The sequence below is a fragment of the Streptomyces sp. B15 genome (genome assembly GCF_018070605.1).
In the GTDB taxonomy this organism is placed as follows: Bacteria; Actinomycetota; Actinomycetes; order Streptomycetales; family Streptomycetaceae; genus Streptomyces; species Streptomyces smyrnaeus.
In genome coordinates this window covers 1-57671 of the sequence record NZ_JAGPXJ010000015.1, presented here as the reverse complement: position 1 = coordinate 57671, position 57671 = coordinate 1, and the positions used below count along the sequence as shown (strand labels likewise).

At 72.2% G+C, this 57671-nt stretch carries 47 protein-coding genes and 1 pseudogene; 26 read left to right on the top strand and 22 right to left on the bottom strand.

The window, feature by feature from the left end; all coding sequences use genetic code 11:
• Window positions 1–125: 125 nt before the first annotated feature.
• Window positions 126–341 (top strand): DUF397 domain-containing protein, encoded by a 216-nt coding sequence (locus KBY19_RS09925; RefSeq protein ID WP_099881972.1) that lies wholly within the window; start codon window positions 126–128, stop codon window positions 339–341.
• Between the two features lie 143 nt (window positions 342–484).
• Here KBY19_RS09925 and KBY19_RS09920 read toward each other — a convergent pair whose 3' ends face one another.
• Window positions 485–1384 carry a hypothetical protein gene (locus KBY19_RS09920; protein ID WP_247690807.1) on the bottom strand — a complete coding sequence of 300 codons (900 nt, stop codon included), beginning with the start codon at window positions 1382–1384 and terminating at the stop codon, window positions 485–487.
• Window positions 1385–1498: 114 nt separating this feature from the next.
• Here KBY19_RS09920 and KBY19_RS09915 point away from each other — a divergent pair, with 114 nt between their 5' ends.
• Window positions 1499–2293, top strand: coding sequence for an SDR family oxidoreductase (locus tag KBY19_RS09915; protein ID WP_210965609.1), 795 nt, complete (start codon window positions 1499–1501; stop codon window positions 2291–2293).
• Here KBY19_RS09915 and KBY19_RS09910 read toward each other — a convergent pair.
• Complete coding sequence (locus tag KBY19_RS09910) at window positions 2283–3236, bottom strand: LysR family transcriptional regulator (RefSeq protein WP_210965608.1); 954 nt, start codon at window positions 3234–3236, stop codon at window positions 2283–2285. The genes KBY19_RS09915 and KBY19_RS09910 overlap by 11 nt on opposite strands.
• 91 nt (window positions 3237–3327) lie before the next feature.
• On the opposite strand from KBY19_RS09910, the gene KBY19_RS09905 reads away from it, so the two are divergent.
• Entirely contained in the window at window positions 3328–4254 is a 927-nt protein-coding gene (locus KBY19_RS09905) for a PhzF family phenazine biosynthesis isomerase (protein ID WP_210965607.1), read from the top strand.
• A gap of 172 nt (window positions 4255–4426) precedes the next feature.
• Here KBY19_RS09905 and KBY19_RS09900 read toward each other — a convergent pair whose 3' ends face one another.
• The 4 genes from KBY19_RS09900 to KBY19_RS09885 form a co-directional block, all read right to left on the bottom strand.
• A complete protein-coding gene (locus tag KBY19_RS09900; RefSeq protein ID WP_210965606.1) occupies window positions 4427–8599 on the bottom strand; it encodes a hypothetical protein in 4173 nt (1390 codons plus the stop codon).
• A 186-nt stretch (window positions 8600–8785) separates the two neighbouring features.
• Entirely contained in the window at window positions 8786–9919 is a 1134-nt protein-coding gene (locus KBY19_RS09895) for an ADP-ribosylglycohydrolase family protein (RefSeq protein WP_099881983.1), read from the bottom strand.
• 90 nt (window positions 9920–10009) lie between these two features.
• Window positions 10010–12598, bottom strand: a complete 2589-nt coding sequence (locus KBY19_RS09890) for a bifunctional FO biosynthesis protein CofGH (protein ID WP_099881985.1) — start codon at window positions 12596–12598, stop codon at window positions 10010–10012.
• Between the two features lie 180 nt (window positions 12599–12778).
• The gene (locus KBY19_RS09885) at window positions 12779–13606 is read right to left on the bottom strand and encodes a TIGR03619 family F420-dependent LLM class oxidoreductase (RefSeq protein ID WP_099886575.1); all 828 of its coding nucleotides are present in this window, start codon (window positions 13604–13606) and stop codon (window positions 12779–12781) included.
• Window positions 13607–13789: 183 nt separating this feature from the next.
• Here KBY19_RS09885 and KBY19_RS09880 point away from each other — a divergent pair, with 183 nt between their 5' ends.
• Window positions 13790–15268, top strand: a complete 1479-nt coding sequence (locus KBY19_RS09880) for a CehA/McbA family metallohydrolase (protein WP_185019423.1) — start codon at window positions 13790–13792, stop codon at window positions 15266–15268.
• A gap of 154 nt (window positions 15269–15422) precedes the next feature.
• Here the strand turns inward: KBY19_RS09880 and KBY19_RS09875 are convergent, their stop codons facing one another.
• From KBY19_RS09875 to KBY19_RS09860, 4 genes are all read right to left on the bottom strand, one after another.
• Window positions 15423–17162 carry a D-aminoacylase gene (locus KBY19_RS09875; protein ID WP_210965605.1) on the bottom strand — a complete coding sequence of 580 codons (1740 nt, stop codon included), beginning with the start codon at window positions 17160–17162 and terminating at the stop codon, window positions 15423–15425.
• A 57-nt stretch (window positions 17163–17219) separates the two neighbouring features.
• Window positions 17220–18350 (bottom strand): LLM class flavin-dependent oxidoreductase, encoded by a 1131-nt coding sequence (locus KBY19_RS09870; RefSeq protein ID WP_185017275.1) that lies wholly within the window; start codon window positions 18348–18350, stop codon window positions 17220–17222.
• 304 nt (window positions 18351–18654) lie between these two features.
• Entirely contained in the window at window positions 18655–19482 is an 828-nt protein-coding gene (locus tag KBY19_RS09865) for an SDR family NAD(P)-dependent oxidoreductase (RefSeq protein ID WP_210965604.1), read from the bottom strand.
• Window positions 19483–19497: 15 nt separating this feature from the next.
• Complete coding sequence (locus tag KBY19_RS09860; RefSeq protein WP_210965603.1) at window positions 19498–20451, bottom strand: TIGR03619 family F420-dependent LLM class oxidoreductase; 954 nt, start codon at window positions 20449–20451, stop codon at window positions 19498–19500.
• A 374-nt stretch (window positions 20452–20825) separates the two neighbouring features.
• Between KBY19_RS09860 and KBY19_RS09855 the strand changes: the two genes are divergently transcribed.
• From KBY19_RS09855 to KBY19_RS09835, 6 genes are read left to right on the top strand one after another with little or no spacing between them, the layout of a single operon-like run.
• A complete protein-coding gene (locus KBY19_RS09855; RefSeq protein WP_210965602.1) occupies window positions 20826–22424 on the top strand; it encodes an ATP-binding protein in 1599 nt (532 codons plus the stop codon).
• Window positions 22421–22846, top strand: a complete 426-nt coding sequence (locus tag KBY19_RS09850; protein WP_099881995.1) for a roadblock/LC7 domain-containing protein — start codon at window positions 22421–22423, stop codon at window positions 22844–22846. The genes KBY19_RS09855 and KBY19_RS09850 overlap by 4 nt, the downstream gene beginning before the upstream one ends.
• Window positions 22843–23211, top strand: a complete 369-nt coding sequence (locus KBY19_RS09845; protein ID WP_185017289.1) for a DUF742 domain-containing protein — start codon at window positions 22843–22845, stop codon at window positions 23209–23211. Before KBY19_RS09850 ends, KBY19_RS09845 begins: the two co-directional genes overlap by 4 nt.
• Before the next feature lie 40 nt (window positions 23212–23251).
• A complete protein-coding gene (locus KBY19_RS09840) occupies window positions 23252–23860 on the top strand; it encodes an ATP/GTP-binding protein (protein WP_099881999.1) in 609 nt (202 codons plus the stop codon).
• On the top strand, window positions 23857–25164 hold the full coding sequence (locus KBY19_RS36335; protein WP_247690806.1) for a cytochrome P450: 1308 nt from the start codon (window positions 23857–23859) through the stop codon (window positions 25162–25164). Before KBY19_RS09840 ends, KBY19_RS36335 begins: the two co-directional genes overlap by 4 nt.
• Window positions 25137–26378 (top strand): cytochrome P450, encoded by a 1242-nt coding sequence (locus KBY19_RS09835; protein WP_307842681.1) that lies wholly within the window; start codon window positions 25137–25139, stop codon window positions 26376–26378. Before KBY19_RS36335 ends, KBY19_RS09835 begins: the two co-directional genes overlap by 28 nt.
• A gap of 157 nt (window positions 26379–26535) precedes the next feature.
• On the opposite strand, the gene KBY19_RS09830 is transcribed toward KBY19_RS09835, so the two are convergent.
• Entirely contained in the window at window positions 26536–27756 is a 1221-nt protein-coding gene (locus KBY19_RS09830; protein ID WP_099882003.1) for an amidohydrolase family protein, read from the bottom strand.
• A 211-nt stretch (window positions 27757–27967) separates the two neighbouring features.
• On the opposite strand from KBY19_RS09830, the gene KBY19_RS09825 reads away from it, so the two are divergent.
• The 3 genes from KBY19_RS09825 to KBY19_RS09815 all read left to right on the top strand — a co-directional run bounded on the left by KBY19_RS09825 (window position 27968) and on the right by KBY19_RS09815 (window position 31837).
• Window positions 27968–30913 (top strand): BTAD domain-containing putative transcriptional regulator, encoded by a 2946-nt coding sequence (locus tag KBY19_RS09825; protein WP_185017295.1) that lies wholly within the window; start codon window positions 27968–27970, stop codon window positions 30911–30913.
• A 256-nt stretch (window positions 30914–31169) separates the two neighbouring features.
• Window positions 31170–31415: a hypothetical protein gene (locus KBY19_RS09820; RefSeq protein WP_099882005.1), complete on the top strand. Its 246-nt coding sequence runs from the start codon at window positions 31170–31172 to the stop codon at window positions 31413–31415.
• Between the two features lie 266 nt (window positions 31416–31681).
• Window positions 31682–31837 (top strand): hypothetical protein, encoded by a 156-nt coding sequence (locus KBY19_RS09815; RefSeq protein WP_180289670.1) that lies wholly within the window; start codon window positions 31682–31684, stop codon window positions 31835–31837.
• A 108-nt stretch (window positions 31838–31945) separates the two neighbouring features.
• Here KBY19_RS09815 and KBY19_RS09810 read toward each other — a convergent pair whose 3' ends face one another.
• Complete coding sequence (locus KBY19_RS09810; RefSeq protein WP_307843481.1) at window positions 31946–33613, bottom strand: FadD3 family acyl-CoA ligase; 1668 nt, start codon at window positions 33611–33613, stop codon at window positions 31946–31948.
• Window positions 33614–33731: 118 nt separating this feature from the next.
• On the opposite strand from KBY19_RS09810, the gene KBY19_RS09805 reads away from it, so the two are divergent.
• The 3 genes from KBY19_RS09805 to KBY19_RS09795 are packed head-to-tail and all read left to right on the top strand — an operon-like array spanning window position 33732 to window position 36147.
• Window positions 33732–34871: a lipid-transfer protein gene (locus KBY19_RS09805; protein ID WP_099882009.1), complete on the top strand. Its 1140-nt coding sequence runs from the start codon at window positions 33732–33734 to the stop codon at window positions 34869–34871.
• Window positions 34872–34876: 5 nt separating this feature from the next.
• Complete coding sequence (locus tag KBY19_RS09800) at window positions 34877–35350, top strand: Zn-ribbon domain-containing OB-fold protein (RefSeq protein WP_099882011.1); 474 nt, start codon at window positions 34877–34879, stop codon at window positions 35348–35350.
• Window positions 35347–36147, top strand: coding sequence for an enoyl-CoA hydratase/isomerase family protein (locus KBY19_RS09795; protein ID WP_099882013.1), 801 nt, complete (start codon window positions 35347–35349; stop codon window positions 36145–36147). Before KBY19_RS09800 ends, KBY19_RS09795 begins: the two co-directional genes overlap by 4 nt.
• A 43-nt stretch (window positions 36148–36190) precedes the next feature.
• Here the strand turns inward: KBY19_RS09795 and KBY19_RS09790 are convergent, their stop codons facing one another.
• Together KBY19_RS09790 and KBY19_RS09785 are read right to left on the bottom strand one after the other, a co-directional pair.
• Window positions 36191–36775, bottom strand: coding sequence for an RICIN domain-containing protein (locus KBY19_RS09790; RefSeq protein ID WP_099882015.1), 585 nt, complete (start codon window positions 36773–36775; stop codon window positions 36191–36193).
• A 175-nt stretch (window positions 36776–36950) separates the two neighbouring features.
• Window positions 36951–37505, bottom strand: coding sequence for a hypothetical protein (locus KBY19_RS09785; protein ID WP_143674886.1), 555 nt, complete (start codon window positions 37503–37505; stop codon window positions 36951–36953).
• A 190-nt stretch (window positions 37506–37695) separates the two neighbouring features.
• Here KBY19_RS09785 and KBY19_RS09780 point away from each other — a divergent pair, with 190 nt between their 5' ends.
• Window positions 37696–38667 (top strand): hypothetical protein, encoded by a 972-nt coding sequence (locus KBY19_RS09780; protein WP_210965601.1) that lies wholly within the window; start codon window positions 37696–37698, stop codon window positions 38665–38667.
• Between the two features lie 77 nt (window positions 38668–38744).
• Here the strand turns inward: KBY19_RS09780 and KBY19_RS09775 are convergent, their stop codons facing one another.
• Window positions 38745–41762, bottom strand: coding sequence for a PQQ-binding-like beta-propeller repeat protein (locus KBY19_RS09775; protein WP_210965600.1), 3018 nt, complete (start codon window positions 41760–41762; stop codon window positions 38745–38747).
• A 306-nt stretch (window positions 41763–42068) separates the two neighbouring features.
• Between KBY19_RS09775 and KBY19_RS09770 the strand changes: the two genes are divergently transcribed.
• On the top strand, window positions 42069–42716 hold the full coding sequence (locus KBY19_RS09770) for a TetR family transcriptional regulator (RefSeq protein ID WP_099882025.1): 648 nt from the start codon (window positions 42069–42071) through the stop codon (window positions 42714–42716).
• Window positions 42717–42764: 48 nt separating this feature from the next.
• Here the strand turns inward: KBY19_RS09770 and KBY19_RS09765 are convergent, their stop codons facing one another.
• Complete coding sequence (locus KBY19_RS09765; protein ID WP_210957238.1) at window positions 42765–43280, bottom strand: nitroreductase/quinone reductase family protein; 516 nt, start codon at window positions 43278–43280, stop codon at window positions 42765–42767.
• Complete coding sequence (locus KBY19_RS09760; protein WP_210965599.1) at window positions 43259–44644, bottom strand: acyl-CoA dehydrogenase family protein; 1386 nt, start codon at window positions 44642–44644, stop codon at window positions 43259–43261. The genes KBY19_RS09765 and KBY19_RS09760 overlap by 22 nt, the downstream gene beginning before the upstream one ends.
• 135 nt (window positions 44645–44779) lie before the next feature.
• On the opposite strand from KBY19_RS09760, the gene KBY19_RS09755 reads away from it, so the two are divergent.
• The gene (locus tag KBY19_RS09755; RefSeq protein WP_099882031.1) at window positions 44780–46009 is read left to right on the top strand and encodes an acetyl-CoA acetyltransferase; all 1230 of its coding nucleotides are present in this window, start codon (window positions 44780–44782) and stop codon (window positions 46007–46009) included.
• Between the two features lie 27 nt (window positions 46010–46036).
• Here the strand turns inward: KBY19_RS09755 and KBY19_RS09750 are convergent, their stop codons facing one another.
• Window positions 46037–46525 carry a GNAT family N-acetyltransferase gene (locus tag KBY19_RS09750; RefSeq protein WP_099882033.1) on the bottom strand — a complete coding sequence of 163 codons (489 nt, stop codon included), beginning with the start codon at window positions 46523–46525 and terminating at the stop codon, window positions 46037–46039.
• Between the two features lie 40 nt (window positions 46526–46565).
• The gene (locus KBY19_RS09745) at window positions 46566–47009 is read right to left on the bottom strand and encodes a Zn-ribbon domain-containing OB-fold protein (protein ID WP_099882035.1); all 444 of its coding nucleotides are present in this window, start codon (window positions 47007–47009) and stop codon (window positions 46566–46568) included.
• A 115-nt stretch (window positions 47010–47124) separates the two neighbouring features.
• Between KBY19_RS09745 and KBY19_RS09740 the strand changes: the two genes are divergently transcribed.
• The 4 genes from KBY19_RS09740 (at window position 47125) to KBY19_RS09725 (ending at window position 52490) form a co-directional block, all read left to right on the top strand.
• Complete coding sequence (locus KBY19_RS09740; RefSeq protein ID WP_210965616.1) at window positions 47125–48327, top strand: NAD(P)/FAD-dependent oxidoreductase; 1203 nt, start codon at window positions 47125–47127, stop codon at window positions 48325–48327.
• A gap of 161 nt (window positions 48328–48488) precedes the next feature.
• A complete protein-coding gene (locus KBY19_RS09735) occupies window positions 48489–50741 on the top strand; it encodes an acetate--CoA ligase family protein (protein WP_185017297.1) in 2253 nt (750 codons plus the stop codon).
• A 118-nt stretch (window positions 50742–50859) separates the two neighbouring features.
• Entirely contained in the window at window positions 50860–51705 is an 846-nt protein-coding gene (locus KBY19_RS09730; RefSeq protein WP_210965598.1) for an enoyl-CoA hydratase/isomerase family protein, read from the top strand.
• A 119-nt stretch (window positions 51706–51824) separates the two neighbouring features.
• Complete coding sequence (locus tag KBY19_RS09725) at window positions 51825–52490, top strand: flavin reductase family protein (RefSeq protein WP_099882041.1); 666 nt, start codon at window positions 51825–51827, stop codon at window positions 52488–52490.
• A gap of 33 nt (window positions 52491–52523) precedes the next feature.
• On the opposite strand, the gene KBY19_RS09720 is transcribed toward KBY19_RS09725, so the two are convergent.
• The gene (locus KBY19_RS09720) at window positions 52524–53294 is read right to left on the bottom strand and encodes an NAD(P)H-dependent oxidoreductase (RefSeq protein ID WP_210965597.1); all 771 of its coding nucleotides are present in this window, start codon (window positions 53292–53294) and stop codon (window positions 52524–52526) included.
• Window positions 53295–53367: 73 nt separating this feature from the next.
• A complete protein-coding gene (locus KBY19_RS09715) occupies window positions 53368–54720 on the bottom strand; it encodes an MFS transporter (protein WP_307842685.1) in 1353 nt (450 codons plus the stop codon).
• Window positions 54721–54791: 71 nt separating this feature from the next.
• Between KBY19_RS09715 and KBY19_RS09710 the strand changes: the two genes are divergently transcribed.
• The 3 genes from KBY19_RS09710 to KBY19_RS09700 all read left to right on the top strand — a co-directional run bounded on the left by KBY19_RS09710 (window position 54792) and on the right by KBY19_RS09700 (window position 57445).
• Window positions 54792–55817, top strand: coding sequence for a GlxA family transcriptional regulator (locus KBY19_RS09710; protein WP_210965596.1), 1026 nt, complete (start codon window positions 54792–54794; stop codon window positions 55815–55817).
• Between the two features lie 44 nt (window positions 55818–55861).
• A complete protein-coding gene (locus KBY19_RS09705; protein ID WP_210965615.1) occupies window positions 55862–56875 on the top strand; it encodes a GlxA family transcriptional regulator in 1014 nt (337 codons plus the stop codon).
• A 144-nt stretch (window positions 56876–57019) separates the two neighbouring features.
• Window positions 57020–57445, top strand: coding sequence for a nuclear transport factor 2 family protein (locus KBY19_RS09700; protein ID WP_210965614.1), 426 nt, complete (start codon window positions 57020–57022; stop codon window positions 57443–57445).
• Between the two features lie 32 nt (window positions 57446–57477).
• Here the strand turns inward: KBY19_RS09700 and KBY19_RS09695 are convergent.
• Window positions 57478–57671: pseudogene (locus KBY19_RS09695) on the bottom strand (IS5/IS1182 family transposase); the annotation flags it as partial.

Genomic DNA, 57671 nt, shown 5'->3' with positions numbered 1-57671 from the left:
GCACCGCGATGTGAAGAGCTGCTTGGAATATGCCATCCGGTTGAGTGAACGACGGCTTCCCGCGCCCGAATCGCCGCGTAATGTCGTTCGCACGTCAGGAACAACCCGGAACAACCGGAGCAGTTATGCCGATTCAGCAAGGAAACACTCACGTCTGGACCAAGTCCAGCTACTCGACCGGTAACGGCGCCTGCGTGGAGGTGAAGTCGCCGGCCGTGCGCACGGTGGCGGTGCGTGACTCCAAAGAACCGCAGGGGCCCGCGCTCAGCTTCCGGCCGGAGGTGTGGGGCGCGTTCGTGAGCCGGGTGAGCGCCGAACACTCCGGCGTCGCCCGGGCCTGAGACCGGCGCCGGAAGCCCGTACGGTGTCGGCGGCGCGTCCTCGCGGCGCTGCCCGGGCGGTGCCCCAGTGACGTAGGAGCCCTCTCGACTGGCCCGCCGTCCCGGCCGAGGGGGCTCAGCACCGCGCGCGGCGGCTCACCGCCTCAGCGGAGCTGGTCCACGTAGGTGTCCGTGCCCGGGATCGTCGGGACGAAGGGCGCGACCAGTTCTGTCCGCCCCAGCCCGGACTCCGCCACGGTCTCGTCCAGGCCCGTGAAGCATGCCTCCCAGCGTTCGCGCGGGTCCTCCTGGAGGAACCACAGCAGGGTCAGCCGGGTGTCGACACCCTCGACCTGCTTGACGTACGACATCCGGTCGACGGGCAGCGGGGTGGGGCGGAAGACGGTGACCATGGCGGCAGGGGAGCCCTTCAGCCGGGCCGGGAGGTGGCGGGCACGCAGCCACTCCAGCAGTGCGGCCCGCTCCCCCGCACTCCTCGCGTCGACGACCTGGAGCACCAGGCCCCGATAGGGGTGGTCGAGCGCGTGGTGGTCGCGGGGGCCGGCGGCACCGTCGCGGTAGACGGTCGCCTCGTGGTCCTGGAAGCTGGTGAAGACGTGGGTGCGGGCTCGGTGGACGCGCCCGTCGCGGTTGAGGCGCTTGTTGATCGCGACGGTCCACCGCATGTGCTCCGCGTAGCGGCCCTCGGTGATCCAGTACGTGGCCAGATAGCAGCCCGTGGTGACCGGTTGTGCGACAGCGGACTCGGCCGGGTAGCGCAGTGCTCGCAGCTCCCGGGTGGCCACCCAGCGGCGTCCGGCGTAGATCCAGGGCATGGCCATGGCGCCCGCGATGTAGTGGTCGTCCTCGTACCAGCGGTTGTAGGCGTACTCGTGTCCCGGGTGGGGCTCGACCATCGTGATGAGGGCGTGCCCGGGGCGTACGCCGTAGGGGCCGACCGAGGCCAACTCGGCGTAGGTGTCCGGCCGGGTGCCCGGACCGGTGCGCTTGTCCGCGGGGGTGTCGTCCTGGGCCGTGGCGGGCGGGTCGGTCGGTGTCTCCATCGGGGTTCCTCCGGCTCCTCGGCTCCCGTACGGTGTCCTGACTGTGTAGCTGACTGGGCGTCAGAATTCGAGACCCCGGTCGACCGGGCGGCCCTGGGCGGGAGGCGATCTGTCGTGCTGCTTGCGGACAAGACCGTGGTGGTGTCGGGAGTCGGCACCGGCCTCGGCCACGAAGTGGCCGCCGCCTGTGTGCGGGAAGGCGCCCGTGTCGTACTCGGCGCCCGTACGGAGGCGAACCTGGCGGCCTGCGCCGCCGCCGTCGACCCCGACCGGACGCACAGCGCCTACCGCACCGTCGACATCCGGGACGAGGACCAGTGCGCGGCACTGGCCGCGCTGGCGGAAGAACGCTTCGGCGGTATCGACGCGGTCGTCCACGTCGCCGCGCTCGACACCGTGATGGGCGGCCTCGAGGACGCCGACCTCGCCGAGTGGCAGCAGGCACTGGATGTCAATCTGCTGGGGACGCTGCGCATGACCCGGGCCTGCCTGCCCGCGCTGAAGGCGGCCGGGGCGCGCGGGGACGGCTCCGTCGTGATGATCGGCACCCAGTCCTCCGTCGCCCCTCCCACCCAGGTGCGGCAGGCGGCCTACGCGGCCTCCAAGGGCGCCCTCGTCTCCGCCATGTACTCCCTCGCCAGGGAACTGGGGCCGCACCGGATACGGGTCAACACCGTGCAGCCCGGCTGGATGTGGGGGCCGATGGTGGAGGGATATGTGACCTGGGCGGCGGAGTCGGAAGGGTCGGCGCCCGAGGCCGTGCGGGACCGGCTGGAGGAGCGCATGGCGCTGCCGCGGATGGCCGAGGACGGGGACGTGGCCGAGACGGTGGTGTTCTTCGCCTCCGGGAGGGCGCGGGGCATCACGGGGCAGTGTCTGCTGGTGAACGCGGGCGAGCTCATGCGGTGACCCGTGGCCGTGCGCCGTGGCCCTCCTTCGTCGCGGCGGCGGCCCGGTCCTCCGGCTCCTGCTGGAAGTGCTGTAGGACCTGGGAGGCGACGGCGCGTGCCGCGCGGGAGGGCAGGCGCCGTCGGTGACGCGCCAGGTGGACGGAGACATCCGGGAGGGAGGGGCCGCGTACTGCCGTAAGGCGGCCGTCGCGCAGCGCCTCGATCACGTTGGCGCGCGGGAGGATGGTCAGACCGAGCCCCGCTGCGACGCAGGAGCGGGCGGCTTCGATGCTGCCGAAGCGGGTCAGCCGAGGCCGGGCACCGGCGACCGCCTGCAGCCGTTCAGCCAGCCAGTCGCTGTAGGAGCAGCCCTGCTCGTGCAGGAAGAAGTTCTCCCGCGCCAGCTCATGCCATGTGACCGGTCCTTCGCGGGCGGCGAGGGGGTGACCGGGAGCGCACAGCAGCACCAGGGGCTGACCGGCGATGCGCTCAGCCGTCACGCCGGGGAAGTCGACCTGCTCCTCCAGAAGGAGAGCACAGTCCAGTCGTCCTGCCCGCAGCCCCTCCACGGCGCTGGTGGTCCCGCACGGCTCCAGGTGCACCTCCACCTCGGGGTGGAGGCTGCGCAGCGCGGCGATCACACCCGGGAGGTGGGCCGAGCACTGGGTTTCGCCTGCTCCTACCACCACCGTCCCGCTGACCGGGCCGTCCTCGGTGGCCGCCGCGAACAACCGTGACTCCGCCTCCAGGACCTCCTCGGCCACGTCGAGCAGCCGCCGCCCCGCCTCGGTGAGCAGCGCACCTCTGGCCAGCCGGTCGAAGAGCCGCGTGCCCAGCGCCTTCTCCAAAGCTTTGATCTGCACGGTGACCGTGGACTGCGCCAACCGCAGTTCGGCGGCAGCGCCGGTGAAGCTTTCCGTCCTGGCGAGTGCGGCGAAGGTCTGGAGCAGCCGGGTGTCCATGCCAGGACCCTAACAAACCATCGAGCTGTTCGATCGCTCTCATACATAACTATCGTTGGTAATAATGCGGCGAGGCTGGAAGGGTGAAGGCATGACTTCCTCAGCGGCCGAAACGCCCACTCCAGCCACGACAGCGGCAGCGGTTGCCGATGCCGACGCCGACGCCGACATCCTTCGCTACACCGCCTTCGCCTCCGACCCCGACGGCGGCAACCCGGCCGGTGTCGTCCTCGACGCCACGCGGCTCGACGAACAGCAGATGCTGGCGATCGCCGCCGAGGTCGGATATTCCGAGACGGCGTTCATCACCGCCGGGGACGAGCAGCAACGCCGCTTCACCCTGCGGTACTTCAGCCCGCTCGCCGAGGTGGCCTTCTGCGGGCACGCCACCGTCGCCACGTCGGTGGCACTCGCCGAGCGCATCGGCCCCGGCACGCTGCTCTTCGATACTCCCGCCGGGGAGATCACAGTGGCGACCGAGACCGATGGACAGGGCGCCGTGCGGGCGACGCTCACCAGCGTCCCCACCCGGTCCCGGCCCGCGCAGGACGCCGAGGTGGACGCCACGCTGTCGGCCCTGGGATGGAACAGGTCCGAACTCGACGCGGCGCTGCCGCCGCACGTCGCCTTCGGCGGGAACGAGCACTTGGTACTCGCGGCCGGCTCCAGCGCCCGACTGGCCGACCTCGACTACGACTTCGAGGCGCTGGCCGGTGTCATGCGGCAGTACGGCTGGACGACGGTGCACCTGGTCTGGCGGGAGAGCGCCGACCGCTTCCACGCACGCGACCCGTTCCCCGTCGGCGGCGTCGTCGAGGACCCGGCCACCGGAGCGGCAGCCGCCGCGTTCGGAGGCTACCTGCGCACGCTCGGGCTGCTGCCCGCGGCGGGCGTGGTCGCCATCCGGCAGGGAGAGGACATGGGGCGGCCGAGCGATCTGCTCATCGAGGCGGAGCCCGGCGGCGCACGGATCCGCGTCACCGGCCACGCCGTGCGGATCACCGACCGCCAGGGCTGATCCGGCAGTCTTGCGCACCCCACGACGGGGCTGCGCCTGCCCGCCCCGCGCCCCGGGCGCGGACTGCCCGAGCCTGCGGGAAGCATCGAAGGGGCGCGGGGAACTACGCGACAAGCCCCCCGGCCCCGCAACCCGCAACCCGCAACCCGCAAGCGACCGGCAGGGTCGACCCCTACCCGGACAACCCGTCCAACCGCCGCTCGAACAGCAGGGGTACAGGCATCGAGGGGACGACCGCAAGGTGGCTGGTGGACCGGTGGTTCGCGGCCTGTGGGAGGTGAGGCAGCTTGGGGGCCTCCAGGGGCAGGAGGGGTGAGGTGCGCTCGTGCCAGAGGCCGGGCACGAACAGGCTGCGGCCTGCTCGGGGGCGGGTGGCCAGGAGCACCAGCGGGGTCGCGGCGAGCTCCGCTGCCGCCTCCTTGAAGCGGGCGGGCTTCCAGTCCGTCCACGCCTTCACCCGGCGGTCCGTGGGATCCGGGAGGGCCAGCAGCATCAGCTGGAGCGCCGCCGCGTCCTCGCTCAGGCCATGCTGCTCCGCGCAGCGGGTCACCAACTGCGGGACCGAGCGGACCGGGTACTGCTCCCAGCCGGGGGGCTGCTCCGCGTCAGCTGCCAGATGGGCGCCCAGCGCGGCGAAGTCCTCGCTGAGCAGCAGCCGCAGGTCCGCCAGCGCCGGCAGGCCCGAGGGAGTGGGGAGCCACTGGGAGGGCAGGACGGAGTCCAGGTAGGTGTCAAGCGCTTCGAGCACCGGATCGTCCGCGCCCGACAGCTGGTCCGGGTCCACGGACACATGGCGGACTTCGTGGGTCTTGTCCTCCACCACCGTCACGGCCGGGTGCGCGGTGAGTGCGTCGGTGGCCGGCGGGGCGCCCATCAGATAGTTGCTCTGCAGGGAGAAGACCCGCAGCGGGCCGGGTCCCGCCGCCAGTTCCTGGCGCAGCCGGGAGATGGCCGCTCCTAGAGTCGGGCGCAGCGGATCGCCCGCGGGCGTGCGGTAGGCGGCCCATGCGGCGAGGCGGGGCAGCGCCAGCAGTTCGGGCTCGGGGCTCAGCGGTACGTCGGGCGCGAGGCAGTCGGCGCCGGCGGCGAGCCGGCCCAGGAGTGCGGAGCGCCGCAGTGGCGGCCACCACAGCCGGCCGGTGGAGTCGGAGGTGGGGGTCTCGCTCTCGGGCCGGCTGCGTGGTAGTGCCGACTCCCCTGTGGGCGCGGCGACTTCCTTGTGCACCGGTGTCGTCAGCGCGGGCGGTGTGGGCAGCGGCCTGCCGATCTCGCTGAGCCACCACGCGGCGGCGCGCGGCACATTCGGACCTTGGGTCCACAGCAGCTCGGGGTCGTCCGGCAGCAGCCTGTCGTAGAGCGCTGAGAGTTGTCCGGGGGTGAGGAAGTGGTGGAGCCCGTCCAGGGCTCTCTCATACTCCTTCTCCGTCACCTCCCAGCTCTTGACGCCATAGGAGCCCGTGGTCGAAAGAAGGCTCTGTGCGACGCCCTGGTGCGGAGCGCAGGGCAGCACTCCACGCAGCAGGACCACCGCCTCGGGGTGCGAGAGGCCGAGCCGTCCGGCGAAGTCGGCGGCCAGCTCCGGGCGGGCGGGGGCCGGGCCGTGCTGCTGGTACGACTGAGCGAAGCGTGTGAACCAGCTGCCGGGACGCGCGGGCTCCAGCACATCGGCCCTGACCGGTTCGAGGCCCGCGGCGGCGAGCGGGCCGGCCGCCGGGAAGTCGCCACCGGGTGCGTACTCCAGCACGCGCAGCGGAACCGGTTCCCGGGCCACCGACGCGGTTCTGCGCTCCTGGAGAACCAGGGCAGCCGAGGCCCGGGTGCGGATCGGCCAGGTGTACAGCGCGGGCAACTGCCGCATCGTCGCGGTGGGCAGCGTGTACTCCACGATCCGCCACTCCCCCGAGGCGAAGGCGCAGTCCGCGTACTGGGCCAGTTCAGCCACCGTCCTGGAGGCGTCGCGGGTGAGGCCCGTCGCGGCGCGCAGGGCCTCCAGCGCGGCGTATCCGTGGACGGGCGCGACCCTGAGCCGCTGCCAGGCGTGGTCCCGCTCCTGGCTGCCCTTGCGGAGGTCGCCGTCCCAGGGCGGGGTCTCGGAGACCGCCAGCCGCATCAGCCGTTGGGCGAGGGACCGCCAGGAGGCTTCCTCTTCCGGGGCGGGCGCCGGGGCGGGGGCCCGCTCGGCGTCCGGGGTGAAGCGGCGCACCAGGCGGGCCTGGCCTTCGAGGCAGTTGGCGGCCATCACCAGCAGGTGGGTGACCCGATGGAAGCTCAGGCCCGCCTCCTGCCAGGTGGTGCCCTGGGCGAGCTCGGGCAGTTCGTCGCGGAGCAGGACGAAGTTGTCGCCTCGTGCTCCGTCGCCCGGGCTGAGGTGTTCGGGCTTCACCTTGGCGACGATCTTCTCGACCCGTTCGCGGTCCAGCTCCGGAGGCAGTTCGCACATCAGCAGCCCGATGACGTCGACCGCGGCGAACTCGCGGGCCGCCTCGGGGTCCTGGAGCAGCTGGTCGACCGCTCCCCCGACGTGCACGAACCGGCCGAGGATCAGCACCAGCCCGTCGAAGTCCACCCCGGCGCGCAGCCGTGCCCGCTCGCGCGCGCACCAGGCACGCAGTTCCTCGTGGCCGACCCAGGTGGTGTACAGGTGGTCGAGCCTGCCCCAGCCCTTGGTCTGGTGCGGGTTGTACCAGCGGTTGGACGACATCGCGTCGGCGGCCTTGTCGCCTTCCACCGTCATATCGAGGTCGGCGCGCATCCACGCTCGCACCTCGCGCTCGAAGCGCGCGTCGGCCAGCAGGTGGCGCAGCTCGGGGCGGCGCGAGACCAGCAGGTCGTACGGGCGCGCCGTGGCCAGCCGTTCCGGTGGGTCGCTGACCGGGACGCCGTGCTCCAGGAGCACGTCCATCAGGTCGAGGGGGATGCGCTTGCGCTCTCTCCAGTCGCGGTACGTCCAGTGCCGGAACTCGACCGGTACGCCGTCGGCGGCTGCCCTCGGGGCGACGCGCTCTGCCAGCTCGTACACCATCGGCCACGGGCCGCTGTCCCGGACCGGCGCCGTGTTGACGCAGTCGGTCAGCCAGGCGGCGGTCGCCCCCCGCTCAAGTCCGGGGAGCTCCCCGGTGAGCTGGGCCAGTGCTCCGGTGCGCTCCAGCAGGCTGCGCCACAGCTCGGCCCGTCCCCCTGAGGCGTAGCCGCGGGGGCGCAGCCACAGGACAGCTTCCCGGACGGTCCCACCACAGCGCTCGACCAGTATGTCGATGGCACGGCCCTTGCAGCAGCGGGTCCAGAACTCGGTGTCGTCGAGCGAGAGCGCGCCGTCCTCGATCAGCACCGCCATCATGGTGGCCAGCTCTTCTTCCGGGTCCTGCCCGGCCCCCTTGGCGAGCTTCCGGATGTCGGCCGCCAGCTGCGGGTGGAGTTCGCCGTGACCGCGGAGCCTGGCCCGCACCACCTCGCGGAAGCGGGCCAGGTGCTCGCCTGTTCCGCTGTCCCCGGTGGCCAGTTCGTTCACCCACGCACGCAGCACGGTCGCGGAGAGGGCTCCTGCCTCGGCGTAGCGCAGCAGGCGAGAGTGCAGCCAGGCGTGGTCGGGCGTGCGGCCGAGGTTGCGCTCCGTCTTGCGGGCCCGGCCGAACCAGGCCGCCGCCTCGGCCTCGCTGCCCTTTTGGAGGGCGAAGTCGGCCATCTCGTCCAGCAGTGTGACCGCCAGCGCGGGTGCGGTCTCCTCCAGCCCGGCCAGCACGCGGTCCATGTCCTTCTTGAAGACGTACTCCCAGTCCACGGTCTCGTGCTGGAGAGCGCGAATCTTCTCCAGGGCGAGGCGCTGCTGCTGCGGGTGGGCCGCCAGCACCCGCTCGGGGAACGGCAGCCGTCCCTCGTGATCCGGTGCCCCGTCCGGTATGCCGGTGGTGAAGAGGCCCTCCGGCAGCCAGCCGTCCTCGCGCATCAGCAGATCGCGGTAGGGGACCACGTCCTCGGGCAGGAGCTGGGTCAGGGTGAGGCCGTGCGGCCCCGCGTAGGTGCGGGCGAACAGGCCGTCCTCGCCGCGCTCCTCGGTCAGCGGCACGCCGGCGTCCTCCAGCGCGCTCCACCACTCCGGGTCGGCCTCGACCAGTGCGCGCGGGGCGCTCGCCCCTGCCCTCGCCCACGCGCGGGCAGACTCCTCGCAGGTCGTGCGGTGCGTGCGCAGCGCTTTTCGCACGGCGGTCAGTGAGGTGAGGGCGGGGGCGCCGACGAGTTGGGCAGGGAGCTTCTTCAGCGTCCGGCCTTTCGGGTTGCGGTAGACGATCTCCAGGTCGTCCACCCTCAACTCCGCTGTGTAGCCGTCCTTCTCGACGCTTGCTGCCATGGGCTGCCCTTCCCCGTTACCCCGTTCCCCGTTCCTCCCCGTTCGTCCGCCGCTCAGGGGACAGTTGTTCCCTGAGCGCTCTGCCGTGCGGGGATCTCGGGAACACACTACGCACAGCCACCGACAGCCGGGGCGCCCTGAGGACAACTCCGCGACGAGACAGTCCTGCGGGTCCGGCCCTGCCCGTCAGGCGCGCGGATAGCGGGCCAGCCAGGCGGGGGAGGCCGTGCCGGGGCCGTGCAGCGCGGGGCCCTGCGTCATCTCCATCGCGAAGTCGTCGGCCAGCTCCAAGATCGTGGCGCGGCCCTCCAACTCGGCCACCCAGCCGGGCGGAAGCGCTGTCTCACCGTGCATGGCGCCCAGCAGGTTGCCGCAGACCGAGCCGGTCGAGTCGCTGTCCCCGCTGTGGTTGACGGCCAGCAGCAGGCCGTGCCGGACGTCCTCGGCGACCAGCGCGCAGTAGACACCGATGGACAGCGCCTCCTCGGCCGTCCAGCCCTCCCCCAGCGCCGCTACCCGGTCCGGTGACGGCATGCCCTGGCGGACGGCGCCCAGGGCCCGCTTGAGCGCGTCGGTCGTCTCCTGGTGCCCCGGACGGGCCGAGAGGTGCACCAGGGCGCGCTGCACTGCGGTGTCCAGGTCGTCGCCGCGGGCGAGCGTGTGGACGATCGCGGCGAACGCGCCGGCGGCCAGATAGCCGGTGGGGTGGCCGTGTGTCTGTGCGGCGCACTCGACAGCCAACTGGAAGACCAGTCCGGGCTCCCAGCCCACCAGCAGCCCGAACGGCGCCGAGCGCATCACTGTGCCGCAGCCTTTGGAGTCGGCGTTCTTGGGCTGCTCCAGGGTGCCCATACGGGGATCCGCCAGTCCGCTGAGGCAGGCGTTGCCGGGCGCGCGGCGGGCGTAGAGCCACTCCTCGCGGGCGAGCCAGCCGTCGTTCTCGCGGCGCTCGTCGGGGCCCCAGTCCCGCTGGGTGGTCGCCCAGCGGCGGTAGGCGGCGTGCACGTCGGTGGGCGGGTGCCAGGCGCCGGTGTCGCGGCGTACATGGGCGCGGATGAGGCCGTCCACGGTGAACAGCGTCATCTGGGTGTCGTCGGTGACCGCGCCCCTGCGGCCGTACGCGGGCACATAGTCGGTGACACCCTGCGGGCCCCACTTCTCCCGGATGGCGGCCAGCGAGTCGAACTCGACGCCCGCACCGAGTGCGTCACCGATGGCACCACCCAGCAGGCAGCCGCGCACCCTGCTGCGGAAGTCCTGCTGCTCGGCCCGCCCCCATATGGCCGTCGGGGAACCGTCCCCGCCACCCGCACCTGTCACGATTCGCTGCCCTTCCTCGCCTCCTTGTGGCTCCCGCACTGTAGTAAAGATCCGGCCGGGCGGAGGGGGGAGTGCGGGAGCCGTCCGGCGTCACACCACCGGCAGCAGGTCCGGCAGATGACCGTCCGAGGCGTGGGCCGCCTCGACCCGCTCCGGCGGCACCTCGCCGTACCGGGTCGTACGGGGACGGGCGGGACGGCCCGCCGCTTCGGCGATGGCGACCAGGTCCTTGATGGACCGGTAGGAGCCGTAGGAGGAGCCCGCCATGCGGGAGATCGTCTCCTCCATGAGGGTGCCGCCCAGGTCGTTGGCGCCGGAGCGGAGCATCTCGGCGGCCCCTTCGGTACCCAGTTTGACCCAGCTCGTCTGGATGTTGGGGATCCAGGGGTGGAGCAGCAGCCGCGCCATGGCGGTGACGGCGCGGTTCTCACGCGCGGTCGGCCCCGGGCGGGCGATACCGGCGAGGTAGACGGGCGCGTTGGTGTGGATGAAGGGCAGCGTCACGAACTCGCTGAAGCCGGGCACCCCCTTCTCCTGGGCCGACCGCTGGATGTCGGCCAGCAGCCGCAGATGGCCCAGCCAGTGGCGGGGCTGGTCCACGTGGCCGTACATCATCGTGGAGGTGGAGCCCAGACCCACCTCGTGCGCCGTCTTGACGACCTCGACCCAGGTGGCCGTCGGGAGCTTGCCCTTGGTGAGGATCCAGCGGACCTCGTCGTCCAGGATCTCGGCCGCCGTGCCCGGGATGGAGTCCAGCCCGGCCTCCTTGGCGGCGGTCAGCCACTCGCGGATGGACATGCCGGTGCGGGTGGCGCCGTTGACGACCTCCATGGGGGAGAACGCGTGCACGTGGATGCCCGGTACGCGTTCCTTGACGGCTCGTGCGATGTCGAAGTAGGCGGTGCCCGGCAGATCGGGGTGGATACCGCCCTGCATGCACACCTCGACCGCTCCCACGTCCCACGCCTGCTGGGCCCGGTCGGCGACCTGTTCCAGGGAGAGCGTGAAGGCGTCGGCGTCGGTCCGGCGCTGCGCGAAGGCGCAGAAGCGGCAGCCGGTGTAGCAGACGTTGGTGAAGTTGATGTTGCGGGTGACGATGTACGTCACCTCGTCGCCGACCGCGTCCCGGCGTACGTCGTCCGCCGTGCGGCACAGCGCGTCCAGCGCGGGCCCGTCGGCGTGCAGCAGGGCGAGGGCCTGTTCGTCGGTGAGCCCGGTCGGGTCGTCGGCGGCCTGGCCCAGCGCCTCACGCACATCGGAGTCGACGCGCTGGGGCGCCATGCCGGGTGCGGCGCGCTCGCGCAGCTCCTGCCAGTCGCCGTACACCTCGTCGAAGTCGTCCCGCCGGTCGGCGGTGCGGCCCTCGGTGTCGATGGTGCGGTGCAGATCGGTGCGGCCCATGGGGGTGAAGCCCTCGTCCGGCTCCTGCCAGGGCAGTCCCTCGGGGCGTACGTCGGTACGTGCCAGCCCCGTGTCCGGGTCGGCCAGCGCCTGTACGTGCGGCAGGACGCGCGGGTCCAGCCACGGCTCGCCGCGCCGGACGAACTCGGGGTAGACGGCGAGGCGTTCGCGCAGCTCGAACCCGGCCACCGCGCTCTTGTCGGCCAGCTCATCGATGTGCGGCCAGGGGCGCTCGGGGTTGACGTGGTCCGGGGTGAGCGGGGAGACGCCGCCCCAGTCGTCGATGCCCGCCCCGATCAGCCGCGCGTACTCGGCGTCCACCAGGTTCGGCGGCGCCTGGAGGCAGCCGGACGGGCCCATGATGTGCCGCGCCACGGCGACGGTCGCCACCAGGTCGTCCAGTTCGGCGTCGGGCATACCGCGCATCGCCGTGTCCGGCTTGGCGCGGAAGTTCTGGATGATCAGCTCCTGGATGCCGTGGTACGCACGCTGCACACGGCGCAGCGCGAACAGCGACTCCGCACGCTCCTCATACGTCTCACCGATGCCGATGAGCAGCCCGCTGGTGAACGGGACGTTGGAGCGGCCGGCGTCCTCCAGCACCCGCAGCCGGACCGCGGGCTCCTTGTCGGGCGAGCCGTGGTGCGGACCGCCCGGCTCGCTCCACAGCCGTTCGGCGGTGGTCTCCAGCATCATGCCCATGGAGGGTGCGACGGGCTTGAGCCGCTGGAAGTCCGTCCACGACAGCACCCCGGGGTTGAGGTGCGGCAGCAGGCCGGTCTCCTCCAGGATGCGGATGGCCACGGCGCGGACGTATGCGAGCGTGTCGTCGTAGCCCTCCGCTTCGAGCCAGGCACGCGCCTCGGGCCAGCGGTCCTCCGGCTTGTCGCCGAGGGTGATCAAGGCTTCCTTGCAGCCGAGCTCGGCCCCCCTGCGGGCGATGTCGAGGACTTCGTCCATCGACATGTACATCCCGTGTCCCTCACGCCGCAGCTTGCCGGGCACGGTCACGAAGGTGCAGTAGTGGCACTTGTCGCGGCACAGCCGGGTGAGGGGCAGGAAGACGCTCTTGGAGTACGTGATGACACCGGGCCGCCCCGCGGCGGCCAGCCCCGCGTCTCTGACGCGGGCCGCCGACGCGGTGAGGTCCGCCAGGTCCTCGCCCCGCGCCTGGAGCAGCACAGCGGCTTCCGTCACATCGAGCGCGACCCCGTCCCGCGCCCGCTTGAGGGCTCGCCGCATCGCGTTGGCCGTCGGCGTCTGTCCGTGTGAGGTCATCCCCCGAGCGTAGCCCTCGACACGGACAGCGCAGGTGGCGCGGGGTGGCCACCCAGGTGGCCGGCGCTCGGGCCCTCCTGCTCCCCGGACTCCGTCCGGCAGACGCTCGGCCGCCCGCGGACGACCGCTCGGCGGACGACCGCCCACCGGCCGACTGCCCACCGCCTGCCGGTGCACCCTTCACAGGTACCGCGCGTAGTCGTCCAGGGTGCGCAGGACCTCCGGTTCGGTGCCGGAGGGCAGCTGCAACAGGACCTCCTCGGCGCCCAGGTCGCGGTAGTGCCGCAGTTTGCCCGGGGACGGGAGGACATAGGCGGGGACGACGGCCGGAGCGCCCGACCGGCCCGCCGAGCGCCAGGCGTCGTGGAGAGCGGTGAGGGCGTCCTTGAGGCCACTGCCGCCGATCGGCAGCCAGCCGTCCGCGTACTCGGCGACGTGGGCGAAGAGGGTGGGGCCCGCGGCTCCGCCCACCAGCAGGCGGGGGCCGCCGGGGCGCACCGGTTCGGGGTGCGCCAGCGAGGCGCGTACGGAGCCGAACTCGCCCTCGTAGGCCGTGGGCACCGGCGCCCACAGGGCCCGCATCAAGGCGATGCGCTCGCGTACTAGGTCGCGGCGGCGGCGCCAGGTGACGTTGTGGTCGGCGGCCTCCTCCACGTTCCAGCCGAAGCCCACGCCCAGCGTGAACCGGCCGCCGCACATCCGGTCGAGAGTGGCGATCTGCTTGGCCAGCACGATGGGGTCGTGCTGGGCGACCAGCGTGACGCTGGTGCCCAGCGCGAGCCGTTCGGTGACGGTCGCGGCGGCGGCCAGGGCCACCATCGGGTCCAGGGTGCGCCCGTAGGGGCGGGGCAGGGGGTCGCCCATCGGGGCCGGTGTCTGCCTGCTGACGGGTATGTGGGTGTGCTCGGGCAGATACAGTCCGCCGAAGCCACGCTCCTCCAGCGCGCGGGCGAGCCGGGAGGGCGGAATCGTCTCGTCGGTGAGCATGATGGTCGTCGAGATCCGCATGCGGTCACTGTGCCCGCGCCGGGTGGTGAACTCCATGGCCGCGCGGCACCTTCAGGGGCGGTGCCTTGGGGTACGGCGCCTGTGCGAGCGGCGCGGCAGTTGGCCCACACGCCACCGCGGGGACTTCTCCCCCTCACCGACCGCGCGTACAACTCCCCCATGGACACCCCGACGGACACACCCATGGGCAGACGCGACGCACTGCGGCTCTCTCTCGCTGCCGGGGCCGCGACAGCAGTGACACTCTCCCAAGCGAGCTTCGCCCGCGCCGAGGACGGTGCAACAGCGCAGCGGACCTTGCGCGGGCACCTGCCGCCCGGCGCACCCGACTTCGTGTACCTGCCGGTGAAGATTCCCGAGGGGGTGCGCGAGATCGCGGTCTCCTACCGTTACGACAAGCCGGACGTGCCGCAGGGCACTCCCGGCAACGCGCTGGACATCGGCATCTTCGACCAGCGCGGCACGGCGCTGGGGGGACGCGGATTCCGCGGCTGGTCAGGCGGTTTCCGGGACTCCTTCGCGATCAGCGCGCAGAAGGCGACCCCCGGCTATCTGGCCGGCCCGGTGCGGGCGGGCACCTGGCATGTGGTGCTCGGTCCCTACACGGTGGCGCCGCAGGGCATGGACTACGAGGTGACGGTCACGCTGCGGCACGGTGGGCCGGGTCGGACCCCGCGGCCGGAGTACCCGCCGGAGCGGGCCAAGGGGCGGGGCCGGGCCTGGTATCGGGGCGACTGCCATCTGCACACGGTGCACTCGGACGGGCGGCGTACGCCGAAGGAGGTGGCGGCAGCGGCGCGCGCCGCCGGGCTGGACTTCCTGACCACCACGGAGCACAACACCACCTCAGGGCACGCCGCCTGGCAGGGGTTGTGGGGAGACGACCTGCTGGTGCTGTGCGGTGAGGAGATCACTACCCGCAACGGCCACTACCTCGCGCTCGGCACGGACCCGGGCACCTTCCTCGACTGGCGCTACCGGGCCACCGACGACGCCTACCCGCGGTTCGCGCGGGCCGTCCACCGGGCGGGCGGCCTGGTGGTACCGGCGCATCCGAACTGCCCGTTCGTGGGGTGCCGGTGGAAGTTCGGCTACGAGCACGCGGACGCGGTCGAGGTGTGGAACGGGCCGTGGACGGCGGACGACGAGCTCGCGCTGGCCGCCTGGGACAACATGCTCGTCAGCCGCGAGGGGTGGCTGCCCGCCATGGGGAACAGCGACGCGCATCGCGAGGGGCAGGACGTGGGTGAGCCGCAGACCGTCGTCCATGCGGACGCTCTGGCGCGCGGCCCGCTGCTGGAGGGGATCCGGGCGGGGCGGTCGTATCTGGCCGAGTCCTCGAGGATCTCCGTCGAGCTGCGGGCCACCACCCCCGGCGGCGGACACGCGACGCTCGGGGGGACGCTGCGGGCCCGGCCCGACGCCTCGGTTGACGTCACCCTCACCGTACGCGGGGCGCCAAAGGGGGCCACGCTGGAGCTGATCACGGACCAGGGCACTATGCGCACCGGCACCGGTTCGAGGCTCACCTGGCGGACGACTCCCTCGCAGGCCCGGTATGTGCGGGCCGAGGTACGTCACCCCGCGCAGGAGGGCGCCGGGCTGCCCGGCGCCATGGCGGCCATGACGAACCCCGTCCGGCTGGGCGACGAGTGGGAGTGAGGCTGCGGCGGGGACGCTGAGACGGTGCGCGGGGCGAGGTGCCGGCTGTGGGCACCTTGACGTTCCCCGCCGAGCTCCAGGTGGGGGCCCGCCGGCCGACGCGGCGCCGCGGCGTCGGTGAGGGTGGTGGCGGCGGGTGCCCGCCCCGGGCGGGCTACCGCGTGCCGACCGTCTCCGTGTCACGGCCCGAGCGCAGGATCTTGCCGGGGACGGCACCGGTCACCCTGTCGTCGCGGATGGTCTCCACACCGTTGACCCATACGCCGACGATGCCCACCGCGCGCGAGTCGAGCCGGGGGCTGTCGCCGGGCAGGTCGTGGACGAGTCTCGCCTGGCCCGCGTCGATGCGTTCCGGGTCGAAGAGCACCAGGTCCGCGTGCCAGCCCTCGCGCACCCGGCCGCGCTCGCGCAGTCCGAACAGCCGGGCCGGTTCGTCGGTGAGCATCCGCACGGCGTGCTCCAGGCCGACCAGTTTCCGGCCGCGCAGACAGTCGCCCAAAAAGCGCGTGGTGTACGGCGCGCCGCACATGCGGTCCAGGTGGGCACCGGCGTCCGAGCCGCCCAGCATGACGTCCTGGTGTTCCCAGGTCTGCCTGCGCAGCTGCCAGCTCGCCGGATCGTTGTCGGTGGGCATCGGCCACAGCACGGTACGCAGGTCGTCCTCGGCGCAGATGTCCACCAGGCAGGCGAAGGGGTCCTGGCCGCGTTCGGCGGCGATGTCGGCGACGACGCGGCCCGTCAGTCCCTCGTTGGCGGGGGCGTAGGTGTCGCCGATGACGTACCGGTCGAAGCGGGCCAGCCGGCGGAAGACACCGGCTTCCTTGCTGTCGGCGCGGCGCAGCATCTCGGCGCGTACGTCGGCGTCCCGCAGTGTGGCGATGCGTTGGGGCACGGGCAGCCCGAGGATGTCGCCCCAGCCGGGGATGAGGTTGAGCGCGCAGAAGGTGCCCAGCGACATGTTCATGGGGGTGAGGATGGGCATGGTGAGCGCGACGACCCGGCCACCCTCCTTCCGGGCGTGCTCACTGGCGGCCAGCTGCCGTGGCACCCGTTCGGGTACGGCGGCGTCGATGGTGAGCACGTTCCAGTTCAGCGGCCGTCCGGCGGTCGCCGACATGCGCGCCAGCAGGTCGATCTCCTGGTCGGAGAACTGGTCCAGGCAGCCGGCGACGATGGCCTCGATCTGGGTGCCCTCGTGGTCGGCGACGGCGCGGGAGAGAGCCAGCAGTTCCTCCGGCTCGGCGTGCCGGGAGGCGACGGGGTTGCCGTCGCCGTCGGAGTGGGTGGACGACTGGGTGGTCGACAGCCCCCAGGCGCCGGCCTCCATCGCCTCGTGGAAGAGCCGCAGCATACGGGCGAGCTGTGCGTCGTCGGGCTGTCCGCCGATGGCGTCCTGGCCCATCACGTGCCGCCGCAGCGCGCAGTGGCCGACCATGAACCCCGCGTTGACGGCGGTACGGCCCTCCAGTGCGTCCAGGTAGTCGCCGAAGGTGTGCCAGTTCCAGGGCGCCCCTTCCTCCAGCGCGACCAGGGACATGCCCTCCACCTTGGACATCATCCGCCGTGTGTAGTCGGCGTCCTGGGGGCGCTGCGGGTTGAGCGGGGCCAGGGTGAAGCCGCAGTTGCCGCCGGCGACGGTGGTGACGCCGTGGTTCATGGAAGGGGTGGCGTACGGGTCCCAGAACAGCTGGGCGTCGTAGTGGGTGTGCGGGTCGACGAACCCGGGGGCGAGGACCAGTCCGGTGGCGTCCTGGCTGCTGCGGGCCTCCTCGTGGAGTGTCCCGGGCTCGGCGACGTGGGCGATGCGGCCGTCCCGGATACCGACATCGGCCCGGTGGGCGGGGGCGCCGGTGCCGTCGACGACGGTGGCGCCCGTGATGAGGTGGTCAAGCATGCTGCGCGGTCCTCCTTCGGTCGTCCTGCCGTCCGAGCGGCGCGCTGCGGGCGCGGGTCAGCTGTTGCGTGCCGCGTCGCGGAAGCGGGTGGTCCGGTGCACCGGGTCGGTGTCGATCTGCGGGATCACGTGCTCGCCGATGAGCTTGATCGTGTTCATGGTGTCCTCGTACGGGATGCCGATGGGCAGGCCGAAGGAGAGCTGGTCGGCGCCCGCCTGTTCCCAGCGCTTGCACTGGCGCAGCACTTCTTCGGGGTTGCCGCAGATCATCAGTTCCTCGGCGATCAGCAGATCGACGACTTCCTCGGTGTAGTCGGGGATCAGCTCCGGCCACTGCGGGATGCCCTGGGGCCGGGGGAAGGTGTCGTGGTAGCGGAAGAGAAGCGACTGCAGGTAGTTGAGGCCGCCGTCGACGGCGATCTGCTTGGCCTTCTGCGTGGTCTCGGCGCAGATCGCGGTCGAGGTCACCATGACGTTGTCGTTGACGTAGCGGCCGATGGGCCGGGCGTCCTTGACAGCGCCCTTGTAGGACTCGAGGACCCACTCCATGTCGGAGACCTTCTGGACGCTGAAGCCCAGCACCCCGAGCCCCTTCTTCGCGGCCATCGCATACGAGGAGGGCGAGCCGGCCGCGTACCACATCGCCGGGTGTGAGCCGCCGTACGGCTTGGGAAGGATCTTGCGTGGGGGCAACGACCAGTGCTTCCCCTGGAACCCCTGGTATTCGTCCTGCAGCCACATCTTGGGGAACTCGGCGATGGTCTCCTCCCAGATCTCCTTGGTGTGGTTCATGTCGGTGACTCCCGGCAAAAACCCGAGGATCTCGTGGGAGCCCGCGCCCCGCCCGGAGCCGAACTCGAAGCGCCCGCCGGTCAGGTGGTCGAGCATGGCGACCTTCTCCGCCACCTTGACCGGGTGGTTGACCTGCGGCAGCGGGTTGAAGATCCCGGAGCCGAGGTGGATGCGGTCGGTGGCGTGCGCGAGGTAGCCGAGGAAGACGTCGTTGGCCGACAGGTGGCTGTACTCCTCCAGGAAGTGGTGCTCGGAGGCCCAGGCGTACTTGAAGCCGGACTTGTCGGCCTGGATGACGTACTCGGTCTCCTCGACCAGTGCGTTGTGCTCGGCCTGCGGATCGGTCCGGGCCCGCGCGGCGGGCACGTACCCCTGAACAAAGAGCCCGAACTCCACGGTGTCATCTCCTTGGGCGACTGTTTCTGACGTACCGTCAGATTGCGATGGAACCGACTCTGGCACCGCCGGGTGAGGCCGTCAATACGACGGAGGGCCCCGCCGTGACCCCCGAGGGCCGGTGCGCACGTGAAGATGGCGTGAAGGAACGATCATGAAATGCTGAAGGACTTGCGAAGTCTTCCTGCCGGAAATCGGGGCGCCCTCCGGTACATCGGCACCCTCGTTCCGCAAGCGAAGGAGCAAATGCCGAGTGCGGCGGGTGGAGCACTGCCGCGACGAAGTGGAGCGAACGGGTCCGCCCTCAGAGCACCGAGACGCCCGCGAGCCAGCCACCGTCGACGACGAACGGCTGTCCCGTCACATACGAGGAGTCCGCACAGCTGAGGAAGAGCGCCAGCCTGGCGACCTCCTCCGGGCGGCCCATCCGGCCCTGCGGGATGAGCTTGGCGTAGAAGGCGTCGAGGCTGCCGTCACGGTCGGCGCCACTGCCACCGCCCCTGTCGGCGTCGGCGTCGGCGTCGAGCCGAAGGCCGCTGTCCACCGCCTTCGCGGGGTTGGTCATCGCCGTGTCGATCGCGCCGGGGCACATAGCGTTGACGCGGATGCCCCGGCTCGCGAGCTCCATCGACGCCACCCGGGTCATACCGACGATGGCCGCCTTGGTCGCCGCGTACGCGGTCAGACAGGCCATGCCCGCCATCGCCGCGTACGAGGCCGTGTTGACGACGGTGCCGCCGCCTGCCGCCTCGATGCGCGGGGCGAGGGTCTTCATGCCCAGGAAGCAGCCCGTCTGGTTGACGTCGACCACCTCGCGGAACTCGGCGACCGGCGTGGTGGTCAGCGCGTTGAAGCGGAGGATGCCGGCGTTGTTGATCAGACCGTCCACCGCGCCGAAAGCCTCTTCGGCGAGGTCGGCGGCGGACTGCCAGTCGGCCTCTTCGCGTACGTCGAGATGGACGTAGCGGGCGCGGTGGGCGCCGAGTTCGGCCGCGACCTGTTCGCCCTCGTCGTCGAGCACGTCGCCGAGCACCACCTTGCCGCCCTCGGCGGCGAACAGCCGTGCCTCTTCCGCGCCCTGACCGCGTGCGGCGCCGCTGATCACGACGACCCTGCCGTCGAGCTTCCCCATGTCTGCCTCCTCGGGCTACGGCGCTCCCAGCCGGGGTGCGGCCTCCGCCGCGAACAGCGCCATCTGGTCCAGCAGTTCGTCCAGGGACCGGGAGCGGAAGCGCAGCTGGAGCTGGGTGACGCCCATGTCCCGGTAGGGGCGCAGCGCGGCGGCCACCGACTCGGCGGAGCCGCGCAGGGTGCGGCGGCCCACGTCCCAGGCGGGCCGCCCCAGGTAGAGGGGCTCCGCGATGGCGCCGACGGTGAAAGGGGTCTCGGCGAGTCCCGCCTCCTCCCGGAGGCGGCGGATGCGGTCGATCTTGGGCGGCAGCGCCTCGCGGGGGTCGCCCTGCGGCAGCCAGCCGTCGCCGCGCAGGGCGGCGCGGCGCACCGCGCGGGGCGAGGAGCCCCCGACCCACAGGGGTGGTCGTGGCCGCTGCGCGGGGCGGGGCCGCTGCCCCAGGTCGGCGAAGGTGTAGCGGTCCCCCGAGAAGGCGGGGAACTCCTCTTCGCCGAGCGCGGCCTTCAGCGCGTCGACGGTCTCGTCCAGTACGGCGCCCCGGGCGGGGAAGTCGGCGCCGAGCGCCTCGAACTCCTCGCGTACGTGTCCGGCGCCCACGCCCAGGACGAGTCGGCCGCCGGAGAGGTGGTCGAGTGTGGCGTACTGCTTGGCGGTGGCCAGGGGGTGCCGCAGGCCGACGACGGCGACGTGGCTGAGCAGGGCGACGCGCTCGGTGGCGGCCGCCAGGAAGGACAGGGTGGCCACGGGGTCGTACCACACGGTGCTCATGGCACCGGACAGTCTCCGCGGCACGGCCACGTGCTCGCAGCAGCCGATGTAGGCGTATCCGTGCCGGTCGGCGGCACGGGCAACGGCGAGGAGCGCGGCGGGCCCGGCGGCCGCCTCCCAGGGCTCGGCGTAGAGGGTGCTCTGTGACTGGACCGGCAGCTGGATCCCGTAGGCCTGCTGTCCGGGAGGGAAAGTCAGCACGCGGCCATACTGGTATCTGACGCACCATCAGACAAGAGGGCGGCAGCGGTCGACTCCCTGCCGGGCCCGGCCGCCGCTCCCCTGTGTGGCATCACACACTCCGGTACGGCAGCACGCGGTCCTGCCAGGGCCTTCCGCCCGTTCGGCGGGCCGCCCCGCCCCGGTAGGGGTGGCCTGACCCTTACTCAGAGGTGTTAGCCTCAGCGCCGCGCGCGGCGCGTTTGCTCTCGGCAACCAGGAGCACGGATTCCACATCCGGCTGCGCGCGCAGCGCCACTGAGGGAACATGGCGGCACTGCTGTTTCCTGATCAGTTCGCGATTCCTTCGCGGACTGGGCCAGACCGCACGACAACCCAATCGCTCAAGGACGCCGATGACCGAGATACCGGTGGCGCTGACCGTCATCCTGTCCGTGGGGACGGCGGCCGCCGTGGCACTCGCCCTCCTGCTGGCGCGTTCGACGCGGGAGACGAGGCGGTTGCGACAGCGCTCCGCCGCGGCCGACAAGGACCTGCAGGAAGCCCTGCGCCAGCAGGCGGCCCTCGCCGGGCGCGCGCAGGCGACGGAGGCAGAGGTGCGGCACCTGGCGGGCGCCCGCATCCCGGACCTGACCGCGGCGCTCGCCCACCCGAACGTTCCCGTGCGCGGCCTGCTCGACCCCTCCTTCCGGGGCACGGAGGTCGACCGCGCGCTCACCACGGTGCTGGAGCAGGTCAGCGACGCCGTCACCAAGGAGCGGCTGCGCGTGGACGGCGCCGCACAGGCCGCCATGCGCGGTGCGACGACCACCATCCAGGCGCTGCTCTACCAGCTGCAGACGCGGTTGCAGACGATGCAGGAACGCTACGACGACCCGTTCGTGGCCGAGGACCTGCTGGCCGCCGACTTCCTCAACGAGCAGGCGCTGCGCCGTATCCAGTCCACCGCGATCGTCTGCGGCGCCTGGCCCGGACTGACCCGGCAGAACTCGCACCTGGGTGACATCGTCGTCGGCGCGATGTCGCGGCTGAGCGGCTACGAGCGCGTCCAGGTCACCAACCAGCTGCGCGACCCGGTGGGCGTGGTGGCGCGGGCCGTGGAGCCGGCGGCCGTGGTGCTCACCGAGCTGCTCGCCAACGCGCTCCACTACTCCCACCCCGAACTACCCGTTGCCGTAACGATCCAGCAGGGCAACCGCGGCGCCTCGGTGATCATCGACGATGCCGGTGTCGGTATGCACGCCGAGGAGATGGACCGCGCCCAGCGGATGATGGCGGGCCAGGACAGCGTGCTGCTGACCGAACTCGGCGACCCGCCCAAGACGGGCTTCGCCACCGTGGGCCAGCTCGCCAAGCAGTACGGCTTCACGGCGTCCGTCGAGCCGTCCCCCTACGGCGGTGTCCGGGCCATCGTCCACATCCCCGGCGAACCGCTGTTGACGCTGCTCCTCCTCGTCGAGCAGCCGATGTCCCCCATGGCCCCGGTGCCGCGGGCCAGCGCGAGCTCCGCCGCGCCGGTCGCCTCGGCGCTGCCCGGTCACACCGCCACGCAGCGCCCGGCCCAGCCCGAGCCGGCGCAGGCCGACACCACCCAGCTGGGCATCGGCGCGGGCCGTACGAGCGAGCCCACGCGGCCCGGGCCGGCCGACGACCCGCAGGACCAGCTGTCCGAGGACGGGCTGCCGCGCCGCCGGCGCCGGCGTCCGGTGCCGTACGTGGCGCTGGGCACCCCGGACGAGGCGGCGGCTCCCGCGTCGGGCGGCCACAGCGCGGCGCCCGCCCGGCCCGCCGAGGCCCCGCAGGCGTCGCCGGAGGAGAGCGCACAGCGCTGGGCGGCCTTCCAGCGCGGCACCAACTCGGGCCGCGAGGCCGCAGAGACGGGTACGCATCCCCAGGTGCCGCCGGCACCGAGCCCGGCCCCCGATCACGGCAGCGCGGTCCACCCCGACCACTACGCCGATCCCCGTTCCGCTGAAGGGAATCCGCAGGAATGACAATCCCCGCACGCAGGTCACTCCGGGACGACACCTCATGGGTGCTGGGTCCGCTCCTGGAGTTGCCGCACGTCATCCACGCGGCCGTCATCTCCGGCGACGGCCTCATCGAGGGACGCTCGCCCAACCTGGAGCGGGACGCGGCCGAGGGTGTGGCCGCGATGCTCTCCGCGCTCCAGGGGGCCGCGCGTACGACCACGGCGGCGTTCGCCGGTTCGTTCGAGGCGCGGCTGCGGCAGACGGTGGTGGAGTCCGACCACGGCTGGGTCTTCGCGATCCCCGCGGGTGAGAACACCACGCTGGCCGTCTTCGCGGGGCCCGAGGTGAACATGGGTGTGGTCACGCACCAGATGCAGGTACAGGTCGCGTCGCTGGGGGCGAAGACCATGAGCACCCCGGCGAGGAACGACACGACCACATGACCCCGCCGCCCCGTGACGGCAGGCGCCTGGTGCCTGCGTATCTGGCGACGACCGGACGAGCCCGGCCCAGCCGCAACACCCTCGACCGCCTCACCGTGCTGCACGGTGCGACGGATCCCTCGACGGTCTCCGGGCTCCGCCCGGAGGAGATCCGGCTGTTGGAGCTGCTGCGCGGTGGCGCGCTGTCGCTCGCCGAGGCCGCCGCGCATCTGCGGCTTCCGGTCAGTGTGGTCAAGGTCCTGGTGGCCGACCTGGTGGACACGGGCCGACTGATGGCCCGCGCCCCGATCCCCGACGCCGAACTGCCGGAGCGGCAGATTCTGGAGAAAGTTCTCAATGGACTCCGCACTCTCAAGTCCTCCTAGCCCGGAAACCCCGTCGGGCTCCGGGGAGCCGGCAGGTTCCATGTATCTGGACGACAAGCCGCAGACGCTGGTGAAGCTGCTGGTCGCGGGGCCGTTCGGGGTGGGCAAGACCACCTTCATCCGCTCCCTGTCGGAGACCCAGCCGCTGCACACCGAGGAGGTGATGACGCGTACCGGCGCGCTGGTGGACGATCTGGCCGGGGTCCGCGACAAGACCACCACCACGGTCGCCATCGACTTCGGCCGGCTGACGCTGCCGGGGGACCTGGTGCTGTACATGTTCGGCACACCGGGGCAGCGCCGGTTCCGCCCGCTGTGGCAGGACATCGCGCGGGGTGCGCTGGGCGCCCTGGTACTGGCCGACACCCGTCGCCTCGCCGACTCCTTCGAGGTGATGGACATGATCGAGGAGGCGGGGCTGCGGTACGCGGTGGCCGTCAACTCCTTCCCCGACTCGCCTCAGCACCACCCCGACACCCTGCGCGATCACCTCGATCTCGCGCCGGAGACGCCGCTGGTGGTGTGTGACGCGCGCAGTCGCGACCAGTCGGCGGACGCCTTGATCGCACTCGTCAGCCATGTCCTAGAGGCCCTCGACAAGCAACAGCAGCAGAGCCAGTCGCAGCAGCAGCCCCAGGAGTCCCTTTGAGCACCACCCCAGGCCCGGGTCGGCACACCAGTCAGATGCCGCCGCCGCTGTCCCGGCCGAACCACGAGGTCACCCCGCTGTACGGGGAGGAGTTCGCCGCGGACCCGTACGCCGTCTACGAGCGGCTGCGCAAGTACGGTGCCGTCGCCCCCGTGGAGATCGCCCCCGGGGTGGGCGCGATGCTGGTGATCGACTACCGCGCGGCGCTGGACCTGCTGCACGACCCGGCCACCTGGTCGAAGGACTCCAGCGTGTGGCTGGACAGCGTGCCGGAGGACTCGGCAGTGATGCCGATGCTGCGCGGGCGGCCCAACGCACTGTTCACCGACGGTGAGACACACGCCCGCTACCGCCGGGTCATCCACGACAGCTTCGAGCGGCTGGAGCCGCACCACCTCCGCCAGCTGGTGCGGGAGGTCGCCGACTCGCTGATAGCGAGCTTCGCCCAGGACGGCCAGGCCGACCTGGTCGGCCAGTTCGCCCGGGTGCTGCCGCTGCTCGTCTTCAACCGGGTCTTCGGCCTGCCCGACGAGAGCAGTGAGCTGCTGATCGAGGGCATCGCCGGCATGTTCGACAGCGAGACGCCCGAGCAGGCGGCCGCCGCCGACGCGGCCTACACCCGCTACATCACCGAGCTGACCCAGCTCAAGCAGCGGGAGCGGGGCCAGGATCTGACCTCCTGGTTCATCGACCACCCGGCGGAGCTGAGCGCCGAGGAGGTCGTCCACCAGATCGTGGTGACGCTGGGCGCCAGCTACGAGCCGCTGTCCAACCTCATCGGCAACGCGCTCAGCCGGATGCTCGTCGACGACCGCTACTACGGCAACCTCTCCGGAGGCGCGCTGACGGCCCGCGACGCGCTGTACGACGTACTCAGCAACGAGCCGCCGATGGCCAACTACTCGGCGCACTATCCGCGCCGGGACGTCTACTTCCACGGTGTCTGGATGCGCGCCGGACAGCTGGTGCTGGTCTCCTACGCGGCGGCCACCACGCAGAACGGCCGCTCGGCGCCCGGCGAGAGCGTCGGGGCCGCCGGCTCCGGCGGCGGCTCGCACCTGGCATGGGCGGCGGGACCGCATGCCTGCCCCGCGCAGCAGCCCGCCCTGCTCATCGCCACCACCGCGATCGAACGTCTCACCGCCTGGCTCTCGGACATCGAACTGACGGTGTCCTACGACCAGCTGAAGTGGCGGCCCGGCCCGTTCCAGCGCGGACTGGTCTCGCTGCCCGCACAGTTCAGCCCCGTCAGCCCCGACTCCGCAGGAGGCACCCCGTGGAAGCGCAGCAGACAGTCCGCTTAGATCCGCTCGGCCGCGACATCCATGGCGAGGCGGAGCTCATCCGTGGGACGGGCTCCGCCGCCACCCTGGTCGAGCTGCCGGCCGGCGTCCATGCCTGGTACGTCAACGAGTTCGACGTGCTCAAACAGCTGCTCCGCGACCCGCGGGTCTCCAAGGACCCGCGCAAGCACTGGCCCGCCTGGCAGCGCGGCGAGTTCCACGACACCTGGCTGCTCACCTGGCTCGACCGGGAGAACATGCTGTGCTCCTACGGCGAGGACCACAAACGGCTGCGCAAGTTGGTGGCTCCGGCGTTCACGGCACGGCGGACGGCCGCCATGCTGCCGCAGGTCGAGAAGATCACCACCGAGCTGCTGGACGCCATGGAACAGCAGGCGCTTCAGGCGGGGCCCGACGGCGCGCCGGTGGATCTGCGCTCCTGTTTCGCCCATCCGCTGCCGATGAACGTCATCTGCGAGCTGTTCGGTGTGCCCGAGGAGCAGCGGCCCGAGATGAAGCGGCTGATGGACCTGATCATGGACACCACGCTGACGGCCGAGCAGGCCGGGCAGACCGCGGTGGACATGCATGCGGCCTTCACCGCGCTGGCCGGGGCCAAGCGTGCGCAGCCGGGCGAGGATCTGACCAGCGTGCTGGTCTCCGCGCGGGACGAGGAGGGCGACGCGCTCTCCGAGAAGGAGCTGCTGGACACCCTGCTGCTGATGATCGGCGCGGGGCACGAGACGACCGTCAACCTCATCGGCAACGCCGTGCACGCCCTGCTCAGCCATCCCGACCAACTGCAGCTGGTGCGGGACGGGGAGGCGTCCTGGGACGATGTGATCGAGGAGACCCTGCGCTGGGCGCCCAGCGTCGCCAATCTGCCGCTGCGGTTCGCCGTCGAGCGGATCGAGCTGCCGGACGGCACCACGATCCAGCAGGGTGACGCGATCCTGTCCACCATGGCCTCCGCCAACCGCGACCCGGCCAAGTACGGCGAGCGGGCCGCCGAGTTCGACGTCCGGCGGCCGGGCGGCGAGCACCTGGCCTTCGGCCACGGGGTGCACTTCTGCATGGGTGCGCCACTGGCACGGATGGAGGCGCGCACCGCGCTGCCCGCGCTCTTCGACCGCTTCCCGAAGCTGTCCTTGGCGGTGCCCGCGGCCGAGCTGGCGCAGGTTCCCTCCGCCATCGCCTTCGGCTACGCGAAGCTGCCGGTACGGCTGCTGGGCTGAGGGGCCCGGCACCTCGATCCGGAGGTGGCGGGGAGCGGGCGGCCCGGAGGACAGGGCCGGGCAGCCGCTCCCCGCCGCTTCCCCGCTGCAGCGATGCACCGCTGTGCCGCTGTGCCGCTGTGCCGCTGTGCCGCTGTGCCGCTGTGCCGCACGGTGGTCAGGGGCCGGCCCACAGCCCCTCGGGGGTCAGCCCCAGCAGGTCGATGGCGTTGCCGCGGACGATCCGCTCCACCAGTTCGGCGGGCAGATGACCCATCTGGGCCTCGCCGACCTCCTTGGACCGGGGCCAGGTGGAGTCCGAGTGCGGGTAGTCGGTCTCGTACAGGACATTGGGCACACCGACGGACTCCACGTTCCTGAGCCCGAAGGCGTCGTCGAAGAAGCAGCCGTAGATGTGCTCGGCGAACAGCTCGGAGGGCGGGCGCAGCACCTTGTCCGCCACTCCTCCCCAGCCCCGGTTCTCCTCCCACACCACATCGGCCCGCTCCAGGATGTACGGAATCCAGCCGATCTGGCCCTCGGCGTACATGATCTTCAGATGGGGGAAGCGGTCGAAGACCCCGCTCATCAGCCAGTCGACCATCGAGAAGCAGCAGTTGGCGAAGGTGATGGTGGAGCCGACGGCGGGTGGCGCGTCCGCCGAGGTGGAGGGCATCTTGCTGGAGGAGCCGATGTGCATGGCGATCACGGTGCCGGTCTCGTCGCAGGCCCGCAGGAAGGGGTCCCAGGCGTCGGTGTGGATGGACGGCAGCCCCAGGCGCGGCGGGATCTCCGAGAAGCAGACGGCGCGTACGCCACGCGCCGCGTTGCGGCGTACCTCCTCGGCGGCCAGTTCCGCATCCCACAGCGGTACGAGGGTGAGCGGTATGAGGCGCCCCTGCGCGTCCGGGCCGCACCACTCCTCCACCATCCAGTCGTTGTAGGCCCGCACTCCCAGCAGGCCCAGTTCGCGGTCCCGGGCCTCGGTGAAGGTCTGCCCGCAGAAGCGGGGGAAGGTGGGGAAGCACAGCGCCGACTGGACGTGGTTGACGTCCATGTCCGCCAGCCGCTCGGCCACGTCGTAGGAGCCCGGGCGCATCTGCTCGTAGGTGATCGCCTCCAGCCGCACCTCGTCCCTGTCGTAGCCGACCGCGGTGTCCAGCCTGGTCAGCGGGCGGCGCAGGTCCTCGTACACCCACCAGTCGGCGATCGGGCCGTCGTCGCCGGGCTCGCCCATCTTCGGCGCGAACTTCCCGCCGACGAAGGTCATCTCCTTCAGCGGCGCTCTCACGATGCGGGGGCCGGCCTCGCGGTGGCGGGACGGGAGCCGGTCGCGCCACACATGCGGGGGTTCGACCGTGTGGTCGTCCACCGAGATGATCTTCGGGAAGGTCTCCATGCGGCCACCGTAGCGCCGACCTGACGACCCGTCAGCTATCGTGCGGCGCCTTCTTCCGCACCGGTTCCGCATCCGCCCGCCCACCGCCCGCACCCGGATTCGCGAAGGCTTCGTAGAGAGGCCGGTACCTGAGCTGACGTAATTGCCATGAACAAGGCAGACTGACCCCTGCGGGGAACGGAGGAGTGCGGATCTGCAGGGGAGCACGCCAATGGGCGCCGGGGACCATACGCGAGTGGGGACGGAGCATCAGGAGCACCAGCTTCGCTTCACTGTGCTCGGTCCCGTCCGTGCCTGGCGCGGCGAGCAGCCCATCGGCATGGGCTCCCCCCAGCAGAAGGCCCTGCTCGCGGCGCTGCTGCTGCGCGGTGGCCGCACCGCGACCGCCGAGGAGCTCATCGACGCCATCTGGGGCGAGGAGCCGCCCGAGCAGGCCAAGGCGGCGCTGCGCACCTACGCCTCCCGCATCCGCAAGGCCCTCGGCGCCGACGCCGAACTGCTGGTCAGTGAGTCCGGCGGCTACGCCATTCGCACCGGCCCGGAAGCGACACTCGACGTAGAGTCAGCACACGAGCTGGCACTCCGCGCCGAGAAGGCCGCCTCGGGCGGGGACCGCGCCCAGGCACGCGAACTGTACGGCGCGGCTCTCGCCCAATGGGAGGGCGAACCGCTCGCCCACATCCCCGGTCCGTACGCCGAACACCAGCGTGTCCGGCTGGAGGAGTGGCGGCTCGGCCTGCTGGAGCTGCGGCTCGATCTCGACCTCCAGGTGGGCTGTCACGCGGAGGCCGTCAGCGAACTGACCGCGCTCACCGCCGCGCACCCGCTGCGCGAGCGGCTGCGCGAACTGCTGATGCTCGCCCTCTACCGAAGCGGGCGGCAGGCCGAGGCACTGGCCGTCTACGCCGACACCCGGCGGCTGCTCGCCGACGAACTCGGCGTCGACCCGCGCCCTGAGCTGTCCGAACTCCAGCAGCGCATCCTGGAGGCCGACGACGAGCTGGCCTACCAGTCCGACACCCGTTCGCCCTCGGCGGCCGCCACCGTCACCCGTCCAGCGCAGCTGCCCGCCACCGTCGCCGACTTCACCGGCCGGGCATCCTTCGTCGCCGAACTCGGCGACCAGCTCGCGCAGGCCGAGGGCACGGTGATGGCCGTCTCCGCCGTCGCGGGCATCGGCGGCGTCGGCAAGACGACGCTGGCCATCCACGTGGCCCACGCCGCCGCCGACCGCTTCCCCGACGGCCAGCTCTACGTCGACCTCCAGGGCGCCGGGGCCTCCCCCGCCGACCCCGAGGCCGTCCTCGGCTCGTTCCTGCGCGCCCTGGGCGTCGCCGACTCCGACATACCCAGCGGCCTCCAGGACCGCGCCGCGCTCTTCCGCTCGCTGCTGGCCGGCCGCCGGGTGCTCGCCCTGCTGGACAACGCCCGGGACGCCGCGCAGGTGCGGCCCCTGCTGCCCGGCACGGCCGGCTGCGCTGCTCTGGTCACCAGCCGGGTGCGCATGGTCGATCTGGCCGGAGCGCACCTGGTGGACCTCGATGTGATGAGTCCCGAAGAGGCCATCGCCCTGTTCACCCGCATCGTGGGCGAAGAGCGGGTGCTCTCCGAGCGCGAGGCCGCCATGGACGTCGTGGCCGCCTGCGGGTTCCTGCCGCTGGCCATCCGCATCGCCGCGGCCCGGCTGTCCTCCCGCCGCACCTGGACGGTCTCCGTACTCGCCGCCAAGCTCGGTGACGAGCGGCGCCGCCTGGACGAACTCCAGGCAGGCGACCAGGCCGTGGCTGCCACCTTCGAACTGGGCTACGGCCAGCTCGACGCCGAACAGGCCCGCGCCTTCCGGCTGCTTGGCCTCACCGAGGGCCCCGACATCTCGCTGGACGCCGCCGCGGCCCTGCTGGACCGCACCCCGGAGGACGCCGAGGACCTGCTGGAGTCCCTGGTCGACACCTCCCTCCTGGAGTCCGCCGCACCCCGCCGCTACCGCTTCCACGACCTGGTCCGCCTGTTCGCCCGCGCCTGCGCGGAGCGGGAGGAGCAGCCGCCTCAGGTGCGGGAAGACGCGCTGGCCCGGCTGCTGGACTTCTACCTGGCGACGGCACGCCACGTCTTCGCGGCCGACCACCCGGGCGACCGGACCGTCGACCACCTCGGCCCGCCCACGCACAGCGGCCTGAAGTTCGCCGGCCAGGATGCCGCACTGGAGTGGCTCTTCAGCGAGGGCGAATGCCTCATGGCATCGATCGAGCAGGCGGCCGGGGGCCGGCTCCTCGGTCCTGCGGCGGATCTGCTGGTAGCCACCAAGGACCTCGCGGACTCCGGAATCCACTCCCTCCGCTACGAGAGGGCCGCGGCAGCGCTGCGGGACGCCGCCGGAACGGCGGGCGACGCCCGCTCAGGCGCCAGGGCATGCATCATGCTGACGCATGTCAACGCCCTGGGAGGCAACTTCCGGCGGGCCGAGGAAGAGGCGGTACGCGCCGAGGAGCTGGGCAGGAAGGCCGACGATCCGGTGGCCAACTCCTACGCCCCCAACGATCTGGGCATCATCAAGACCTACCTCGGTCAGTACAGCGCCGCCGAGGGCCACCTCGAACAGGCCATCGCGGCGTTTCGCGCCGACCGCAACCGGCCGTCCGAAGCCAGCGCACTGTGCAACCTCTCCCGGGTGCACATCGCCTTGGGCCTGCACGAGAGCGCCATCGATCTCGCCGTGCAAGGGATGCGGATCTACGAGGAGATGGACAGCACCCTGCGGATGGCGAACGCCCGCTACACGCTCGGCTGTGCGCTCTCCCACGCCGGCCGCATCTCCGAGGGCCTGCAACACCTCATGGAGGCACGGCGGATCTTCCACGACAGCCGCCAGTCGCTGTGGGAGGGCGTCACCCACTACCGCATCGCCGAGGCGTACTTGCTCTCCGGTGACGCCGCGCAGGCCGCCGGCCACGCGGAGCAGGCCATCGCACTCCGGGTCATCGGGGGCGAGTGGCGCAGAGCCACCGTGCTGGTCGTCCTCGGCAAGGCGCTGTTCGAGCTGGGGCAGTCCCGCCGCGCCCGTGCCTGCCTGGAGGAAGCCTCCGCGGTCTTCGAAGCACTCGACTCGCCGGAAGGCGCGGAGGTGCGCGAGTTGCTGGATCTGGTCCCCGACAGGTGATTCCGAGGCGGGCGCGTCCCTGTGAGTGGGCCGCTGCGCTGCCGGATCCTGGTCGACCAGCAGCCGTTCATCAATCGTTTATCGCGTTCAGCGATGCTCATAGCCATGGATCCGCCGCGTCGGGGGGCAGGCGGGTCTGGGGGAAGAGCCGCCGCCCCAGTACGGTGAGCGGCCGTAACACCCGCCCGGCGGTCATCGGGGGAGCTGCTGGGCGGGTGCCGTCATCGACCAACGCCCCTAAGAGGAGCTCGTCACCATGGCCACTCACGAACAGACCGAAGAGAAGACGCAGCCGAAGAAGAACACCACCGGCACCGAGAACAACCACGGCACCAGCGTGCCCAGCACCGAGAACAACCACGGCACCAGCGTTCCCGAGCTGGACAACAACCACGGCACGTCCACGCCGATGGTCGTGGAGAACAACCACGGAACCATCCTGCCCGAGGTGTCCGAAGAAGAGCAGGACACCGCTGCCAAGGAGCAGGCCACCGCCCGCTGACAAGGGCGTTCCAAGGGGGGACCGCGGGTCGCCATCGACGGCGTAGAGGGGGAGCCGTCGATGGTGACCCGCGTGCGTGCTGTCTGCTTCACCTGGACGCCTCATCGCAGCAGCGCTGCGGTGCTCGCGGTGCGGCAGACGCGCGGTGCAACACATGCACAGGCTTTTCCCAACCTTCCGGTCGCTCTCCGGAAGCAGATGGGTAATGACCAGTCAGAGGAACAACACAGCTGATCCCGTCCGAAACCGACCCCTGGGGAGCCATAGTGAGTCTGCTGAAGAGAATCCTCGCCACCTCCGCTGTCGCCGCCGCGTTGCTGGGCTGGCTGGGAACTCCTGCCGTGGCTGACAGCCCGGCGGCTTCAGCTGCCGGCGACACTGCCGTCAGCACGGCCAGTACGGACAACAACCACTCCAGCTGAGAGTGACTGTCCGGCGGAGCAGCCGGACGCGGTGGTTGCGCCAGTGCGCAGCAGCGCCCTTCGACTGATCTGCCGGACACGGTCCGACAGCCGCGCGGGGGAGAGCCGTCACCGATGGCCGTGCCCAGTTCGGGACACCGGCCACCGATGTCCTCGCGCGGTCTCCCGCAACCGCGTCTTGACGACCTTCCCGCTCGCGTTGCGGGGCAGCTCCGCGACGAACTCGACCTCGCGGGGCACCTTGTAGTTGGCCATCTCCCGGCGGGACCAGGCGATCAGGTCGTCTGCGGTGACCGTCGCGCCCGGGTGGCGTACGGCGAAGGCCTTGGCGACCTCGCCGAGGCGGGGGTCGGGGATGCCCACGACGGCCACCTCGGCGATGCCGGGGTGCCGGGCGAGCAGCTGCTCGATCTCGGCCGGGTAGGCGTTGAACCCGCCGACGATGAACATGTCCTTGATCCGGTCGGTGATGCGCAGATTGCCGTCGGCGTCCATGACGCCCACGTCGCCGGTGCGCAGCCAGCCGTCCGGGGTGAGGACCTCGGCCGTCTCCCGGGGCTCCTCGTAGTAGCCGGACATCACGTGGTAGCCGCGCACCAGCACCTCGCCGGGGGTGCCGGGCGGCTGCTCGGCACCCGAGGAGGCCACGACCTTCACCTCCGTGCCCGGTATGGCCCGGCCCGAGGTGCCGGCGACGATCTGGGCCGGGTCGCCGCGGCGGCACATCGTCACGGTGCCGGACGCCTCGGTCAGCCCGTAGGCGGTCAGTACGGTGCCGACCTTGAGCTCGGCGCGCAGCCGTTCGACCAGTTCCAGGGGGACGACGGCCGCGCCGGTCACCACCAGCCGCAGCGCTGACAGGTCGTGCTGGTGGCGGGCCGGGTGGTCGAGCAGCGACTGGTGGAGGGTGGGCGGCCCCGGCAGCACACTGACCCGCTCGGTGGCGATATGGGCCAGCGCCGCCTCCACGTTGAAGACCGGCTGCGGGATCATCGTCGCGCCGCGCAGCAGACAGGCGATGATGCCCGCCTTGTAGCCGAAGGTGTGGAAGAACGGGTTGACGATGAGATAGCGGTCGCCCTCCGTCAGCCCGGCGAGCTCGCTCCAGCAGGCGTAGACCCGCAGCGTCTGCTCGTGGGTGATGACGACGCCCTTGGGATGCCCGGTGGTGCCCGAGGTGAAGGTGATGTCGGAGGGCGTGGAGGGGGCGATCTGCTCCGCACGCTCCCGTACCGCCCGGAGGGAGACGGCGGCGCCCGACGCGAGGAACTCCCTCCAGGTGCGGAAGGTCTCCGGTGCGTCCTGGGCGAGCACCACCACCTCGCGCAGCTGCGGCAGTCCGGGCAGCGGCCCCGGGCCCGGCCCCTCGGCGGTGGCGCGGCGCAGCGAGGCGACGTACGAGGTGCCCAGGAAGGTGCCGGTGACGAACAGCAGCCGGGTGCGGGTGCGTTCCAGCACATAGGCGGCCTCGGCGCCCTTGAAGCGGGTGTTGAGCGGAACCAGGACGCCGCCCGCGGTGACGGCGCCGAGTGCGGCGACGATCCAGTCCAGGGTGTTGGGCGCCCAGACGGCCACCCGGTCGCCCGGTTCCAGCCCGGAGGCCAGGCAGGCGGCGGCGGCCTGTTCGATCCGCTCCCCCAGCTCCGCGTAGGAGACGCGGGTGCGCCCCTCGACGACGGCCTCCCGCGGCCCGTACCGCTCGGCGGCGGCCCGCACCAGCTGGGGGATGGTCCGCGGGCCGGTTCCGTACGCGGGCGAGAAGTCCGTGCCGCTCACCGTGCGCCTCCCTTGGCCGGGCCGACAGGCACTACCACCTGACACACCGTCAGGTTAGCGGTAGCCTCCCGCACTGTCAGCACCGCCAGCACGCCCTGAGCACGTCCGGGAGGACGCCATGAAGGACGCCACGGCGATCGTCGGCATCGGCCAGACGCCGTTCGCCAAGCGGCTCCCCGAATCCGAGAAGGCCCTCGCCTGCCGCGCCATCCTGCGGGCGCTGGACGACGCGGGGATCGCCCCGAGCGAGGTGGACGGCTTCGCCTCGTACACGATGGAGGAGACCGACGAGGTCGAGGTGGCCAAGTCGATCGGCGCGGGCGACGTGACGTTCTTCTCCAAGGTCGGCTACGGCGGCGGCGGTTCCTGTGCGACCGTCGCCCACCTGGCCACCGCCGTCGCCACCGGCCAGGCCACCGTCGGCGTCGCCTGGCGCTCCCGCAAACGCGGCTCCGGAGGCAGACCGTGGCGCAACACCACCGTGCAGCTGCCCACCCCGGCGCAGTGGACCCGCCCCTTCGGACTGCTGCGCCCGGCCGACGAGATCGGCATGCTCACCCGCCGCTACATGCACGAGTACGGCGCCACCCGCGACCACCTCTTCAACGTCGCACTGGCGTGCCGCAACCGCGCCAACCAGAACCCCGCCGCGATGATGTACGAGCGGCCGCTGACCCGCGAGATGTACATGACCTCCCGCTGGATCAGCGAACCGCTGTGCCTGTTCGACAACTGTCTGGAGACCGACGGCGCACTGGCGTGCGTCGTGGTCTCCGCCGACCGGGCACGCGACTGCCGCAGACGACCGGTGTATGTGCACTCCGCCGCGCAGGGACTGCCCGCGCAGCACCACGGAATGGTCAACTACTGGGCCGAGGACCCCCTGCGCGGTCCGGCCTGGACGGCGGCGCAGCAGCTTTGGAAGCACGCCGACCTGTGTCCACAGGATGTGGATGTCGCCCAGATCTACGACGCCTTCACCGCACTCGTCCCGCTCTCCCTGGAGGGCTACGGCTTCTGCGGACGCGGCGAGGGAGCGGCCTTCACCGAGGGCGGCGCCCTGGAGATCGGCGGACGGCTGCCGCTGAACACCTCCGGAGGCGGACTGTCCGAAGCCTATGTGCACGGCTTCAACCTGATCACCGAGGGCGTCCGCCAGCTGCGCGGCACCTCCACCGCCCAGGTGCCCGACGCCACGACCTGTCTGGTCACCGCAGGCGAGGGCGTGCCCACCTCCGCACTGCTGCTGAGGAGTTGACAGCCATGACCACCGCCCCCACCGGCCCGCCGGAGACCGGACTGCTGCTGCCCGAACCCGACGACGACGGAGCGCCGTTCTGGTCGTACGCGGCCGACGGCGAGCTGCGCGTCCAGACGTGCTCCGACTGCGGAAGACGGCGCTTCCCGCCACGACCGTGCTGTCCGCGCTGCCGGTCGTTCGAGGCCGAGTGGCAGCGGATGAGCGGACGCGGCCGTATCTGGTCGTACGTGGTGGCCCATCCGCCGCTGCTGCCCGGCTACGCCGAAGCGGCCCCCTACAACGTTCTCGTGGTGGAACTGGCCGACGATCCGGCGATCCGGCTGGTGGGCAACCTCGTTGCCACACCGCACGCGCCGCTGGGCTCGATGGCCGCCGGCAAGCTGCGCGTCGGAGCACCGGTTCGGGCCGTCTTCCGAGAAGTCGGCGACGGGGAGCGGCGGATGGTCCTGCCCCGCTGGGTCCTGGAGCGGCCGTGACCGTCCGTATCGAGCGGCAGGACGGCGTGGCGACAGTGACGCTGGACCGGCCCGAGAAGCACAACGCGCTCGATCTGGCCGACGCGCAAGCCCTCACCGCCGTCTGGCGCGGGCTGCGCACCGACCGCTCGGTGCGCGCCGCAGTCGTCACCGGAGCGGGCGGCCGGGCCTTCTGCACGGGCATCGACCGCGCCGCCGTCGCCGAGGAGGGCGCCGTCCCCCAACCGCACGCGCCGTTCGCGGTGGAGGACCCCTTGCTGTCGATCGGCCCGAAGAGCAACGACCTGTGGATTCCGGTCGTCGCCGCGGTCGAGGGCATGGCCTGCGGCGGCGCCTTCTATCTGCTGAGCGAGGCGGAGTTCCTGATCGCGACGGAGGAGTCCACCTTCTTCGACCCGCACACCAGCTACGGAATGGTCAGTGCCTACGAGTCCATGGCGATGGCACAGCGGATGCCGTTCGGGGAGGTCGCGCGGATGGCACTGATGGGGGCGGCCGAGCGCATCTCCGGACGCCGCGCCTACGAGACGGGCCTCGTCTCCGAACTCGCCCCGGAAGGCGGTGCGCTCGGGGCGGCACTGCGCTGCGCCCGTACGCTGGCCTCCTACCCGCCCGGGGCCGTGCAGGGCACGGTGCGCGCGGTGTGGGCCGCCAAGGAGACCGCCCGCAACCAGGCGATGGCCCAGGCCCCGCCCCTGATCGCACTCGGCAACCTGCCGCCGGAGCAACAGGCGGAGCTGTTCCGCGAGCGGGGGCGGGGCCGGGGTGGGTACGGGGTCACTTTCCGTACCCGGTAGGCGGGCGGGTCAAGCGGTCACCACCGGCGACCGGAGAGTGGAATCAGAGATTCCAGGGCTGGTCGTCGGGGGCGATGCGCCACAGCCGGTCGTCGCTCGGATAGGCCGTGTCGAGGTGGAGGGTGTTCCACGAGCCGTCGCCGTAGCGGTTGAGCGTCATGGCCAGTTTGTTGTCGGCCTTCGGTGTCCACATCCACCAACCGGAGTTCTGCCCGCCGGACTTGGCCGGGTGCAGGACCCACTTCTGCAGGTCGGACCCGTTGCACGTCTTGAGGACGAGATGAGTGCCGCGCTGGGGATTCGCCGTGGCCGGCTGGAGGCACTTGTCGGCAGCCACGTTGCGCAGCACTCGGGTGGAGGTCCCGGTTCCGGAGTCCCAGCCGGACCCTTCCGCCCGCCAGGATTCGGAGCTGTACTTCCATGCCGGGTCGCGCAGGCTGATCACGGTGGCGCCGTCGGCCTTGCTGTCGCTGTAGGTGGCCAGTCGGCTGCCGTCCGTCTTGTTGATCACGTCCCGGTCGCCGGGAGCCGCCGAAGCGTTGGTGCTTCCCAGAGCACCGGTCAGGCAGACAGCGGCGACGGAGACGGAGACGGACAGCAGGCGGCGGCTTCCTCGGGAAATGGGCATACGTGTTCCCTCCTGGGTGAACTACGCAGAACGCGAAGCATGACGCCAAGAATGATGATCGCCCGAACGCACCAACTGCCCGGCGCATCATCAGCATTCATCCGCACGACGGACCCTTTGATACGCGCGTCCGGCGTGGTGTTCCCTTGTCATCGCCCGGCTGGCCTGCTGCTTTCTAGGAGACGGAGGTGACCTCGCACTCCTCGACCTTCCGCACATCCTCGGGGTGGTCCATCGGCACCTCCACCGACTTGCTGCGGCCCGCCCGCACGGTGGTGAGGGCCGAGCCCGTGTCGACGACGTCCCCGTTCACATCGCGGAAGGTGACGTCGACGGTGAAGGTCCCGGTGCGGCTGCCCGCGTTGCGGACCCGGACGGTCGCACCGGGCTCCTTGCCGTTCTCGGGCTTCCGGCCCTTGGCCGCCGCGCACTCGGTGACCGTCCCGGAACCCTCGGCCCGCTCGCGGCTCGACCCGCCGGTGGTGCTGCCCGAGGTGGTGTTGCTGTCGTAGCTGTCGTAACGGTCGTCGCTGTCGTAACGGTCGTCGCTGTCGTAACCGCTGCTGGAACTGTGGCTGCTTGAGCTCTTGCTGCTGCAACCGCCGCCGCCGTGACCGCCGCTGCTGGAACTCTTGCTGCCGCCGCGACCGCCCGAGGAGCGGGCCGGGCTGAAACCGCTCAGCGCCACCAGCACAACAGTGACGGCAGCGAGCAGCTTGAGGTGACGCATCCGCTTCACAGAACTCCCCCGATGAGTGCTCGTCTCCGCGACGACCGGCTCCGGTACTTGTCGCGTGCAGTACAACTATCTCCGGCTCAAGACGCCCGCAGTGGCGCGGGGGTTCCCGGCGGCGTAGCGTCGAATGCGGATCGCGCACCCGTGCGGCGCCTTCAGCGGCGCCGGAAAGTGAGGCGAGACCATGATCCGGAACCTGATCGGGTCGCTACTCGCCCTCATCGGAGCGGCGGCCGCCGTATACAGCCCCTTCCGACCGTGGTACGACGGCCGCCTCGGGCGTGATTTCCGCCTCGACGAACTCTTCCAGGGCGGAGGTATCACCGGCGCCGAGGCGGCCCTGTTCACCGGGCTGTTCGTGCTGATGCTGGTCGTGGCGGTCGTGGCCGTGCTCGGGGTGCTGCTGCGTTCACGGGCGACCGTGGCACTCGCGGGCGTGCTGGGGCTGGGATTCACCATCCTGTGGATGGTGCGGCAGGGGCAGGCCGCCGGCAGCCTCTCCGCGGGCAACACCGGAGGGCTCGCCTCCGGCGCCTGGCTCGCCCTCGGCGGAGGTTTCCTACTGCTGCTCGCCGGTGCGCTGATGACCGGCCGCCGCGCCGCGGCCCGTCGCCGGCACGCCGCGGAGCCCGCGACGGCGGGTGCGGCAGCGGGTGGGGGCGCCGTGGCCGGAGGCGGCTTCCGCGGGGAGCCGGGGAGGGAGGAGGACACCCTGGAACAGCCGCTCGCGGGGCCACCGCCGCCGCAGCAGCCGCCCCCGGGGCAGCAGCCGTATCCGGGGCAGCAGCCGTACCCCGAGCAACAGCCGTATCCGGGGCAGCCCGGGATGCGGGGAGCTCCCACCCAGGAGCCGTACCCTCCGGGGCCACCGCCTCCCGAACCCGGGGCCGCCCCGCCACCGGAGCAGTCCTTCAAGGGTCCGGAGCAGCAGTACGCCGGGCCTCCGGTCCCCGAGGAGACCGAGCCGTACGAGTCCCAGCCCGGCACCCAGGGGGCTCCCCTGGACGAGCCGTACGAACCGCGGCCCGAGGACCAGGGCACCGGTGAGAACCCTCCCGACAACACCCGCCGGTTGCCCACGGCGCCGCCTCCGTCGCAGGAACAGCGCCCCGACGACGAGGACACCTGGCCGCACCGCGGACGCGACGCGGCCTGAACGCCCCCGCGCCCCGCAGGCGACGGCCGGGGGCCGGGGGCCGGGGGCCGGGGGCCGGGAGCCCCGGGGACTCGGACTCAGGCGGAGTGCCGAGCCTGGCCGGTGCCCTTCGTCGCGTCCAGCGCGTAGACGCAACGGTCCTTGCTGCACGCGTACACCACGCCCCCGACGACGACCGGCGAGCCGGTGATCTCCCCGCCGGTCGCCAGCTTCCACCGGAGCTGTCCACCCACCGCGTCGACGGTGTACAGGCAGTGGTCGGCCGATCCGAAGTGGACGCGTCCGTCGGCCACGACGGGCGCGCCCACCACATCGGCGCCCGTAGCGAAACGCCACCGGGGCGTCCCGCTCACGGCGTCGAGGGTGTAGAGCGCGCTCCCGCTGCCGAGGTGCACCAGCCCGTCCGCGGTGACGACCGGCTCCGTGGAGTGCCGCGCCTCGGTGGCGATGCGCCAGCGGTCGTGGCCGTTGCCGGAGTCGAGCGCGTAGACGGTGCCCAGATAGTCGGCGAGATAGACGCCACCGCCCGTCACCCCGGGGCCGGGGACGAAGGCGGGCGGGCACAGGAAGGCGGCCGGGGCGTCGAACCGCCACCGCTCACGGCCCGTCGCGGCGTCCAGCGCGAACACCCGGGAGCCCGCGCACACGTACACGGTCCCGTCCTCGGCGGCCGTCACCCGCACGGGAACGCCGCCCGTGGCGGAGGCGTCACCGACCGGGTACGACCAGCGCTCCGCGCCCGTACGCGCCTCCAGCACGTACAACCGTCCGTCCGCCCACGTGTGGACGGCGCCGTCGGCGATGACCGGTCCCGCCTCGGGGGTCTCGAAGTCGGTCTGCGCGCCGGTCAGTTCCCACAGCTTCTCGCCGCTGGCGGCCTCCCACGCCTGGACGCCGCCGCCACGGGTGCCGGTGACGACGGTGCCGCGGTCGACCTGGAGCGAGTAGACCCAGCCGTCGGTGGCCAGCCGCCAGCGCTCGGAGCCGTCGGTGGCGTCGAGCGCGTACAGACTGGGACCGTCCGAGGCGTGCACCCGCCCGCCGGAGACCGCCATCGACCAGGCGACCTCCCGCGTCTTGAACTGCCTGCGCCCGCTCGCCACATCGAGGGCGTGCACCTCGAACGACGTCACGTACACCAGGTCGTCGGCGACGACGGGCGAGCCCCACACATCGTTCGACATCCGGAACCGCCAGGGCCGCCAGCGCTGCGGTCCGCCGGACTGCGACCCGCCACCGCTCGCGTGCCCCGGCCCCGCGGACGGCGGGGGCTGCACGGTGTACGGGGAAGGCGGCGACGGCTGGGACGACGACTGCGACGGTGGCCCGGCGGGCGGCTGCTGGAGCGGCGGTGCGGCGGGCGAGGCGGAGGCCGACGGCTGTCCGCCCCGCCCGCCGCCATGGTCGGAGCCGCCTGCGTGCCGCGGTCCCGGAGCGCCGTAGGGGCGGGCCAGCGGATGGGCGGACGGTGCCGCCGCGGGTGCCCCGCCCGACGCCGCGGGGGCCGCCGCCGAGGCAGCCGCAGCGGGGGACGCCGCGGGCGGCGCGGAGGGCGGCGCCGTGGGCCCGGACTGCGGCGGGAACTGCGCGTACGGCTGCGCGGCGGAGGACTGCGGGGTGCCTTCCTGCCCCCCGCCGGGCGGGCGCACCCAGTCGGAGGTCGGGGCGGCCCCCGCTTCCCGGCCGGTCTCGTCCGGGCGCCGGGGGCCTGGCCCGATGGGTACCTGGGCCCCGGGCAGCTGCACGGACCCGCCATCGGCGTTCCCGGGCTGGGAGGCGGGACGCGAGACGACCGGCCCCGAGCCGGAGCCCGGGCCCGCCTCCGCACTCGCGGAGGCGCCCGAGCCGCCGGAGGGCCCCGAGCCGCCGGGAGCGCCCTGGGCGCCGTGGGAGCCACCGACGGCGCGTGGGCCCGGAGGGATGCCCTGGTCCCACTCGGGCACCGCGGCACCCGGGCCGGAGGCCGCCGCGTCCTGGCCCGCTGCCGCGCGCCCTGCTGCCGGGGGGCCGCCGGGCCCCACGGAGCCCAGCGCCGAGCCACCGGCGCCCGGACCGCCACCGGCGCCCGCACCGGCTCCCACCGGATCGGCGGAACCGCCCGCCGCACCGTTGCTGCGCCCGGGGCCACCGGCCCCGGCTGCGGCATCCGCGCCCCCGCCCGCACCCGCTGCGGCTGCCGCGTTCTGCCACCGCATGGCGCGACCGCCCCTGCGCCGCTCGATCAGCGAGACGGCCGTGGAGGGCAGCCAGGCCGAAACCGTTCCGCTGTCGTCGCTGCCGGCGCCGAACAGGTGCGGTGCGAGCTGGGCCTGGAGATCGGCGGGTGTGGGCCGCTCCTCGGCGTTCATCCGCATACAGGACTCGATCAAAGGCCGCAGCTCTTCCGGCAGCCCCTCCAGGTCGGGGCCCTCACGCAGCAGCATGAAGACCGTCTCGACGGGGTTGGCCCCGTGGAAGGGCGCATGGCCGGTGGCGGCGAAGACGAGCGTCGAGGCGAGCGAGAAGACATCGCTGGCGCCGGTGACGCTGCGGGAGTCCCGCGCCTGCTCGGGCGACATGTAGGCGGGCGTACCGACGGCGACGTTCGTCATGGTCAGCCGGGTGTTGGAGACGCCGGAGGCGATACCGAAGTCGATGACACGGGGGCCGTCCTCCAACACGAGCACGTTGGACGGCTTGAGGTCGCGGTGCACCAGTCCGGCGCCGTGGATGGACTGCAGCGCCTCGGCGACCCCCGCCGCCAGCCAGCGCACGGCCTGCACCGGCACCGGTCCGCACTCGGTGACTATTTCCTCCAGGGAGGGCGCGGGCACATAGGCGGTGGCCAGCCACGGCACGGCGGCGCGCGGGTCGGCGTCGACGACGGCGGCGGTGTAGAAGCCGCTGACCGCCCGCGCCGCCTCGACCTCACGGGTGAAGCGCACCCGGAAGAGCTGATCCTCGGCCAGTTCGGTGCGCACCGTCTTGATCGCGACCCGGCGGCCGGACGCGGAGCGTGCCAGGTAGACCAGCCCCATACCGCCGGAACCGAGACGGCCCAGCACCTCGAACGGGCCGATCCGCCGCGGATCGTGCTGTGTAAGCTGCTCCACCACTTGTCCTGCCACCTCCCCGTAGGGGCCGTAAAATCTGCCCGTTCCCGCCCCGTGCAGCCTCTCACTGCCGTGCCGGACCTGGCGGTCCGGACGCCGATTCTTCCTGGCGAACGCGTCGGTTGCGAACCCGGGGGCGGCACGTAAGTGTCTTCGTGGCCCGACAAAGCCCGGAATGACCCGGAGAATCCGGCATCCGATCTCGGTCCCGTATCACCCCGATTGCCCCCTCGCCGGTCGACAACCTCAGCGCACCCCGTTTGCCCGCTGACGAATCGCGGGCCGATCACCCCTCGGTAAGCTGACGGCATGACAGGACAAGTGCGAACCGTCGACGGCCGGGTGGCCGGACGCCGCGGTCAGGCGACGCGGCAGAAGCTGCTCGACTGCCTCAGCGAGATGCTCAGCTCGTCGCCCTACCGCGACGTCAAGGTCATCGACGTGGCACGGAGAGCGGGCACCTCTCCGGCGACCTTCTACCAGTACTTCCCCGATGTCGAGGGCGCCGTCCTGGAGATCGCGGAAGCCATGGCCAAGGAGGGCGCGGGCCTCACCGAGCTGGTGGCCGGCCGCTCCTGGGTGGGCAAGGCCGGCCGGCAGACGGCCGAGGACCTGGTGGAGGGGTTCTTGACCTTCTGGCGCAAGAACGACGCGATCCTGCGCGTGGTCGATCTGGGCGCCGCGGAGGGCGACAAGCGGTTCTACAAGATCCGCATGAAGATCCTCAACTCGGTCAACAACTCACTCGCCGACGCGATCAAGGACCTCCAGTCCCGGGGCAAGGTGGACAAGGAGATCAACGCGGCAGCCGTCGCCGGCTCCCTGGTCGCCATGCTGGCCTCCGTGGCAGGCCACCAGAAGGGCTTCCAGAGCTGGGGCGTCAAGCAGGCGGAGCTGAAGCCGAGCCTCGCCCTGCTGGTCCACCTCGGCGTGACGGGCAAGAAGCCCGCCAAGTAGCCGATCCGGCTCCCTCCCCCCTCACAAACTCAGCTCTTCTCCCTCAGCTCATTCGTGTCCGCTCTCGCCGTCGGCCTTCACCGGTTCCCGGCGTTCGAGGCGGAAAATGCGGATCCGCCGTTCGATGCGCTCCTGGTAGACGGCGTACGGCGGCCAGAACCGCAGCAGTTCCCGCCAGGCCTCCTCCCGCTCGTCCCCGGCCAACTGCCGCGCCCTCACGGGAATGTCCCGCCCTCGGTAACTGATCCACGCCTCCGGGTGCCTGCGCAGATTGACGGTCCACGCGGGGTGACCCGGCTTCCCGAAGTTGCTGCCCACCAGCAGCCAGCTCCCGCGCTCCTCCTCGGGCATGCACGCCAGCGGCGTACGCCGCTGCTGTCCGCTCCTGGCGCCCGTCGAGGTCAGTACGACTCCGGGCAGCAGTTGGGTGCTGAGCATCGTCCGCCCGCCCGACAGCCGGTGCACGGCCCGGTCCAGCACGGGCACCACATGCGGGGCGATCCGGGCGAAAGCCCTGGTCGACGACGTTTTCTGGATCAGCTTCAAGCCGCTCTTCCCGGCCATCGGACAGCGCCCGCCTCTCCCTCGCGTTCGTCCCTGCGTTCGTCCCTGCGTTCGTGCCCGCGTCCGTGTTCGCCTTCGCGCTCTTCCCCGCGTGCCCCCTCGCGCGGCCCGAACAGCGCCGCGCGGTCCGCCGCACACGCCCGCAGCCGGTGCACCGGGCCGAACAGCAGCTCGTCACCGGCCGCGCGCTTGAAGTACAGGTGCGCCTCGTGCTCCCAGGTGAAACCCACACCGCCGTGCAGCTGCACCGCCTCGGCGGCGGCCGAACCCAGCGCCTCCAGCGCCTGGCCCAGAGCCGTCCCGCCCGCCGTGGCGGCCTCGCCGCCGTCCTGATCGAGCGGCCTCGGCCCGTCGGCCGCCCAGGCCGCGAAGTACGCCGCCGAGCGTGCCGCCTGCACCTGCACGTAGACGTCCGCCAGCCGGTGCCGTACCGCCTGGAACGAGCCGATGGGTCGCCCGAACTGCTCACGCACCTTGACGTACTCGACGGTACGGGCCAGGGCGCCGTCCGCAGCGCCCACGGCCTCGGCCGCCAGGAGGGCGGCCACCCGTGGCCCGGCCGACGCGAGTTCGTGAGCCATGTCGCCATCGGGCTCACCGACGCGCTCCCCGTCGCGTGCGTCGCCCCGGTCCCCGTCGTTGCCGCCCAGCGGGATCGCCGTCACGTCCCGCAGTTCCGCGCGTGCGACGGGGCGCGTCTCGTCCAGTGCTGTCTGCCGGGTACGCACGAGGCCGTCCGCGGCGCCGTCGACCAGGAAGAGCAGCGTGCGGCTGCGCGTGAAACCGCCGGTGTGCGCGGCGACGAGCAGCAGCCCCGCGCTATGGCCGCCGAGCACCTGGTCCACCTCCCCGTACAGCCGCCAGCCCGCTCCCCCGCCGGCTGTGCGGTACGTCGCCTGGACGCCGCCCGCGCGCCCACCGCCCGCCCACCCGGGCCCGGGGCCGGGCGCGGTGAGGCCGAGCGCCGAGGAGAGAGTGCTGCCCGGTACGGCGAGGGCCGCGGTCAGCTCACCGGAGGCGAGGCGGGGCAGCAGTCGGGCACGCTGGTCCGCGCTGCCGAGCCGGGCGAGGAGCGGGGCCGCGAGCGCGGCCGTGGGCAGCAGCGGCGAGGGCAACAGGGTGCGGCCCGCCTCCTCGAAGGCGAGGGCGAGTTCGACGGTGCCGCAGCCGGTCCCGCCGTATCTCTCGGGCAGCGCCAGGCCGGGCAGGCCGAGCTGCCGGGCGAGGGTGTCCCACAGGGCAGTGTCGTATCCCTCCGGGGTCCGCACGGCTGTCTTGACCTCGTCGGGCCTACAGCGTCGTGCCAGCAGATCTCGCACGGTGCGCCGCATCTCGTTCTGCTCCTCGGTGAACGCGGTGTCCATCCGCGGTGCCTCCTCACGGCCATGGCGCGGCACAGCGCAGCAAGCTGACGGAGCGTCATATTAAGGATGGCGGCGCGGGAAGCCCAGACCCGTGCACTCTGCCTCACCGAGCAGAACTGATGTACCGTCAGTTCTATGCCGGTCGCCGCTTCCGCCCGTGGTCCGCACCACACCGGCCGCCGCGTCGCGGTCGCCGGGGTGGCACTCTGCGACGTCGCGACGACGGACCCGGCGAGCGCGGAGACGGCCCGCGCGGACGCGGCGACGCCGTACGCGCTGCACGCGCGGGCAGCGCGCCGCGCCCTGGCCGACGCCGGGTGCGACCGCTCCCAGGTGGACGGGCTCGCCTCCGCCGGTCTGGGCACCCTGGCACCGGTGGAGGTCGCCGAATATCTGGGACTGCGCCCCACCTGGGTCGACTCGACCTCCGTCGGCGGGGCCACCTGGGAAGTGATGGCCGCACACGCGGCCGACGCCATCGCGCAGGGCCGGGCCGACACCGTGCTGCTCGTCTACGGCGCGACCCCACGCGCCGACCTCAAGGCCCGCCGCCGCACCGCCAACCTGTCCTTCGGAGCGCGCGGCCCCCTCCAGTTCGAGGTGCCGTACGGGCACACGCTCATCGCGAAGTACGCGATGGCGGCCCGTCGGCACATGCACCAGTACGGCACCACTCTTGAGCAGCTCGCCCAGGTCGCCGTACAGGCCCGCGCCAACGCCGCGGCGAACCCGGAAGCCTTCCACCGGGAGCCGATCACCGTGGGCGACGTGCTGTCCGGGCCGATGATCGCCGACCCCTTCACCAAGTTGCACTGCTGCATCCGCTCGGACGGCGGCTGTGCCGTACTGCTGGTGGCCGAGGACCGGGTGGCGGACCTGGCCACCGAGCCGGTGTGGATCCTCGGCTCGGGCACGGCGGTCTCCCATACGACGATGTCCGAGTGGGAGGACTTCACCGTCTCACCCGCGGCCGTCTCCGGGCGTACGGCCTTCGCACGCGCCGGTGTCACCCCGCACGACATCGACCTGGCGCAGATCTACGACGCCTTCACCTACATGACCTTGGTGACGCTGGAGGATCTCGGCTTCTGCGCCAAGGGCGAGGGCGGCGCGTTCGTCCAGGACGGGCGGCTGCTGCGGGACGGCGCACTGCCGGTGAACACCGACGGCGGCGGCCTGTCCGCCTGCCATCCGGGGATGCGGGGCCTGTTCCTGCTTGTCGAGGCGGTACGCCAGCTGCGCGGCGAGGCCGGCGAGGGGCGGCAGGTCCGCCGACGGGACGGCACACTGCCCGAACTGGCCGTCGCCTCGGGGACGGGCGGCTGGTTCTGCTCGTCGGGCACGGTGGTGCTGGGACGCGGGTGAGGGGTGAGGGCGTTACGCCCAGGGCGGTCAGAACCGCTGGTACATGATGTGCAGCCCCACGTATCCGTGCTTCGGGTGCTGGAAGCCCTCCTCCAACGTGGCGACGATCTCGAAGCCGAGCGATTTCCACAGCGCGACGGCGCCCGTGTTGGTCTCCACGACAGCGTTGAACTGCATCGCCCGGTAGCCCTCCCGCTTCGCCCACTCCAGCACGTGCGCGCCCAGGGCCCGGCCGACGCCCTTGCCGCTGCGGTCCGGGTCGACCATGAAGCTCGCCCCGGCGATGTGCGAGGCGCCACCCATGTGGTTCGGGTTCATCTTCGCCGAGCCCAGTACGGTGCCGTCGTCGTCCACGGCCACGACGGTGCGGCCGGGCGGTGGCAGCATCCAGGTCCGGCGGGCGGCGGGCTCGGCCATGTCGCGGGGGTAGGTGTAGGTCTCCCCCGCTTCGACGATGCGCCGGAAGAAGGGCCAGACGGCGGGCCAGTCGGACTCGGTGGCTGTTCGGATCTGCACAGGCCCAGCATGCGCGACACCGGCCCCGTACCGCCAGCGACTATCGCGGGGCGGGCCGGAAGACCGGAACGACCGGCTCCTGGGCGCTCCGGCCGCCCTCCGCCCGGAACGCGACCCGCAGCTCCATCCCCACCCGTAGCTCCTCGGACGGACAGTCGGTGATCTCCGTCATCATGCGCGGTCCTTCCGCGAGCTCCACCACGGCGGCGACATACGGGACGCGCGCCCCGAACGGCGGCAGATCGTTGCGGTGGACGACGGACCAGGTGTAGAGCGTCGCCCGCCCGCCGGCCTCCTCCCAGCCGACGTCCTCGCTCCAGCAGTACGGGCAGAACTCGCGCGGGTAGTGGTGCGCGGCGCCGCAGCCTGCCGCGTGACAGCGGCGCACCAGCAGCCGCCCCTCGGCCGCCGCCTGCCAGTACGGGGCGGTGAAGGCGTCGATGTCGGGCAGATCGAACCGCTGCTGTGCCGACGCTCCACTCATGGGCCCCCTCACTGGGCCGGACCAGACCGACCAGACCTGACGTCTCGTCAGTTGTAGGCGCTTCCGCGTACGCCCGCAAGAGCCGGTGCGCCGACCTAGGATTGTCGTCATGCCCATGTCCGACAGCGGCACACCTGTCCACATCGTCGGGGCCGGTCCGGGAGGACTGGCCACGGCCGCGGCCCTGCGGGAGCGCGGTATCAGCGCCGTCGTACTGGAGCGGACCGACGCGGTCGGCTCCTCCTGGCGCAGCCACTACGACCGGCTACGGCTGCACACCGCCCGGGTCCACTCCTCGCTGCCCGGCCTGCCCATCCCCCGCGCCTACGGACGCTGGGTCCGCCGGGCCGACCTGGTGCGCTACCTGGAGCAGTACGCGGCACACCACCGCATCGAGGTGGCCACCGGCGTCGAGGTGCACCGGCTGGAGCGGGCCGAGGACGAGGAGGGCGCACCGGGTCCGGAGGGAGCACAGGGCTCGCCGGGTGCGTACGAGGCGCAGGGCGCGCGATGGGTGCTGCACGCCAACGGGGGGCGGCGGCTGCTCGCACCCGCCGTGGTCGTGGCCACCGGCTACAACCACACCCCGTACCTGCCCGACTGGCCCGGTCGTGACGGTTTCACCGGCGAACTGCTGCACGCCTCCCGCTACCGCTCCCCCGCCCCCTACGCGGGCCGCGACGTACTCGTGGTGGGCGCGGGGAACACCGGCGCGGAGATCGCCGCGGATCTGGCGGAGGGCGGCGCCGGGCGCGTCCGCCTCGCCGTCCGGACACCCCCGCACATCCTGCGCCGCTCCACCCTGGGCTGGCCCTCGCAGCGCAGCGCGATTCTGTGCCGGAGGCTGCCGGTGCGGCTGGTGGACCGGATGGCGGCGCAGCTGACCAAGCTGTCCGTCCCCGACCTGGCCCCCTACGGGCTGCCGCGCCCCGACGCCGGCCTGTACACACGGGCACGCGAGGGCGCCATCCCGGTGCTGGACGCGGGGCTGGTGGAAGCGGTCCGGCAGGGGAAGGTCGAACCGGTGGCCGCCGTCGCCTCGTTCGAGGACGGCAAGGTGCGGCTGACGGACGGGGAAACGGTGTCCCCCGAGGTGGTCATCGCCGCGACCGGGTACCGACGCGGCCTGGAGGACCTGGTCGGCCATCTGGGCGTGCTCGACTCCCGGGGCGTGCCCCGCGTGCACGGTCGCCGCACCCATCCCGCCGCACCCGGCCTCTTCTTCACCGGATTCTCCAACCCCCTCAGCGGCGGTCTCCGCGAACTCGCCCTCGAAGCCCGGCGGACAGCCAGGGCGGTGGCCCGCTCGGCGGGCTGAGCCGGACACGCGGCAGCACGACCGCTCCGCCTTACCCGGGCGGCGATCCGGGCCCGCCGCAGGGTTCCTGACGCCCCGTCAATTCAGTAATCTGACAGAGCGTCAGTTCCTGCGAGGCGCCAGCCCCAGGTAGGCCACCACACGGGAGTGGGCGAGAGAAGATGCTCGGATCGACTCACGGGACCCTCACCATGACCCCTCGCTCCGCCCGGGTGCTGGCCTGCGGCGAGCGGGCCGGCGGCGGCACCGTGCACGGCAGGGCCGACGACACCGCCGTCGAACTCGACGTCAGCGGGCGTCCGCTGCACGCACCGGTGCCCGACCTGGACCGGTTCTTCCGCCCGGAGGCCGTGGCCGTCGTCGGCGCTTCGGACACCGAGGGGCGGGCCAACACGGGCATCACACGCCAATTACTGGCCTGGGCCGACCGGGTCGGCGCGCGGCTGCACCCCGTGCACCCCAGCCGTCGCGAGGTCTTCGGACTGCCCTGTGCCCCTACCGTCGCCGCACTGCCCGAGCCGGTGGACGTGGCCGTACTGCTCGTCGCGGACCCGCTGCCGGTCGTCCAGCAGCTCGCCGACACCAAGACCAGGTTCGCCGTCGCCTTCGCCTCCGGCTTCGCCGAGACGGGCGAGGAGGGCGCGGCGGCGCAGACCAGGCTCGCCGAGGCCGCCGCACGCTCCGGGGTCCGGCTGCTGGGGCCGAACACCAACCTCAACGCCTTCGAGCGCTTCCGCGACGATCTCGACGGGCCCGCCATCGCCCTGATCACACAGTCGGGCCACCAGGGGCGCCCGCTGTTCGCGTTGCAGGAGCTGGGCATCCGGCTCTCGCACTGGGCGCCGACCGGCAACGAGGCGGATCTGGAGACGGCCGACTTCCTCTCCTACTTCGCCACCCTGCCCGAGGTCGGGGCCGTCGCCGCGTATGTGGAAGGGCTCAAGGACGGCCGGGGCTTTCTGCTGGCGGCCGACCGTGCGGCACGCAACGGCGTCCCCGTCGTCGCCGTGAAGGTGGGCCGCACCCGGGCCGGTGCGCGTACCGCCGCCTCGCACACCGGGAAGCTGACCGGAGCGGACGCCACGGTCGACGCGGCGATGCGGCAGTTCGGCGTCATCCGCGTCGCCGGGCTGGACGAGCTGCAGGACACCGCCACACTGCTGGCCCGCGCCAGGCCACCGCGGGCCGAGGGAGTGGCCGTCTACGCCATATCCGGCGGCACCGGTGCCCACTTCGCCGACCTGGCCACCGCCGAGGGGCTGAGCCTGCCGACTCTCCCGGCGCGGAAGCAGGGCGAACTGCACCAGTGGATCCCGGAATACCTCTCCGTCGCCAACCCCGTCGACAACGGCGGCCACCCGGTGGGCGACTGGCGCGGCCGCAAGATCATCGACGCGATACTGGCCGACCCGGACGTCGGCGTTCTCATCTGCCCCATCACCGGGCCCTTCCCCCCGATGAGCGACAAACTGGCCCGCGACCTGGTGGCCGCGGCCGAGGAGACGGACAAGCTGGTCTGTGTCGTATGGGGCTCTCCCGTCGGCACCGAGGACGCCTACCGGCACACCCTGCTGGGCTCCTCGCGGGTGGTGACCTTCCGTACGTTCGGCAACTGCGTGCGGGCCGTCCGCGCCTACCTCGACCACCACCGCTTCAGCCGCGCCTACCGCTCCCCCTTCGACGAGGCGCCCCGCACCCCCTCCCCCTCGCTGCGCAAGGCGCGGGCGCTGCTGCACCCGGGCCGGCAGCTGAGCGAGCACGCGGGCAAGCAACTGCTGCGCGCCTACGGGATCCGTGTGCCGCGCGAGCAGCTGTGCACCAGCGCGGCAGGCGCGGTACGCGCGGCGGCACAGGTCGGCTACCCGGTCGTCATGAAGGCATCGGCGCCACAGCTGGCGCACAAGAGCGAATACGGTCTCGTCCGCCTCGGGCTGACCTCCGCCAGCCAGGTACGGGACACCTACCGCGAGCTGACGGAGATCGCCCGCGCCGAGGGCATCGAGCTGGAGGGCGTGCTGGTGTGCCAGCTGGTCGACCCGGGCGTGGAGATGGCCGTCGGTATCACGCAGGACGAGCTGTTCGGGCCGACGGTGACGGTGGGGCTGGGCGGCGTCCTGATCGAGGTGCTGCGGGACGTCGCCGTGCGGGTCCCGCCGTTCGGCGAGGACCAGGCGCGCGCGATGCTCGGCGAACTGCGGGGTGCTGCGCTGCTGCACGGCGTACGCGGCAGGCCGCCCGCCGACACCGACGCGCTGGTGGAGGTCGTGCTGCGGGTGCAGCGGATGGCGCTGGAGCTGGCCGCGAACGGCTCGGGGAACGGTGGTGGGCTGGCGGAGCTGGACATCAATCCGCTGGTCGTCCTGGAGCGCGGGCAGGGCGCGGTGGCACTCGACGCGCTGGCGGTCTGCCGCTGACCCCGCCGCGCACCGGCGCCGCCACCGCGCTGAACGAAGCCGCGTCGCTGAGCGAAACCACGTCGCTGAACGAAACCGCGTCCCTGAACGCAGCCGCATCGCTGATCGGAGCTGCATCGTGCCGTCCTTCCCCCGTGACACGTCCGCCGAGAAACCGCTCGCGGCCCCGGACGAGTCCCTGGAAAAAGTTGTAGCCCAGGCCACTGACAACGCCGTCTCGTGGATCGTCCTGGACCGCCCGCACGCGAGGAACGCGCTCACCTGGGAGCAGCGCGAGCGGCTCATCGCCCTGCTGGCCGACGCCTCGGCGGATCCGGGGGTGCGGGCCGTGGTGCTGACCGGGCGGGGACGCGGGTTCTGCGCTGGCGCGGACCTCAAGGGCACCCCCGGCGGCGAGCGCGTGGCGGGTGATGTGGCCCGTACCCTCGAACGGGGTGCGCAGCGGCTGGTCGCGGCCGTGCTGGACTGCGAGAAACCGGTGCTCGCCGCCGTCAACGGCACGGCGGCGGGGCTCGGCTGCCACCTCGCGCTCGCCTGCGATCTCGTACTGGCCGCGGAAGAGGCGTCGTTCACGGAGGTCTTCGTACGCCGCGGACTGGTCCCGGACGGTGGCGGGGCCTATCTGCTGCCCAGGCTGATCGGTCCGCAGCGGGCGAAGGAGCTGATGTTCTTCGGGGACGCGCTGTCCGCCGCGGATGCCGAGCGGCTCGGCCTGGTCAACCGGGTCGTGCCCGCCGAGGCGCTGGAAAGGACGGCGGGGGCCTGGGCCGAGCGGCTGGCGGCCGGGCCGACCCGCGCCCTGGCGCTGACCAAGCGGCTGGTCAACTCCTCCCTGGACGAGGGCCGCGCGGCTGCCTTCTGCGCCGAGGCGTGGGCGCAGGAGATCAACATGACCACCCGGGACGCACGGGAGGGCGTGGCCTCGTTCGTCGAGCGGCGCCCACCGGAGTTCGAGGGGCGGTAGCTGCGCCGTGGTTACGCTGGAGTTGCCGACGGGCGGGCGAACGGCGGCACAGGAACCGAACGATACTTCCGATCTGACGAGGCATCAGGTGGAATGAATCCATGATGGGACACGCTGGAATGGCAGCCACCGCGGTGCGCTATCTGCGCGCCGCAGGCGCACAGTCCGCCCATGCCACGGAGGGCACCGGGCGGGACGCACGGCACGGCACCGGGCCGGTGGCGGAGCCCGGCGCACTTCCGCGGCCCGACCTGCGCGCCGTACGCGAGAACGAGCGCGCCCCCGTCGACCCGGCCCACTTCCGGCGCGTGCTGGGCGGCTTCGCCTCCGGTGTGACGGTGGTGACCGCTTCGGCGGCCGAGGCGGAGGCGAGCCCCGCCGGGTTCGCCTGTCAGTCCTTCGCCTCCCTCTCGCTGGAGCCGCCCCTCGTCTCGTTCATGGTGGGCCGCACCTCCACCAGCTGGCCCCGCATCGCCCGCGCGGGCGTCTTCTGCGTGAACGTACTCGCGGCCGACCAGGGCGAGCTGTGCCGTGCCTTCGCGGTGAGCGGCGCCGACAAGTTCGCCGGGGTCTCCTACCGCCCGACGCCGGTCACGGGCTCTCCACTGCTGGAAGGCGTGGCGGCGTGGATCGACTGCGAGATCCACGCGGTGCACACCGGTGGCGACCACCTCATCGTCGTCGGCCGGGTGCGTGCGCTGGGAGCGGCCGAGGACGACCGCGAGCCGTTGGTCTTCCACCGGGGGCGCCTGGGCACCTTCACGCCCATGGACGCCGAGGGCTGAGGCCTGGCCCCGGCCGTCCGCCCAGGGGCGCGCTCACGCGGAGTGCACCTGCAGCCCCGTGCGGCCGGGGGCGAGCTCGGGGCGCAGCACCAGGTCGGCGTCGTAGTCGCCGCCCGCCTCGTACCGGAAGGGCAGCGGCGCGAGTGCGTCCAGATTGCGCAGCCGCTCGCGCAGTTCCTCCTGGCGCTCCTTGACGTCGGCCTCCGTCGAACGGTCGGCGCCGTAGACGACGAACGGCGGCAGCGCCGCCATGCCCGTGTACCAGAACGTGCCGTGGTGCACCGGGAAGAGCACGTCCTCGACGTACCCGTGGATGCCTCGTGGGCCGAAGCTGGAGGGCCGGGCCCCGACCGAGGTGACGACCATGGCGCGCTTGCCCGCCAGACCGCCGTCCCCGTAGCGGCGGGTGCGGCCCTCCGCGTCCTGCACGCCGAACGCGAAGCCCTGCACCAGCACCCGGTCGAACCAGCCCTTGAGGATGGCGGGCGGGCCGAACCACCACAGCGGGAAGTGGAAGACCAGGGTGTCGGCCCACTCGATCTTCTCCTGCTCGGCGCGGATGTCCCCGGAGAGCCCCCCGGTGCGGTACGCGTGCTCCTGCGCGTCCCCCACCAGCAACCGGTCCTCGGGCCGCTCCCGGGCGGGGAAGTCCGCACCGTCGACGACCGGCTTCCAGCTCATGGCGTACAGGTCGGACTCGCGTACCTGATGGCCGGCTTCCCGCAGTGCGGCGACCCCCGTGTCGCGCAGTGCGGCGTTGAGGGAACGGGCTTCCGGGTGGGCGAAAATCCACAGTGTCTTCATGCCACTGATCGTGTGCCCAAACGGACCGCGAAACGAGTGGCCGGACGGTCCACTAGTGCAAGATTCTGGCCAGCTACTCCGGCCGGGCCGGGTCCGGTGCCCCGCGCCGCACCACCAGCGCCATCAGTGCCGCCGTCGCACACAGCACCCCCGTACCGGTCCACGCCAGGTCGTACGTCCCCGTGGCGTCCCGTACGAGCCCCGCCAGGAAGGCGATCAGCGAGGCACCGGCCTGGTGCGAGGCGAGCACCCAGCCGAAGACGACCGCACCGTCCGTCCCGAAGTGCTCCCGGCACAGCGCCATCGTGGGCGGCACGGTGGCCACCCAGTCGAGCCCGTAGAAGACGATGAAGAAGAGCATCGGCGGCTGCACACTCGCGGCGAACAGCATCGGCAGCACCAGCAGCGACAGCCCGCGCAGCCCGTAGTAGACGGCCAGCAGCCGCCGCGCGTCGAACCGGTCGGTCAGCCAGCCGGAACAGACCGTGCCCACCAGGTCGAGCACCCCGATGGCGGCCAGCAGGGAGGCGGCGACGGGAACGGCCATCCCGTGGTCGTGCGCGGCGGGCACGAAGTGCGTGCTCATCAGTCCGTTGGAGGAGGCGCCGCAGATCGCGAAAGTTCCGGCCAGCAGCCAGAAGACCCGGGTACGGGCGGCGTCCCGCAGCACCGACAGAGTGCGCCGCAGCGCGCCTGTCACATCCGCCTCGGGCCTCGTGTAGTCCGCCCCCGCACCGTACGGGCGCAGCCCCACGTCCTCGGGGCGGTCCCGCAGCAGCCACACCACCAGCGGCACCACGGCGAGCGCGGCGCAGCACACCACCAGCGAGGCGGTACGCCAGCCGGGCCCCTCCACCAGCAGCGCCACCAGGGGGAGGAAGACCAGCTGCCCGGTGGCGCTGCCGGCCGTCAGGATGCCGCTGACCAGGCCGCGCCGGGCGACGAACCAACGGTTGGCCACCGTGGCGGCGAAAGCGAGCGCCATGGAGCCCGAGCCGATGCCCACCAGCAGCCCCCAGCAGAGCACCAGTTGCCACTCGCTGGTCATGAAGACGGTCAGGCCGCTGCCCGCCGAGATCAACAGCAGCGCCACCGTGACGATCTGGCGTATCCCGTAGCGCTCCATCAGTGCCGAGGCGAACGGAGCGGTGAGTCCGTACAGCAGCACGTTCAGCCCGACGGCGAGCGAGATGGTGCCGTGCGACCAGCCGAACTCCTGGTGCAGCGGCTCGATGAAGACGCTGGGTGTCGCCCGGAAGCCGGCCGCCCCCACCAGCGCGACGAAGCACACCAGGGCGACCCACCAGGCGCGGTGCACCCGCGGTGCGGCCCGGCGCGCCGTCGCGGAGGACGCTTCGGCGGACTGCGGCTCTTGGCAGCTCGCGCCGTCCCTTCCGGAAGGCTGCGGGGAGAGGGTCTCTGTCACGCGGATCATCCTGCGGTGCGGTGCCGGGCGGAGCGAGTGGCTTGAAGGCCACCATGTGCGAGGATCGGGCCATGGCCGTTTTCACCCGCCCCGGGCTGCACAGGGTCGCCGTCCTGGTGCGGCACGGTCTGCTGCCGATCGAGCTGGGCATCCCGCACGCCCTGATGGGCAGGGCCCGGTCGGCCACCGGCGAGCCGCTGTACGAGGTCATCACCTGCGCCGTCACACCTGGTGCGATCCGCACGGAGGGCGACTTCACGGTCAACGTGGAGCACGGCACCGAGGCGCTGGCCGAGGCGGACACCGTGATCGTCCCGGCCGCGCACGACCGGGACGAACCCTACGACCGGGGCGCCATGGGCCCCGGGCTCGGCGCCGCCTTCGCGCGCATCCGTCCCGGCGCACGGGTCGCGTCCATCTGCACGGGCGCCTTCGTACTGGCCGCCGCCGGACTGCTGGACGGCAAACGGGCCACCACCCACTGGCGGGCCACTGAGCGCTTCCAGCGCCTCTTCCCGAGCGTCCGGCTCGACTCGGACGTGCTCTACGTCGACGAGGGGTCCGTCCTCACCTCGGCGGGCATCGCCTCCGGCGTCGACCTGTGTCTGCACATGATCCGCCGGGACCACGGCGCGGCCGTCGCCAACGCGGTCGCCCGGACCACTGTCGTACCGCCGCACCGCGACGGCGGGCAGGCCCAGTTCATCCGCCGCCCCGTCCCCGAGCCCAGCCGCTCCTCCACCGGGGCCGCCCGCGCCTGGGCCCTGCGCCACCTCGACCGCCCCCTGACCCTGCGCGAACTGGCCGAACGCGAGTCGATGAGCGTCCGCACCTTCACCCGCCGCTTCCGCGAAGAGGTCGGGGTGAGCCCTCAGCAGTGGCTCACCCAGCAGCGCATCGAACGCGTCCGCCAGTTGCTGGAGGAGAGCGATCTGTCCGTCGAGCAGATCGCCGCCCGCGCCGGATTCGGCTCCGCGTCGACCCTGCGGATGCACTTCCAGGCGGTCCTGGGTGTCTCACCGAGCGCCTACCGCCGTACGTTCCGCGCGGACAGCGCGGCGGGGGCGAACGGCGACCCGCCACGGACGCCGGCATGAGCGCGGAAAGAGGGTCGGTGACGGCGCGGACGAAGGAGTCGGAGATGGCCGGCAGGGCGAGGGTTTTCGTGCATCCAGGACGGCACCGGGTCGCGGTACTGGTCAGGCACGGAGTGATTCCGATGGAGCTCGGCCTGGTGCACCAGGTGTTCGGCCGCGCGGCGACTCCGGAGGGAGAGCCGCTGTACGAGGTGATCACCTGTGCCGTCGATCCGGGAGCTGTCCGCACGGACGCCGATTTCCCCATCCATGTCGGCCACGGCACCGAGGCGCTGGCGGAGGCCGACACAGTGGTCGTTCCGGCCACCCACGAGCCGGACGAGACGGAGACCGAGGGCACCCTGCCCGAAACGCTCCGGCAGGCGCTCGCCCGGATCCGTCCCGGCGCACGGGTCGCGTCCATCTGCACGGGTGCCTTCGTACTGGCCGCCGCCGGACTGCTGGACGGCAAGCGGGCGACGACGCACTGGATGTCCACCGACAGCTTCCGCGCGCTGTATCCGGCCGTGCGGCTGGACCCCGACGTGCTCTACGTGGACGAGGGCGCCGTCCTCACCTCCGCGGGCGAGGCAGCCGGGATCGACCTGTGTCTGCACATCGTGCGGGAGGACCACGGCGCGGCCGTCGCCAACGCGGTGGCACGGCGCACTGTCGTACCGCCGCACCGCGACGGCGGGCAGGCCCAGTTCATCCGCCGCCCCGTCCCCGAGCCCAGGCTCTCCTCCACCGGGGCCGCCCGCGCCTGGGCCCTGCGCCACCTCGACCGCCCCCTGACCCTGCGCGAGCTGGCCGAACGCGAGTCGATGAGCGTCCGCACCTTCACCCGCCGCTTCCGCGAAGAGGTCGGCGACACCCCGCTGCGCTGGCTCAACCAGCAGCGCATCGAACGGGCGCGCCACCTGCTGGAGGAGACGGATCTGCCCGTTGAACGCATCGCCGCCCAGGCCGGCTTCGGTACGCCGGCCTCCCTGCGCCAGCACTTCCAGGCGGCCCTCGGTGTCTCCCCCCGCGCCTACCGCCGCACGTTCCGCGCGGAGGCCCAGGGCGCGGCAGCATAGGGATACGGACGGCAGACAGGCCGATCCGCGCCGCCGAGCGCGGCGTCCGACAACCGCCAGCCTTTACGCCGCCCCGCGAGCGACGCTGTCGGCATGACACACCACGCTTCTTCCCCGCCGCCGGACCAGGCGGTCTCCTCCCCGATGGACCCGGAGGCGGTGCTCACCGGCATGTACGCGGCCGAGGTGGAGTATCTGGCCGCAGGCGGTCCGGGGACGGCGCCGTTCGCCCCGCTCGCCCCCTTCTTCGCTCCCGATGTCGTCCTCCACCAGGCCGCCGGGCTGCCCTACGGCGGCACCTGGCACGGCCACGCGGGCATGGAGCGGTTCTTCCTCGAGATGAGCCGCGTCTGGGAGTCGTTCGACATCACGGACCAGGAATTCCTTGCCACTGGCGCGACGATGGTCGTACTCAGCCGAATCCACGCACGCGCACGTGCCACCGGTCGGGAGGTCGTGTTCCCCATCCTGCAAACGATCAACGTCAGGGACGGGCGGATCGCCGAAGTCCGTCCGTTCTACTGGGACACTGCGGCAATTGCGTCAGCGTGCACTCCATCGGCGGCCTGATCGAGCTCGCCGCCTAGGACTTGTCCGGTCGATCATGTGCGGAGCCAGATGAACAGGGCTGCTGCTGTGGCGGTGCCGAGGAAGACGTATCCGCGCTTCTCGTAGCGGGTGGCGACTGCCCGGGACTGCTTCAGCCTGTTGATCGCCCGTTCGACGGTGTTGCGCTTCTTGTAGCGGTCTTCGTCGAAGCCGGGCGGTCGACCACCGCGTGAGCCTTTGCGCAGGC

Coding starts and splice junctions, on each gene's coding strand:
- KBY19_RS09865 (WP_210965604.1), bottom strand. CDS start 19,482: ATGGGGAAGCTCGACGGCAGGGTCGTCGTGATCAGCGGCGCCGCACGC.
- KBY19_RS09875 (WP_210965605.1), bottom strand. CDS start 17,162: ATGCTTGACCACCTCATCACGGGCGCCACCGTCGTCGACGGCACCGGC.
- KBY19_RS09710 (WP_210965596.1), top strand. CDS start 54,792: ATGGCCGTTTTCACCCGCCCCGGGCTGCACAGGGTCGCCGTCCTGGTG.
- KBY19_RS09890 (WP_099881985.1), bottom strand. CDS start 12,598: ATGACCTCACACGGACAGACGCCGACGGCCAACGCGATGCGGCGAGCC.
- KBY19_RS09740 (WP_210965616.1), top strand. CDS start 47,125: ATGTCCGACAGCGGCACACCTGTCCACATCGTCGGGGCCGGTCCGGGA.
- KBY19_RS09735 (WP_185017297.1), top strand. CDS start 48,489: ATGCTCGGATCGACTCACGGGACCCTCACCATGACCCCTCGCTCCGCC.
- KBY19_RS09780 (WP_210965601.1), top strand. CDS start 37,696: ATGATCCGGAACCTGATCGGGTCGCTACTCGCCCTCATCGGAGCGGCG.
- KBY19_RS09910 (WP_210965608.1), bottom strand. CDS start 3,236: ATGGACACCCGGCTGCTCCAGACCTTCGCCGCACTCGCCAGGACGGAA.
- KBY19_RS09850 (WP_099881995.1), top strand. CDS start 22,421: ATGACAATCCCCGCACGCAGGTCACTCCGGGACGACACCTCATGGGTG.
- KBY19_RS09925 (WP_099881972.1), top strand. CDS start 126: ATGCCGATTCAGCAAGGAAACACTCACGTCTGGACCAAGTCCAGCTAC.
- KBY19_RS09900 (WP_210965606.1), bottom strand. CDS start 8,599: ATGGCAGCAAGCGTCGAGAAGGACGGCTACACAGCGGAGTTGAGGGTG.
- KBY19_RS09765 (WP_210957238.1), bottom strand. CDS start 43,280: ATGGCCGGGAAGAGCGGCTTGAAGCTGATCCAGAAAACGTCGTCGACC.
- KBY19_RS09745 (WP_099882035.1), bottom strand. CDS start 47,009: ATGAGTGGAGCGTCGGCACAGCAGCGGTTCGATCTGCCCGACATCGAC.
- KBY19_RS09840 (WP_099881999.1), top strand. CDS start 23,252: ATGTATCTGGACGACAAGCCGCAGACGCTGGTGAAGCTGCTGGTCGCG.
- KBY19_RS09885 (WP_099886575.1), bottom strand. CDS start 13,606: ATGCGGATCTCGACGACCATCATGCTCACCGACGAGACGATTCCGCCC.
- KBY19_RS09825 (WP_185017295.1), top strand. CDS start 27,968: ATGGGCGCCGGGGACCATACGCGAGTGGGGACGGAGCATCAGGAGCAC.
- KBY19_RS09755 (WP_099882031.1), top strand. CDS start 44,780: ATGCCGGTCGCCGCTTCCGCCCGTGGTCCGCACCACACCGGCCGCCGC.
- KBY19_RS09720 (WP_210965597.1), bottom strand. CDS start 53,294: ATGAAGACACTGTGGATTTTCGCCCACCCGGAAGCCCGTTCCCTCAAC.
- KBY19_RS09785 (WP_143674886.1), bottom strand. CDS start 37,505: ATGCGTCACCTCAAGCTGCTCGCTGCCGTCACTGTTGTGCTGGTGGCG.
- KBY19_RS09855 (WP_210965602.1), top strand. CDS start 20,826: ATGACCGAGATACCGGTGGCGCTGACCGTCATCCTGTCCGTGGGGACG.
- KBY19_RS09820 (WP_099882005.1), top strand. CDS start 31,170: ATGGCCACTCACGAACAGACCGAAGAGAAGACGCAGCCGAAGAAGAAC.
- KBY19_RS09705 (WP_210965615.1), top strand. CDS start 55,862: ATGGCCGGCAGGGCGAGGGTTTTCGTGCATCCAGGACGGCACCGGGTC.
- KBY19_RS09725 (WP_099882041.1), top strand. CDS start 51,825: ATGGCAGCCACCGCGGTGCGCTATCTGCGCGCCGCAGGCGCACAGTCC.
- KBY19_RS09880 (WP_185019423.1), top strand. CDS start 13,790: ATGGGCAGACGCGACGCACTGCGGCTCTCTCTCGCTGCCGGGGCCGCG.
- KBY19_RS09805 (WP_099882009.1), top strand. CDS start 33,732: ATGAAGGACGCCACGGCGATCGTCGGCATCGGCCAGACGCCGTTCGCC.
- KBY19_RS09920 (WP_247690807.1), bottom strand. CDS start 1,384: ATGGAGACACCGACCGACCCGCCCGCCACGGCCCAGGACGACACCCCC.
- KBY19_RS09700 (WP_210965614.1), top strand. CDS start 57,020: ATGGACCCGGAGGCGGTGCTCACCGGCATGTACGCGGCCGAGGTGGAG.
- KBY19_RS09800 (WP_099882011.1), top strand. CDS start 34,877: ATGACCACCGCCCCCACCGGCCCGCCGGAGACCGGACTGCTGCTGCCC.
- KBY19_RS09830 (WP_099882003.1), bottom strand. CDS start 27,756: ATGGAGACCTTCCCGAAGATCATCTCGGTGGACGACCACACGGTCGAA.
- KBY19_RS09770 (WP_099882025.1), top strand. CDS start 42,069: ATGACAGGACAAGTGCGAACCGTCGACGGCCGGGTGGCCGGACGCCGC.
- KBY19_RS09845 (WP_185017289.1), top strand. CDS start 22,843: ATGACCCCGCCGCCCCGTGACGGCAGGCGCCTGGTGCCTGCGTATCTG.
- KBY19_RS09790 (WP_099882015.1), bottom strand. CDS start 36,775: ATGCCCATTTCCCGAGGAAGCCGCCGCCTGCTGTCCGTCTCCGTCTCC.
- KBY19_RS09760 (WP_210965599.1), bottom strand. CDS start 44,644: ATGGACACCGCGTTCACCGAGGAGCAGAACGAGATGCGGCGCACCGTG.
- KBY19_RS09905 (WP_210965607.1), top strand. CDS start 3,328: ATGACTTCCTCAGCGGCCGAAACGCCCACTCCAGCCACGACAGCGGCA.